Source organism: Aliikangiella maris (assembly GCF_040719265.1).
GTDB classification, from domain to species: domain Bacteria; phylum Pseudomonadota; class Gammaproteobacteria; order Enterobacterales; family Kangiellaceae; genus Aliikangiella; species Aliikangiella maris.
Window position 1 is genome coordinate 57,672 of sequence record NZ_JBFDAH010000016.1, and the last position, 51,229, is coordinate 108,900.

At 38.9% G+C, this 51,229-nt stretch carries 42 protein-coding genes (1 of these 42 running past the window's edge); 23 read left to right on the forward strand and 19 right to left on the reverse strand.

Annotation, left to right across the window (positions count from 1 at the left end; all coding sequences use genetic code 11):
• From hisD to ABVT42_RS14550, 8 genes are all read right to left on the reverse strand, one after another.
• Window positions 1–285: the 5' portion of a histidinol dehydrogenase gene (gene hisD / locus ABVT42_RS14515; protein WP_353896464.1), read on the reverse strand. It extends 918 nt beyond the left edge of the window; the window shows 285 of its 1,203 coding nt (coding positions 1–285); its start codon is at window positions 283–285; its stop codon lies beyond the left edge, outside the window.
• Window positions 275–1,510, reverse strand: coding sequence for a bifunctional phosphoribosyl-AMP cyclohydrolase/phosphoribosyl-ATP diphosphatase HisIE (hisIE, locus tag ABVT42_RS14520; RefSeq protein WP_353896463.1), 1,236 nt, complete (start codon window positions 1,508–1,510; stop codon window positions 275–277). The genes hisD and hisIE overlap by 11 nt, the downstream gene beginning before the upstream one ends.
• A gap of 138 nt (window positions 1,511–1,648) precedes the next feature.
• A complete protein-coding gene (hisF, locus tag ABVT42_RS14525) occupies window positions 1,649–2,431 on the reverse strand; it encodes an imidazole glycerol phosphate synthase subunit HisF (protein WP_353896462.1) in 783 nt (260 codons plus the stop codon).
• 4 nt (window positions 2,432–2,435) lie between these two features.
• Window positions 2,436–3,011: an imidazole glycerol phosphate synthase subunit HisH gene (gene hisH / locus ABVT42_RS14530; protein ID WP_353896461.1), complete on the reverse strand. Its 576-nt coding sequence runs from the start codon at window positions 3,009–3,011 to the stop codon at window positions 2,436–2,438.
• Window positions 3,012–3,100: 89 nt separating this feature from the next.
• Window positions 3,101–3,703 carry an imidazoleglycerol-phosphate dehydratase HisB gene (hisB, locus tag ABVT42_RS14535; protein ID WP_353896460.1) on the reverse strand — a complete coding sequence of 201 codons (603 nt, stop codon included), beginning with the start codon at window positions 3,701–3,703 and terminating at the stop codon, window positions 3,101–3,103.
• The gene (locus ABVT42_RS14540; protein ID WP_353896459.1) at window positions 3,688–5,334 is read right to left on the reverse strand and encodes an aminotransferase class I/II-fold pyridoxal phosphate-dependent enzyme; all 1,647 of its coding nucleotides are present in this window, start codon (window positions 5,332–5,334) and stop codon (window positions 3,688–3,690) included. The genes hisB and ABVT42_RS14540 overlap by 16 nt, the downstream gene beginning before the upstream one ends.
• A gap of 46 nt (window positions 5,335–5,380) precedes the next feature.
• On the reverse strand, window positions 5,381–6,229 hold the full coding sequence (hisG, locus tag ABVT42_RS14545; RefSeq protein WP_353896458.1) for an ATP phosphoribosyltransferase: 849 nt from the start codon (window positions 6,227–6,229) through the stop codon (window positions 5,381–5,383).
• Between the two features lie 523 nt (window positions 6,230–6,752).
• Window positions 6,753–9,392, reverse strand: coding sequence for a DUF748 domain-containing protein (locus ABVT42_RS14550; protein ID WP_353896457.1), 2,640 nt, complete (start codon window positions 9,390–9,392; stop codon window positions 6,753–6,755).
• Between the two features lie 270 nt (window positions 9,393–9,662).
• Here ABVT42_RS14550 and ABVT42_RS14555 point away from each other — a divergent pair, with 270 nt between their 5' ends.
• From ABVT42_RS14555 to ABVT42_RS14570, 4 genes are all read left to right on the forward strand, one after another.
• Window positions 9,663–10,436: a CBS domain-containing protein gene (locus ABVT42_RS14555; RefSeq protein ID WP_353896456.1), complete on the forward strand. Its 774-nt coding sequence runs from the start codon at window positions 9,663–9,665 to the stop codon at window positions 10,434–10,436.
• Window positions 10,437–10,565: 129 nt separating this feature from the next.
• Window positions 10,566–11,993 (forward strand): bifunctional D-glycero-beta-D-manno-heptose-7-phosphate kinase/D-glycero-beta-D-manno-heptose 1-phosphate adenylyltransferase HldE, encoded by a 1,428-nt coding sequence (gene hldE, locus ABVT42_RS14560; protein ID WP_353896455.1) that lies wholly within the window; start codon window positions 10,566–10,568, stop codon window positions 11,991–11,993.
• Between the two features lie 44 nt (window positions 11,994–12,037).
• Window positions 12,038–12,457: a DUF423 domain-containing protein gene (locus ABVT42_RS14565; RefSeq protein WP_353896454.1), complete on the forward strand. Its 420-nt coding sequence runs from the start codon at window positions 12,038–12,040 to the stop codon at window positions 12,455–12,457.
• Window positions 12,458–12,515: 58 nt separating this feature from the next.
• On the forward strand, window positions 12,516–12,716 hold the full coding sequence (locus ABVT42_RS14570) for a hypothetical protein (RefSeq protein WP_353896453.1): 201 nt from the start codon (window positions 12,516–12,518) through the stop codon (window positions 12,714–12,716).
• Window positions 12,717–13,245: 529 nt separating this feature from the next.
• On the opposite strand, the gene ABVT42_RS14575 is transcribed toward ABVT42_RS14570, so the two are convergent.
• Entirely contained in the window at window positions 13,246–14,505 is a 1,260-nt protein-coding gene (locus ABVT42_RS14575) for an HD-GYP domain-containing protein (RefSeq protein ID WP_353896452.1), read from the reverse strand.
• Between the two features lie 279 nt (window positions 14,506–14,784).
• On the opposite strand from ABVT42_RS14575, the gene ABVT42_RS14580 reads away from it, so the two are divergent.
• Window positions 14,785–15,084, forward strand: a complete 300-nt coding sequence (locus ABVT42_RS14580; RefSeq protein ID WP_353896451.1) for a DUF1244 domain-containing protein — start codon at window positions 14,785–14,787, stop codon at window positions 15,082–15,084.
• A gap of 38 nt (window positions 15,085–15,122) precedes the next feature.
• Complete coding sequence (locus ABVT42_RS14585; protein ID WP_353896450.1) at window positions 15,123–15,758, forward strand: 2-hydroxychromene-2-carboxylate isomerase; 636 nt, start codon at window positions 15,123–15,125, stop codon at window positions 15,756–15,758.
• Between the two features lie 27 nt (window positions 15,759–15,785).
• Here ABVT42_RS14585 and ABVT42_RS14590 read toward each other — a convergent pair whose 3' ends face one another.
• From ABVT42_RS14590 to ABVT42_RS14600, 3 genes are read right to left on the reverse strand one after another with little or no spacing between them, the layout of a single operon-like run.
• A complete protein-coding gene (locus ABVT42_RS14590; protein WP_353896449.1) occupies window positions 15,786–16,133 on the reverse strand; it encodes a P-II family nitrogen regulator in 348 nt (115 codons plus the stop codon).
• Between the two features lie 52 nt (window positions 16,134–16,185).
• Entirely contained in the window at window positions 16,186–16,971 is a 786-nt protein-coding gene (locus ABVT42_RS14595; RefSeq protein WP_353896448.1) for a DUF1538 domain-containing protein, read from the reverse strand.
• A gap of 14 nt (window positions 16,972–16,985) precedes the next feature.
• Complete coding sequence (locus ABVT42_RS14600; protein WP_353896447.1) at window positions 16,986–17,708, reverse strand: DUF1538 family protein; 723 nt, start codon at window positions 17,706–17,708, stop codon at window positions 16,986–16,988.
• 179 nt (window positions 17,709–17,887) lie between these two features.
• Here ABVT42_RS14600 and ABVT42_RS14605 point away from each other — a divergent pair, with 179 nt between their 5' ends.
• Complete coding sequence (locus ABVT42_RS14605; protein ID WP_353896446.1) at window positions 17,888–18,292, forward strand: hypothetical protein; 405 nt, start codon at window positions 17,888–17,890, stop codon at window positions 18,290–18,292.
• Window positions 18,293–18,441: 149 nt separating this feature from the next.
• Window positions 18,442–18,717, forward strand: coding sequence for a hypothetical protein (locus ABVT42_RS14610; protein ID WP_353896445.1), 276 nt, complete (start codon window positions 18,442–18,444; stop codon window positions 18,715–18,717).
• Between the two features lie 195 nt (window positions 18,718–18,912).
• Here the strand turns inward: ABVT42_RS14610 and ompR are convergent, their stop codons facing one another.
• Window positions 18,913–19,629 (reverse strand): osmolarity response regulator transcription factor OmpR, encoded by a 717-nt coding sequence (ompR, locus tag ABVT42_RS14615; protein WP_353896444.1) that lies wholly within the window; start codon window positions 19,627–19,629, stop codon window positions 18,913–18,915.
• A 342-nt stretch (window positions 19,630–19,971) separates the two neighbouring features.
• Here ompR and ABVT42_RS14620 point away from each other — a divergent pair, with 342 nt between their 5' ends.
• The gene (locus ABVT42_RS14620) at window positions 19,972–22,293 is read left to right on the forward strand and encodes a Tex family protein (RefSeq protein WP_353896443.1); all 2,322 of its coding nucleotides are present in this window, start codon (window positions 19,972–19,974) and stop codon (window positions 22,291–22,293) included.
• A 294-nt stretch (window positions 22,294–22,587) separates the two neighbouring features.
• Entirely contained in the window at window positions 22,588–23,106 is a 519-nt protein-coding gene (locus tag ABVT42_RS14625; RefSeq protein WP_353896442.1) for a disulfide bond formation protein B, read from the forward strand.
• 288 nt (window positions 23,107–23,394) lie between these two features.
• Here the strand turns inward: ABVT42_RS14625 and ABVT42_RS14630 are convergent, their stop codons facing one another.
• Window positions 23,395–25,356, reverse strand: coding sequence for a PAS domain-containing sensor histidine kinase (locus ABVT42_RS14630; RefSeq protein WP_353896441.1), 1,962 nt, complete (start codon window positions 25,354–25,356; stop codon window positions 23,395–23,397).
• Window positions 25,357–25,553: 197 nt separating this feature from the next.
• Between ABVT42_RS14630 and rsd the strand changes: the two genes are divergently transcribed.
• Both rsd and ABVT42_RS14640 read left to right on the forward strand, forming a co-directional pair.
• Window positions 25,554–26,006 (forward strand): sigma D regulator, encoded by a 453-nt coding sequence (rsd, locus tag ABVT42_RS14635; protein ID WP_353896440.1) that lies wholly within the window; start codon window positions 25,554–25,556, stop codon window positions 26,004–26,006.
• Window positions 26,007–26,135: 129 nt separating this feature from the next.
• Window positions 26,136–26,432, forward strand: coding sequence for an antibiotic biosynthesis monooxygenase family protein (locus ABVT42_RS14640; RefSeq protein WP_353896439.1), 297 nt, complete (start codon window positions 26,136–26,138; stop codon window positions 26,430–26,432).
• Between the two features lie 20 nt (window positions 26,433–26,452).
• Here the strand turns inward: ABVT42_RS14640 and fur are convergent, their stop codons facing one another.
• Complete coding sequence (gene fur / locus ABVT42_RS14645; protein WP_353896438.1) at window positions 26,453–26,854, reverse strand: ferric iron uptake transcriptional regulator; 402 nt, start codon at window positions 26,852–26,854, stop codon at window positions 26,453–26,455.
• A gap of 218 nt (window positions 26,855–27,072) precedes the next feature.
• Here fur and ABVT42_RS14650 point away from each other — a divergent pair, with 218 nt between their 5' ends.
• The gene (locus ABVT42_RS14650; protein ID WP_353896437.1) at window positions 27,073–27,414 is read left to right on the forward strand and encodes an outer membrane protein assembly factor BamE; all 342 of its coding nucleotides are present in this window, start codon (window positions 27,073–27,075) and stop codon (window positions 27,412–27,414) included.
• 58 nt (window positions 27,415–27,472) lie between these two features.
• On the opposite strand, the gene ABVT42_RS14655 is transcribed toward ABVT42_RS14650, so the two are convergent.
• The 3 genes from ABVT42_RS14655 to ABVT42_RS14665 form a co-directional block, all read right to left on the reverse strand.
• Window positions 27,473–27,817, reverse strand: coding sequence for an anti-sigma factor family protein (locus tag ABVT42_RS14655; protein WP_353896436.1), 345 nt, complete (start codon window positions 27,815–27,817; stop codon window positions 27,473–27,475).
• Entirely contained in the window at window positions 27,817–28,434 is a 618-nt protein-coding gene (locus ABVT42_RS14660) for an RNA polymerase sigma factor (RefSeq protein WP_353896435.1), read from the reverse strand. Before ABVT42_RS14660 ends, ABVT42_RS14655 begins: the two co-directional genes overlap by 1 nt.
• Window positions 28,435–28,742: 308 nt before the next feature.
• Window positions 28,743–29,732, reverse strand: a complete 990-nt coding sequence (locus ABVT42_RS14665; RefSeq protein ID WP_353896434.1) for a WD40 repeat domain-containing protein — start codon at window positions 29,730–29,732, stop codon at window positions 28,743–28,745.
• Window positions 29,733–29,859: 127 nt separating this feature from the next.
• Here ABVT42_RS14665 and ABVT42_RS14670 point away from each other — a divergent pair, with 127 nt between their 5' ends.
• Window positions 29,860–30,708: an FKBP-type peptidyl-prolyl cis-trans isomerase gene (locus tag ABVT42_RS14670; RefSeq protein WP_353896433.1), complete on the forward strand. Its 849-nt coding sequence runs from the start codon at window positions 29,860–29,862 to the stop codon at window positions 30,706–30,708.
• 77 nt (window positions 30,709–30,785) lie between these two features.
• Here the strand turns inward: ABVT42_RS14670 and ABVT42_RS14675 are convergent, their stop codons facing one another.
• Window positions 30,786–31,769 (reverse strand): SGNH/GDSL hydrolase family protein, encoded by a 984-nt coding sequence (locus ABVT42_RS14675; protein WP_353896432.1) that lies wholly within the window; start codon window positions 31,767–31,769, stop codon window positions 30,786–30,788.
• A gap of 804 nt (window positions 31,770–32,573) precedes the next feature.
• On the opposite strand from ABVT42_RS14675, the gene ABVT42_RS14680 reads away from it, so the two are divergent.
• From ABVT42_RS14680 to ABVT42_RS14720, 9 genes are all read left to right on the forward strand, one after another.
• The gene (locus ABVT42_RS14680; RefSeq protein ID WP_353896431.1) at window positions 32,574–39,419 is read left to right on the forward strand and encodes an amino acid adenylation domain-containing protein; all 6,846 of its coding nucleotides are present in this window, start codon (window positions 32,574–32,576) and stop codon (window positions 39,417–39,419) included.
• On the forward strand, window positions 39,419–46,090 hold the full coding sequence (locus ABVT42_RS14685) for an amino acid adenylation domain-containing protein (RefSeq protein WP_353896430.1): 6,672 nt from the start codon (window positions 39,419–39,421) through the stop codon (window positions 46,088–46,090). Before ABVT42_RS14680 ends, ABVT42_RS14685 begins: the two co-directional genes overlap by 1 nt.
• Before the next feature lie 110 nt (window positions 46,091–46,200).
• Entirely contained in the window at window positions 46,201–46,986 is a 786-nt protein-coding gene (locus ABVT42_RS14690) for a serine aminopeptidase domain-containing protein (RefSeq protein WP_353896429.1), read from the forward strand.
• Complete coding sequence (locus tag ABVT42_RS14695; protein ID WP_353896428.1) at window positions 46,986–47,867, forward strand: alpha/beta hydrolase family protein; 882 nt, start codon at window positions 46,986–46,988, stop codon at window positions 47,865–47,867. The genes ABVT42_RS14690 and ABVT42_RS14695 overlap by 1 nt, the downstream gene beginning before the upstream one ends.
• A gap of 27 nt (window positions 47,868–47,894) precedes the next feature.
• Complete coding sequence (locus tag ABVT42_RS14700; RefSeq protein ID WP_353896427.1) at window positions 47,895–48,272, forward strand: diacylglycerol kinase family protein; 378 nt, start codon at window positions 47,895–47,897, stop codon at window positions 48,270–48,272.
• A gap of 535 nt (window positions 48,273–48,807) precedes the next feature.
• A complete protein-coding gene (locus ABVT42_RS14705) occupies window positions 48,808–49,266 on the forward strand; it encodes a Tse2 family ADP-ribosyltransferase toxin (RefSeq protein WP_353896426.1) in 459 nt (152 codons plus the stop codon).
• A complete protein-coding gene (locus ABVT42_RS14710; RefSeq protein ID WP_353896425.1) occupies window positions 49,263–49,493 on the forward strand; it encodes a hypothetical protein in 231 nt (76 codons plus the stop codon). Before ABVT42_RS14705 ends, ABVT42_RS14710 begins: the two co-directional genes overlap by 4 nt.
• 133 nt (window positions 49,494–49,626) lie before the next feature.
• Window positions 49,627–50,079 carry a PH domain-containing protein gene (locus ABVT42_RS14715; RefSeq protein ID WP_353896424.1) on the forward strand — a complete coding sequence of 151 codons (453 nt, stop codon included), beginning with the start codon at window positions 49,627–49,629 and terminating at the stop codon, window positions 50,077–50,079.
• A gap of 543 nt (window positions 50,080–50,622) precedes the next feature.
• Window positions 50,623–51,042, forward strand: coding sequence for a hypothetical protein (locus ABVT42_RS14720; RefSeq protein WP_353896423.1), 420 nt, complete (start codon window positions 50,623–50,625; stop codon window positions 51,040–51,042).
• The last annotated feature ends 187 nt before the right edge of the window (window positions 51,043–51,229 follow it).

Below are 51,229 nucleotides of genomic sequence, written 5' to 3' on the forward strand. Positions count from 1 at the left end.
AGTAAAGCTTTGCGTTTTAAGTCCCGCTAATTGGAACTGGGCAAAGGTTTTTACTCGCTTTGCAGCCAGTTGAATAGCACTTCTTAGTTCATCAGTTAAGTCATAATCGGCAAATGGTTTTAACGTGATCATCTGCGGCACTTGTTGATCGAATTTTTCAGCGAGCGTGTCGATGATTCGATCTCCACCATGTTCAATGTCTTGCAACATTTTACTGACTTGTTTGGCAACTTGTGAATCTTGATCGAGTTGGGTACGTTGCCAGTTGGATGCGTTAATTATCATTAAAGCGACTCCTTAACTCATTGGTAATATCATTAATATCAACACCTTTTGCCAGTGCATCTACCAAGGCAAAGAATATTAAGTCGGCTGCTTCCCAGCGTACTTCATCCGTATCCTGTGCTTCGATGAGTTCTTCGGCTTCTTCCCTGATTTTTTCTGCACGGAATTCTGCAGATTGAAATAATTTTGTGGTAAATGATTTTTCTGGTAATTGTTGTTGGCGTCTTGATAACAATTCGGTTAATCGATTGAGATCGAAGGGTTTAACCTGTGATGCAAAACAGCTGTAGCGATCAAAATGACAAGCATCACCTTGCTGTACAACGCTAAATAAAATAGTGTCACCATCACAGTCAACATCGGCACTGATGAGTTGTTGCTGATTACCGCTAGTCAGTCCTTTCTCCCATAATGATTGACGACTGCGGCTCCAGTAAATGCCTTTTCTCTGAGTGAGAGCCTGAGTTAATGACTCTTTATTGGAATAGGCCAACATGAGTACCTTTTTGGTGATAGCATCTTGTACTACTGTTGGAACTAAAGGTGCTTTTTCAAAGTCAACTTGACAAAGAAAGCAATCAACCAGGTTGAGTTTACCGGTATAAATAGACATTCCAATCTGACCATTTGCACCTAAACGTGTATACCATTGAATATCATCTAGTGTTGTAATGCCACCCGCAATAGTGACGGGAACTGGCGAAGTTTTGATGACCTCTTCTATACGAGGCTTATCAATTCCTTGCAGCATTCCCTCTTTTTCTACCTGTGTATATAAAAACTCACTGCAATGGTTTGCCAGTTCGGGAATCAAATCAAGAACTTTTTCTCCCTCAGTATTTTGCCAGCCTTGCGTTGACCAATAATCACCTTTGGCATCAATTGCAAAGATTAAACTTTCTTTAGAGAGCTTTTTTACCCAGTCTTGGCGACAACTGGTACCTATAATTATCTTGCTGGCACCCGCTTTAATATATTCTTGCGCGGTTTGTAAATCACGAATACCACCACCAACTCTACAAGGTCTGACTTTTAATAATTTTTTGATGAGCGCCTTATTGTCTCCTCGACCCAGTGCTGCGTCTAAATCGATGATCGCCACTTCGCCATAAGTTGAGAATTCTTCGAGAATTTCAAAAACATTCTCTCGCTCAAGTACTTTATCTTTTCCTTGCTTTAGTTGGACGGCTTTGCCGTCCATTAAATCAATCGATGGTATTAACATGAGTTTAATCCTGTGCTTGCTGATTTTTCGTCTTATTCTTGAGACGAATCATAAAAATAGTTGATAAATTTATTAAAGACTTAAGTTTGTTTTTAACCACTTAAGTACACGTTAAAACATTAAGTTTTTGTTAAGTATTTATGTTCGCGTATTGATACCATGTGCCATTAAATATTGTTTCACTTGATTGACGCTATACTCGCCACTATGGAACATACCCGCTGCCAGACAAGCGTCTGCGCCTGAAACAAATGCATCGAGAAAATGTTGTTCGTTCTTGGCACCACCTGAGGCGATTACCTGAATTGGAACTTGTTTAGCAACCTGCGCCGTTAGTGCCGTGTCAAAACCGGAGCCTGTTCCATCTTTATGCATAGCCGTGAGTAAAATCTCTCCCGCGCCTCTATCGGCAACTTCTTGCGTCCAATCAAAAAAGTTTCTCTCCGTTAATTTTCGGCCTCCATTAATATATACGCCAAGTTGTTCATCTTGCTGGTTGACATCGATAGCAACAACAACACATTGGCTGCCGTATGCTTTAGCAGTTTGATTAATGATTTCGGGTTGTAGCACGGCAGTGGTATTTAAGGCGACTTTGTCAGCGCCGGCATCTAAAAATGCTTTAACATCGTCAAGTTTTTTTAAACCACCGCCAACGGTAAAAGGAATCGATAGATTTTTTGCAATATCGGTGACCAATTTTAGTGCGGTAGGTCGGTTTTCGTTACTTGCTGAAATATCGAGAAAAACTAATTCGTCGGCACCTTGTTTTTCGTAATTTATAGCCAGTTCAACCGGATCGCCCATATCTCTTAATTGTTTAAAGTTCGTGCCTTTAACAACGCGTCCCTTATCAACATCGAGACAAACGATTATTCGCGGTAATAAACTGTTGTCGGAAAGTTGTGTTGAGTTGTTCATCAGTTCAAATACCTTGAGTTAAAATCTGGTTAATAATTTGACTACCGGCTTCACTGGATTTTTCGGGGTGAAACTGAACACCGATAAAATTATCGAGTTTGACTGCGGCACAAAAGTTTTCACCATAAGTTGTTGTTGCAATACTGTACGGACTGTCTTTAATAGCGTAACTATTAACAAAGTAAACAATAGTGTCATTCCATACATTGTCTTTTAATGTTGACCAACCAACCATAGGTTTCTTAGGGAAATCTAATGCTTGCGCTTTACCGTTAAGCCAACCTAAGCCAACCGCCTCCGGATCTTCTTCACTGGCATTAAAAAAGATTTGCATACCAACACAAATACCAAAAATAGGAGTAGTTGAACCTTTAAATTGATTGAGATATTCAACCCAACCATTCGCCTGAATATTTTCCATTACAGTCCCAAAACGACCTTGTCCAGGAATTACAATAGCATCATAGTTTTCTGTGTTGGGCTGTTGCAAAATAGTTACATTAAAACCCAAGCGCTCAATTGCCGCTTTTAAACTAAAAAGATTACCCGCCTTGGTATCGATAATAAGAATTTTTTTCATAAGTTTAACCTGAAAAAAGCAGGCCAATTGATACAACTTAAAGAGATTGCAAATTGGCTGAAAAAATTATTAAAAAATAGACCGTTTAATTACAACATGCCTTTCGTTGTGTTAATACCATCGGTTGGTGTTAAAGCTTCTTTCAGTGCATAAGCTAATGCTTTAAAGCAGCCTTCTGCTAAATGGTGATTGTTACGAAAGTACATAGGTTTTATATGTAATGTTATTGCTGCACTAGTTGCCAGGGTATAGAAAAAGTGCTCAAACATTTCTGTACTAACTTGTCCAATATTTTCACGAGTAAATGCCAGTTCGCCAACATAAAGCCCACGCCCTGATAAATCAACTGCGCACATAATAAGTGTTTCATCCATTGGCAGTAGTCTTTGGCCATATCGTTGCATGGTTTTGCGTTGTCGCCATGCTTGTTGCAGTGCTTGGCCTAAAACAATGGCAATATCCTCTACAGTATGATGATCATCAATATGCAAGTCGCCAGAAACTTTGAGTGATAAATTCCAGCGTGCGTGTGACGCCAGTTGATGAATCATATGATCAAAAAAACCGATTCCGGTATTAATTTCGATGTTTTGTGCACCATCAATGTCCAGTTCGACCGAAATATCAGTTTCTTTGGTTTGCCTGGATAAACTGATGACAGAAGAAGTCGATGAAATTATTTGCTTGGACATAACCATGCCTCCAGTTCGTTGATGTTATTCAATACGATATCTGCACCTGCCTCATATAAGGTTTCAGCGTTTCTTTCGCCAATGCCAATGGCGAGAGAATTCGAGGCGTTGGCGGCTTGCATGTCGTCTGGGTTGTCGCCGCACATCCAGCTGAAACTTGAGTACTTTTTTTGCAGTTTATTAATACCCTCCGGTGATGGTTTGGGTTCCTTCACATCATCCAGACTAACAACATCAACCGTTTTCAGATTAACTAGCTGTGTTCCTGCTTTTGCTTCAAACGCCGGACGACCGGTGACCACTGCAAATCGGGTTTGCTTTGATTGATTAATGTAATTTACCAATGAAGTATTAATTAGTGGCTTTTCGTTGGCAACAAAACCATCATTATTTTTACCAAGATACAACTGCTGAAAAACTTCGACAACTTTGTCCAGTGACAGCTCAACCTGATATTTTGCTAATAACGCCTGGGTTAAAACCCAATCATTATTATAGCCTCCCGAATCTTTAAACTGATAAATTTCTGCTTGGGAAATATTAACACCAGATAACTCCCGAACCGTTGCTTTGATTGTCGTATCGTAGCTATCGCTGGTATCGATTAGTACGCCATCCATATCGAGACAGACTAGTTCAGGGCGCAGTGCATGTTTGAGCAGCTGCTTGAGTTTTTGCAGATTATATGGAATGGTAATGCGCAAACAATTTTCTAATTCGTTTTCGTTAAAAATACGAATTAGGATCTGATTTTTCTGTAAAAATGATTTTATTGCTGTTGCTTGTTTGTTGGGTAAGCGAATCATTACAAAGTTAGCTTCACTAGATAGAACACAAATTTGCATTGACTGTAAATATTCGATCAAGGCTAATCGATTATTTGCAATAGCCTGACAATACTCACGCATTTCTTCACGATTATCTGGTTCGAGAGCTTGATTAGCAATTTGCAGACTGGGCTGGGGAATGTTGAATGGCATACAGCGTAAGGTAAATTCATTAATTAATTCGCTTGCGCCAATAATGTAACCCAAACGAATACCGGCCAGTCCATAAGCTTTTGAAAGTGTTCTTAAAATAACAAGGTTGTCAAATTGTGCAAGCAGTGTATTTACTGCGCTTTCTACTTGACTGAATTCGATATAAGCTTCATCTAAAAATACCCAGCTGCTATTGGCTTTAGCAGTTTTAATTATTTCAATTAAGTCAGTCTCGGCAATCAGCTCTCCGGTGGGATTATTAGGGCGAGTGATAACGGTAACTGAGTTTTTTGTTTGCTCAATAGATTGTTTTATTGCTTCGATATTAATGGATAAATCTTTGTTTGCCGGAATTAACTTTGCGTTGAGTTGCCAGCTTTTTACTCCCCAGGTATATTGCGAAAATGCAGGCAAAGGAAGAATCAGTTGATAACTTTCTTTTAGCAGACGCATTAAAATCATAATCGCTTCATCGCCACCATTGGTGCATAATACCTGTGATGGGTGAACTTGATTTAGCTCAGCAATACGTTGCTCTAGTGATTGTCTTTCTGGATAACGCCAATAATTTTCACCATTAGGTAAGCTGGCAACCAATGGGCTGGTGTTATCGCTGCGTTCGTTAAAATCGAGTTTTAGAAAATTTTGCATTTGCCTGTTCTCACTTTTGCCTGTTCATTGTATTACTTTGGGCGGATTAAAGTGCCTTGCGAATTGGTGTTTCTAAAATATCGGTGGCGCCAGCTTCCAGTAATCGGGGAATCAAGTCGCGAATTTCACTCTTCTTGACGGCGGCTTTAACGGCAAAACCTTTGTCTTGGTAGAGGCGTGAAACTGTTGGGTAGCGCATTGAAGGAAGAAGTTCAACGATGGCATTAATTTGGTCATTGGTGCAATTCATTTCCAGTAATACCCGTTCACGTCCATTAATTACGGCTTGCATTAAGGTTAATAAATCTTCTACCAATTGTCTTTTTCCGGGATCTTTTAAAACCTGAGAGTTGGCAATAAATTGGGTTGAACTTTCCATCACGGTATCTACAATTTTTAGGCGATTGGCGCGAATTGTTGTACCAGTAGAAGTATTATCAATGATCATGTCTGCATCTTCTGGTGGAAAAACTTCGGTAGCGCCATATGAACGCAACAGTTGATATTCAACCCCTAGATTATTTAAGTAGTCAGTGCTGACATTTTTATATTCTGAAGCAACAATGAGTTTGCGCTTTTTCATTTCTTCCCAATCCCAGTCTTCAGGAATACAAGTCACTATTTTTACCGGGTCATAACCAAGATTTTTAAGGACTTCTACATTGCAGCGTCTTTCTTTAATCCAGTCCAGTCCCGCAAAACCAATATCGTGTTGTCCCATTTCAACGAGTGATGGAATATTTTGACTTTTTAGCAGCTTGACTTCCAAGTCAAATCCATAAACTTTTGGGCGATAATTTCTTTCGTCTCCAATTAGCTCAATGCCGCAATCGGATAAAAGTTTAAGTACTTTGGTATTAATTCGCCCTTTTGGCAATACTAGTTTTAGTGTCATTTTTTTGGTCTCTAAAGTGGTCGCTAAGTTATCAGTCGTAGTAAATTTAAAACAATAAAAAAGCCCCGGTTACTTGGAGTAAACGGGGCTTGAGAATTCGTGTAATTTAAACTATTCAACACATAGGCAAAAGCACCGTCATCAATTATGATGATGGTGATGATGCAAAGCAATCAGCGCATAACCTGATAGGTTGGCTAATTCTTCAATAAATTTATTAATGCTTACAGTTTTCATGCGTGAAATTGTTTCAGATCGGTAGTGCGATCTCAAATAACCATGGGTTATAAGCTGTTAATTGCTTCAATTTTTTAGAAAAAAAATTTCTCAAATTAAAATTATTATTATTGTATATACAAATTGAAAATTTTTAAGATAGTTTTTTAATCGATTTTTATAAGTTGGTTGTACAAGCTAAAGCGATAATTTGATCTACAAAAGTTGAATATACAAGTTAAGTTTTTTTATAGATTCTTAACTTGTATGCACAACTTTATTTTTGTGGTTTTATTTAAATCTCTTGTTATACCTCAAATTCAATTCTAGGCTGGGCGTCTTTGCGTGTATCGATGCGGGGTTGGCAAAGTAATAGTCGAGATGATTTGATTGTGCCTTTTTCAACGACCCAGGCTTTAAATTGTTGGCCTCTCAACAAACTGATATTTTTTAATTGCTCTTGATATTCAGCATCGTTTTTATCACCGGTATATTCGGGTAAATCTTTTGGTGTCGCAATTGCACAAACTTTTACTTGTGTATCGGGTTTGTCTTTGAGTAAGGCGACAAACTGGGTAATAAATTCTTCCTGTTCAGGCTGAACTTCAATTGCTGCTGGGGTATAGTTTAAATTTTCAAATCGAATTTTTAGCATGTATTCACCAGCAATTCTGACTACCGATAAAACATTGGCATAAGGGACAAAGGTATCTATTAAATACGACTCTGCTGCGGCCATTACCGCTTTTTTAGTGATTAATGAAATAAAGCTGGAGATACCAAAATCGGGTGAACTGACATCACCTTTCAAAGGGATATCTAACTCAAGATTACCTGCGCTATCTTTTAGCATATTTATCGCGGAGTTCAAGGGGATTGCGGTATGCTCCTTGAGCAAATTATTATTGGTTTGTGAGGAAGAGGAAATCTTCAGGCCACGCATATTAATTTTGCTATTACCTTTAATTTTGTTATTGACAATTTCAAGTACTGTTTGATTGTCTAATTGACCGCTTAATATTTCAAAACCAAGATTGTCTTTTAAATAAGGTGAAACAGGTGGAATCGAAAACTCGCTCAATTGCGATGTGAATTGCAAGTTAAGCTTAGGTGTAAAAGGGGTTACTTTGCCTTTGAGCAGGATACCTGCATAAGCATCAGTTTTTAGTGCCAAGTCAATTTCGGTTGGTGTATTAATGTCTTGATTAGTTATAGGACCAACTGTCAATTTAGGAATGGTCAGGTGCTGAATAAATGCAGGTTGAATACTTTGGTCTTGAAAATACAGTTCATTGTTACCAGAAACGGTAAATTGATTCACGTTAAAAGTAAAGGTGTCGGCTGTTGCAGATTGAGTTAAGGTTTTTGTTTGTAATGATTCGCCATTTGGTCGCTTTTGTGAATTGTCGACAGAATTATTCGTTGCTGTTTGAGATGCTGGCGAAGATTGTTTAGCATCTGTTGATGCTTTTGAGGTATTTATTGGAACCAGATTCGCAATTAGTTTTTGTTTGTTTAATATCAGATGACTGATAAATGAATTAAAATCTATGTTATCAATCATTAATTGTTGGTTTGATAAATCAATATTCCTGATAGCAATTTGCTTAACCAATGCGAGGGCTGGCTGACTATTCGGTACGCTATCTTTGTTTGAAGTGTTTTTTGTGACACCTTCTTTTGATGATGTATTGCTCGCTTTATCATTCAGTTTTGAAACCAGTAAATCATAGAGGTTGATCGTATCTAAATGTAATTCAAACTGTTCGGCAGGCGTCAATTTGACATGTCCTTTTAGCATTTCTAACTGACCTAACTGTAGTAACTGATTACTAGTGGCTTGTTGCCTCACTGACAGGTGCTGATTATTTAGTTGCCAGTCAGTTTGAAAACTCAGTTGTTTTTTATTTAGAACGGCTTGGCTATTATTTAAATTAATATTGAGTTGTTGATTTTGAATTAATGTGTTAAATCCAATCATATCAAGCTCATCAATATTTAATGCCAGTTTGCTTTGATTTAAGGTAATGTTATCAGGCTTTAGTGTTACTTGATGAGCCAGACTTAGCGAGAGTTTGCCGCCAAGCTTATTGAGTAAAGTTGGCGGTAACAAATAATAGATACTGGCGAGATCAAAAGTCTTGAGATTCAGTTGATAGTCAGACTTTATTTCCTCTCCTTTGGCGTCAACATGTAAATTTAAATCAAGTGGGGCACCATTGATTATTGCACTGAGCTGCATCGTTGCTTGCTGCTCAGAAGATGTCGCTTGTAACTGATTGATATCTAATTGCTTTACCGTAATTTTGTGTGGCTGATCGAAATGTTCAAATACCAGATCAAGCTCGGCTATAGTGATATTGTCTGTCTTAATTAACCAGTCTTTTACGGGCTTTTGGGATGAACCATCATTTGGGGATGAATTGTTTGGGGTGGGTGGTGTGGTAGATTGAAAGTGATTTAAATCGACACCGGCTACTTTCAGCGATGACTCATTTTGGTCTGCAACAAACATAACCTTATGTAAAGCCAGCTTTTCAATTTCAATTTCTTTATCCAACAATCCCCATAAGCCAATATCTATTTCAGCAAAATCAATTTTAGCGGTTGCTTGCTGTGACAGGTTAATGGTTTGTAAATCACTTAAAGAGAGTTTTAATAAAAATGGATTCAGACGTATGTGTGAACTCTCGGAGAGTTGCAACGAAAGTGGTTTGAGTTGGTCGTTTAATGACCAGTTGATAAGTGTCGGACTCAGTGCCCAGATCAACAGTAAAATGAGTAAAATTGGCAGTATCAACCAACGAACAATAAAACCTAATAGTTGATAGCTGATTGACCCAAAGGTATGTTTAGTGTTTTGCGGTGAAGCCTGGACCGAAGCGGTATTCATGAAAATGACAAACTGATTGATTGTGCCGAATATTCTACCCAAACCAATCTGCATATTCCAATCTGGATACTCAAAGGATCGAATAAATCCTGCTTTACCAAACTTAAACGAAATAATTGGCTGGGATTTTTGCTAAATTTTCTTGAGCGAAGCTCGATAATTCATCTTGAGTATTTCTATTATTATGATTAATGAAACTCGGACTTGTTGAATTATCAATAAGTGATAATCTGTTGATTTAATTACCATTTAATCTATTGCGGGGGCTATGTTTTAATTTTAAACCTCTGTATCTCATAATTAATATAAAAAAGGATTCTCTCCGTGGAACAACTAATCTCTACCGCCAGCTTTGTTGTCATTTTATTTGGATTGGTCTATTTGCGTTCGCGTAATGCCAATATTGAAATTAAAGTGCCAGACATTATTGTGGCGGTTATGCCGGCGATGCTCTTTTTAATTGCAACAGGGAAGTTATCAAAATTTGAATTAAGTGAAAGTGGATTAAAGATAGAAACGGCAATATCAGAAGCAGCCAAAAGCAAGATTTCTGGGCTTGAAAAAAATGTGCATCTGGAAAAGTTACCTGCTCAATCGCTCGCTTCTGATGATAAAGCCAGTCTGGCAGAAATTCCCCGACTGATTGACCAAAAGACTGAAGCTTTATCTTTTAGAATGGGGGTGAGTGATTATAAAGAAGACATTATTTATCATTATATGCAAGAGCTTACTGCTAAGCCTTACTTGAAGCATTTGATCTTTCTCGACAAAGAGGGACAGTTTTTAGGCATTTCCCCAGTTAAACCATTTGTCAATGCCAATCCAAATAAAGGAAGTACTTATCGGCAATTGGCTAACAGTCTGGCAAAAGGTGACCGGAGTTGGATTGAAGCTAATATTCCTGAGATTGTCATGCGTGAAAATGCACTGAATACGAGCACTTCACGCAGCGAAGCACTGTCGAAAATGATCGAATTGCATGTAGATGAACTTCCCGTGATTGATCAGCAGGGAGATTTGGTTGGTATGGTTGAGCGAAACTTTATTTCGAGTACTCTGTTGCTTGAAATTGCATCGAAAGTCAAAGTGAAAGAATAAAATTTGTTGCCGGCCTTGCTTGTAATTGTCATGGGGGTTACAAAGGTGTTGGGCCTTGTGAAGCGATGCCATAAAAATATGCTATGATCGGCAAAGATGTTATCCATATTTAATAAATAGTCAGACTCAATGAATATATCTTTGCCCGATTTTAATCGCGCCAAACTGCTGGTGATTGGTGATTTAATGCTAGATCGTTACTGGTATGGTGGCAGTTCTCGAATTTCGCCCGAAGCGCCAGTCCAAGTAGTGAATGTGGGCCAGGTTGAAGAACGACCTGGCGGAGCAGGAAATGTTGCATTAAATATCGCCAGTTTAGGCTGTGACGTTAATTTAATTGGGATTACTGGTGATGATGAAGCCGCCGACAGTTTATTAACCCGGTTAACCGCAGCCCAGGTTAACTGTGATTTTGAGCGAGTCAAAGGGATCCCTACCATTACCAAATTACGGATTATCAGTCGTCAACAACAGCTGATTCGGCTGGATTTTGAAGAGCATTTCCAAGGGCGCGGCACTGCTGGATTAGTGGCTCGAATGCGTCGTCATATACAAGATTGTGGCGCTGTGATTTTATCGGATTATGCCAAAGGAACTCTGGATGATGTCCAGTCACTGATTGTTGAGGCTAACCTGCATAACATCCCTGTGCTGGTCGACCCCAAAGGGACCGATTTTGCGCGATATCGGGGAGCGACCCTGGTTACCCCGAATTTACATGAGTTTGAAGCCGTTGTCGGGTATTGTAAAGATGAGCAAACGCTGGTTGCCAAAGGGCAGGCATTGTTGAATGAAAACCAGTGGCAGGCGTTGCTGATAACTCGTGGTGAACACGGCATGACACTCTTGCGCCATAATCAACCTGAAAAACATTTGCCGGCTTTAGCGCGTGAAGTCTTTGATGTGACCGGTGCTGGAGATACTGTGATTGGTACATTAGCCAGTGCGCTGGCCGCAGGAAGTTCATTGGAAGATGCGGTTGCCTTGTCAAATATTGCAGCAGGAATCGTGGTTGTTAAGCTTGGCACTGCGACCGTAAGTGCTTATGAAATCAGGCGCCAATTGCGTCAGTCGGGAGAATCTGGCAGAGGCGTTCTAAGCCGCCAGCAGTTAAAAATGGTTGTTGAAGAAGCAAAAGCCCATCATGAAACAATTGTCATGACAAACGGTTGCTTTGATATTTTACACGCCGGTCATGTTGCTTATTTACAAAGCGCCAAGGCGCTTGGTGCTCGATTAATTGTTGCGGTTAATGATGATGACTCGGTACAGCGTTTAAAGGGCGAAGGGCGTCCAATTAACCCAGTCGAACGAAGAATGTCAGTATTGGCTGCATTGGGGTGTGTTGATTGGGTTGTGCCGTTTGCTGAAGATACACCAAGAGATTTGATTGTAGATATTATGCCTGATGTTTTAGTAAAAGGTGGTGATTATCAGGTTGAGCAAATTGCAGGGGCGAAAGAAGTCATAGCTAACGGCGGTGAAGTAAAAATACTGGGGTTTGTTGATGGCGTATCGACAACCAAGATCATCGAAACGATTCACCAGAAAACGTAATGATTGACTGTTTTACAGGATTGTTGAGTCACTGAGAGATAATCATGTCATTAACAAAGCATAAACCTTGGATTTTAATTGTCGGAAGTGGCTTTGCCTTATTCGCGGTGTTACTGGGGGCGTTTGCCGCTCATGCACTCAAAACACAAGTTGACGCTTATTCGCTAGGAATTTTTAAAACGGCGGTGAACTATCAAATGAACCATGCATTGGGTTTATTGGTGATCGGTGTACTTAAATCGATCAATCGATTTTCTACACACTATTTAAATTATGCGGCCATGGCGATGATTGCCGGTATCTTGTTGTTTAGCGGTTCGCTGTATTTACTTGCGTTGCTTAATATTAAATGGTTCGGGGCTATTACTCCGTTAGGGGGATTGTTGTTTTTGATTGGCTGGGGGTTGCTGATTTATGCGCTGCTTACTGATGGAAGGGCAAACCAAGCTAAAACCAGTGATTAGTTTTATCTGAATGCATTTTAATCATCCACTTGGTGCCATCGATAAATAGAAAATATTCATGACTGAAAATCCTCAATTAAAACATAAAGCACAAATAATGAATATTATTGGCTGGGTACTACTGCTTATTGGCATTATTTTATATATTTTGCCTGTTGCCTTTGAATGGTTAGGGCATTATTCCGGTTTATTGGCTTTTGTATTTATTTTTTGTGGGATTACGCTTCTTAAATTAAGGAAAGATCAGCTTAACCGCTAATTCTCCCGTAATTATTTCAATTATTCTTATAAAACAAAATAAAAACATGTAAGACATTGGCCATACCAGTTGTCAGATGATGCCTTTATTTGAGCGAGTGTTTGTCTGTTTTTTTACTAGGAAAAGTACGTAAGTTTATTAATCATTATTCTTATCTATTTGATTTCAATGAATTAAAAGGTAAAAGCTTATAAACACCAGTATCAGGTTTCTATGCAAGTCAAGCAAATCCGCTCTTGTTTAGTTTGGAGAAAAAAGTAATCTAGATAACAAGTGTTAAGGACAATACTGGACGCAAGGGAAACATGGAGAGGGACGAACTATTCATGGACATGATACTTAGGGAGATTGCAAGGAGCAAAGTTTTCACGGAAGAGAACCAGAGGAATGTAAGAGGGTAGCCAATGTGCTGCCCTTTTTACTTTTTACATTGCCTGATTACAGAGTTTGCAGAACTATAAAGCCAATCGAGCGTAGTGATTCAATTTCAATAGCTAGAAAATATTGTATATTTCCTCATGCGTTTAAATTATTTTTGACTGGTCATAAACCCAATTCTATCTTCAATGCCCAGATATTCATAAACTCTTTTGGGATATTCGCCTGGCTTAAGGACATTCTCAATTTTTAAATCCTGATGCTCCTGCAAGTTGATGATAAGCGCCTGAAGCGGGGGTATGTCGGGGTTATAGACTAAAATTTCGGGGCGTAACATATCTTGTGGATCAACACTGACCACCAGACCGATACTACCATCATTTAAGCTGACTACACTGCCTGGTGGAAATATGCCCAATGTGGAAATAAAGGTCTGTACCAACTCATTGTCGAGTTTGTCTTTAAATTTAGAATACATGGTTGCCAAGGCAATTTTGGGGGTTAACGCATATTCTGGGTTTGATGGATTACACAAGTTATCATAAGTGTTGGCAATACTGACAATTTTCACCAAGTCGGGAATTTCATCACCTTTGAGTTGGTTTGGAAAACCCGTACCGTCAACAAACTCGTGATGCAATTCGATAATTTTCAAAACATTTTGTGGCATGCCTTCTACTAATTCGCACAACTTACGACCAACTGGCGCGTGTTGTCGATAAACGCCCATTTCTGCTTTATTCAATTTAGACTTTTTGTTAACAATTGGACCTGGTAATTCAACTTTGCCCACGTCATGCAATAATGCCCCCCGCGCTAAATGACGTAGTTCATCGCCTTGGATGCCGCGAGCGGCAGCCAGACTTAAACTTAAAATTGTTACATTGATTGAGTGGTTGTACATGGTATGTGAGCCGGTGCCTAAATTCACCAGATTGGTGAGGATTTCTCCTTGGGATTCAAACTCTCCGGCCAGTCCATCAACCAGACCAGCTGCATCACGAATCGCATTAGCAGGTTCAGTCTTCAATTCGTGTGTTAATTTGCGGACTTTGGCCGCCTGTTCCTTATATTTTTTGGCAACGCTGCTGCGCCGTTTGCGGTACTTGTCAGCATTTTCCAGTTTGGTCTTTTTCTCTCGCCATCGGTCTTGCGTGACAGACTCCGAATCACTTGTCGATTGTTCATTGCTGGCACTTTGGCTTTCATGTGCCACTTTGATATCGCTTTGCTCGGGAAATACTGTGACTTCACGTAATCCCAATTGTTTAATCACCTGAATATCTGTTTTTGACGTAATTTTGAACTTGGAGAACAAGAAAGGGTGCTTGGTCCAAGGTAATTCAATATCTACAACAAAGCCAACAAGTAATTTTTCAACTGGTATTTTAATTTTTTTCGATTTTGCCATTGATGCCCAAACATTTGCTGCCTATATAATAAGTTTAGAATGTCTATCGCAATTTTTCATTTTGAAATTGATGTTTGCGGCTTTGACTTTGGAGGGAGATAGATATTTTTATTTCAAAAAAATAATTTTACTAGATATATCAATCAACTATATCATCTTTAGTACAATATCCGGGTTTGTTGACTGAGTCATAGAAACAACCACAGAATTACCGTTAATATCATCGTATAATAACCACTCGCTTTAAGTTAACAAAATTATATTGGCTGGATAATAGTGATGGAAAAACAACAAATTATAGAAGCAGCGGTATTTCGTCGCTTGTTGACACATTTGGATAATCATAAAGAAGTTCAAAATATTGACTTAATGATATTGGCAGACTTTTGTCGTAATTGCCTAGCGAAATGGATGGTTGCTGAAGCACAGGCTAACGGGGTCGAATTAGATTATGAGCAAGCCCGTGAGCATGTTTATGGCATGCCTTATGAAGAATGGAAAGCGCAATATCAACAAAGAGCTACGCCTGAACAAATGGCGGCATTTGAAGCAAAACAGGCTGAAAAATCAACTAATTGAAGACTTTTCTAAATGCAAATAAAAATAGGCGTTCTATAATGCAACTGACTTGGTATTTTGACTTTATTTCTCCTTTCGCGTACTTGCAGTTACAGCGTTTTCAAGAGTTACCTGAAAGTGTCAATGTGGTGTATAAACCTATTTTATTTGCTGGTTTGCTTAATCATTGGCAAAATGTTGGTCCTGCTGAAATTGTACCAAAACGTCAGTTCACTTATCAGTTTTGTTATTGGTACGCCCGTAAAAATAATGTGCCATTTAAAATGCCACCCGCCCATCCCTTTAACTCATTATTTGCTTTACGTCTGGCAGTAGCACTGGGTAATCAATTAAGCGTGATTCAAACGATTTTCAACGGAATCTGGCGTTATGGCTATGCTTTGGAATCGATCGAAGCGATGCGTTACTTTGAGGAACAGTTTGCCAGAGATGATTTAGCTGAGTTGGTGTCACAAGCATCGGTTAAAGAACAACTAAAACACAATACACAGCTGGCGGCTGAGCAGCAGGTTTTTGGTGTGCCAACTTTTACAGTTGCTGATGGACAAGAAAATTTTTGGGGACTAGATGCCTTTGATATGCTTGTCGATTTTATCCAATCACCACAATCATTTAATGATGAAGAAATGTTGCGAGTTAAGTCATTACCAGAAGGCATTCAACGAAAGCGCTGAGCTGATTATATGAGTTAACGTTACTCATCAGTTTATTTTATTGGGTGTATCAAAACCAGAAAACTGTTGAGCGACACCGCTGACTTGTTCCAGGTCGAGTTGAAATACAATTCCTGAACCTGACTGACTGACAAATTGTCCTGCCTCTTCAATCGTCTGATAAATTGCCTGGCTTAAAGTGGCTTCAACTATAAATAAAATAACATCTCGCTGGGTTTCTAAAGACAAACCTAAAAAAGTTTTGTGCAAATTAATACCTTCTCCGCGCGCATTATTAATAATCGTAGCGCCTTTTGCGCCTGCTTGTCGTGCCGCTTCAATGATGTTATCAGTTTGGGTGTCGTCAACAACGGCAACAATTAATTTAAATGGCATGGTATCAGTCCTGTCAGTTTGTTAATTCAAAATTTCACCAGGTTTTTAAGTTTCATTTTTTAGGATGAATCAATTTTTTACGTTGTAGTTTGAGTTCTTGGTAATACCGGCTTCTCAATTTTTGTTTGACTTTATATTCCGATATTTGAGCATAAGCCATCACAGAAATTATCGGAAATAAACTGGCAAATGCAATAAGCCCAAACCCATCAATGAGTGGGTTTCTGCCCGGAATCGCATCAGCTAGTCCAAGTCCCAAAGCGGTAATCAGCGGGACGGTGACGGTAGATGTCGTCACGCCGCCTGAGTCAAACGCTAAAGGAATAATCAGTTTAGGCGCACGTAGTGTTTGTACAATTACAATGGCATACCCAATGGTAATAAACCAGTGGATAGGGTAACCGGTTATTATTCGCCATATGCCCAAGGTGATCCCAATCGCAACTCCAATGGCAACAGATACCCTTAATCCCCAAAAGCTGATTGCGCCACCCGATACTCGATTGGCTTTGAGTGCTACCGCTATCAAAGCTGGTTCGGCAATGGTTGTGCTGGCACCAATTAGAAAACCAAATAAGTAAATCCACAGATCACTGCTGGTGTTATTGGATAATTGCGTAGCCATTAATTTACCGATAGGAAATAGTGCTTTTTCTAATCCTAAAATAAATAACACCAATCCAATAATGACCAGTATAAAGCCGTTGATGACCTGCTTTAGATGCTTAATCTTTTTTCGAATGATAAACAGACGAAAACCAAAAATAACCAGAGTGATTGGCAATATATCTCTACAAATATTTAACAATGTTGAGAAAAACTCTGCGCTCCAGTTCATCGCGATGCTTCAGATTAATGAAAGATGCCGAAGAGCATAACGGCAATAATTGGGGTTAATACTGCAAAAGCTATCAACCCAAAACCATCGGTCATGGGGTTTCTGCCTTTAATTGAATTAGCCAGTCCGACACCCAAGGCAGTAACCAGCGGAACAGTAATGGTTGATGTAGTAACGCCACCACTATCATAGGCAATTGCAATGATTTCAAGTGGGGCAAATAAGGTGAGCAAAATTACGAGTAAATAACCGCCAATAATTAACCACTGAATTGACCAGCCTCGCAAAATTTTAACGATGCCAATGATGATGGCAACCCCCACTGAAATCGCTACGGTAATTCGCAGGTTGTTAGCGTAACTTTCTAGTTCGGTTGTGTTGTTTTGAATATGTCCAATGACTGATGCTGCATGAGCGGCTTCTTTAGCGACTGTCATTAAGGCTGGCTCGGCAATTGCTGTTCCAAATCCAAGTGAAAATGCAAAAACTATTAGCCAAAATAAACTGCCTTTTTGGGTGAGATCGTAAGCCATACTTTCGCCAATTGGAAATAATGCCAATTGTAGTCCCTGAATAAAACAGGCAAGTCCCAGTAGGACGCAAATTGATCCAAATAAAATTTCAACAATATTTGGAATGGGTTGCTGCATGACAACCGTCTGGAAAAACAGAATCACCATTACGATAGGCATTAGGTCGCGCAAGCTCTCTTTGAAAGTGGCTATAATTTCTCGCATTCATTCTCCGTTGATTGGGTGCCTTAATTGAGTTTAGTCAATTAACCGTTAAACTACCTAAACTGAGTCTTAGCTATACAGTTAATTGACAAAATCTTTAACAAAATCAGCTATTTTTTTTTACAAGGATATGAGTAAAATAGTGTTAAGTCTGTTTCAAATAACGAAAGAAATCATTTATGAGTAAAGCAATCGAATCTTCTCAAACCCCTTACCAAAACACGCAAGAAATTCTTAAAGAGCAAGTCGTTCCCCAACGACCGTTACCGGCGCTTAACTTACCGCGTCAGGATTGCGAAGTGCGTGAAGCTAATGAATATCAATCTGCCGGTATTTTAATGCGCCGCCTAGCTGACACTATTATGCAGTGGCGTAGTCAATTACCCGAAGACGAAGAGCCTGCGATCTTGGCTATCATGCATGGCGGATTGCAAATTAGTGTTGAGCGCTTGGCACAAGAGAGTTTTCACGGTATTCGCATCGAAGGGAATATGAATGGAAGCCCCTGTATGTTATTGGCACACCAATCAACGGTGCAATTATTATGTTTTGTGAAAAAGGTAGAAAAGCAGGAAAAGCGATGACGTATTGGATTTATTATTGACGGGGAAGAAGAAGAGGTTTAAAAAAACCTCTTAAAATAAGTGGTTATATGACCAAAATTTAAAAAAAGCGATGGTTTTTTCTAGCGATTGCAAATGCTTCTTCTATACTTAAATTAGCAGGATGCGATGTGAGGTTAAGGATAAATAGTGGCAATAATGGAAATGATGAAGTAAAGGGTGTCAATTTGGACGGTCAATTTCGAAGAGCAAAATATAATTATCTGTTAAAAGATTATCACTATCTGGAAAACAGTTATGTTAGCAAGCCGATGCAAAATCCACTTATTTCACAGCGTGATCGAAAAATAAAGCGGAGTCGGCAGTTTGAATCGGCGTTGGGAATCAGTCGTTTAGTTGTTTCTATTTGTTTTATTTTTGGTTTTTTATTGTTGTGGGTGGCTTAGCGCTTAAAATCCATCTGCATTCAATTCAAAGGCATGAATATTTACTTTTGTTTTACTCAATTCACCTTTGCTAAGATGTGGCACCCTTAAGTTAATTAAGGGTGATGTTCAGCTAGGATTTATCGATATGTTTTAGTGTGTGGTCCGAGTTTAAGATCATCTGACCTAAAACAAACGCCAATATAAACTGTGATTTTATTCGCTATCAGGCACAAAAACATAACCGATTCCCCAGACCGTTTGTAAATATCTGGGTTTAGCTGGATCTTCTTCAATCATGCGGCGCAGACGTGATACCTGGACATCGATACTTCGCTCTAACGCACTATAATCGCGGCCTCTTGCCAGGTTCATCAGTTTGTCGCGAGACAATGGTTGGCGAGGATTGGTAACCAGCGATTTAAGGACCGCAAATTCGCCACTGGTCAAGGTTAATGGTTCGCCCTCTCTGGTCATTTCTCGTGTTGCCAGATTGAGCTTAAACTGACCAAACTCAATTATTTTTTCTTCACCGCTGGGGGCGCCAGGCAATTCTGTGGTTTTTCGGCGTAATACCGCCTTAACTCGAGCAAGCAGTTCTCTGGGGTTAAAGGGTTTAGCTAAATAATCATCAGCGCCCAGTTCCAAGCCGATGATGCGGTCAACATCATCTCCTTTAGCTGTTAACATAATGATTGGAATATTATTATCTTCGGCTCTCAGGCGTCGGCAAATTGATAAACCATCTTCTCCTGGCAACATCAGGTCTAATACCATTAAGTGATAATTCTCTCTTTCTAAAAAACGATCCATTTGTTCCGAATCTGCCGCTGCTTTTACGATGAATCCCTGCTCTTTAAAATATCGTTCCAATAAACTTCGTAAACGCAAGTCGTCATCAACAACCAGGATTTTCTGCGTTTCTTCACTCATTGCTAGCCCCTTTTTAACCTGTCTTCTGTCTTACCTGTGAGGATGTCTGTCGGTAATTGCCTGAACTGGTCAGCCAATTCATTATATCTAAGGAATAACCATTTGATAGACAAAGATTTTTTTAATATTCCCAGTTACAGAGTATAACCCAATTTTTGAGTAATAAGAAAAATGTATATTGTATCAATTGTGAAATAAGTTTAATCGCAGACTTTTCTTGAGAATTTCTGCTGAAAATACTGGTGAAATGTATATAATCGCCAATCCAATTATCAACGATGTTCTGTTAATCCCATTATTATTAGTTTGGTTAGTTCATCAGATTGTTTATCAGGAAGTTTTATGTTCAATATTGCTGAAAAAATAGCCCGCGAATTGTCTGTTGATACTGCTCAGGTTGTTGCCACTATCAACCTGCTTGATGAAGGTGCCAGTGTTCCTTTCGTTGCTCGTTATCGAAAAGAAGTAACTGGTGGACTTGATGATAGTCAGTTACGCGATCTCGAAGAACGACTTGGTTACTTGCGAGAGCTTGAAGACCGGCGCCAAGTGATTTTAAAAAGTGTCGAAGAGCAAGAAAAGTTATCTCCCGAACTTAAGCTCAGCATCGAAAATGCTGAAACCAAGAGCGAACTTGAAGATCTTTACTTGCCTTATAAGCCAAAACGTCGCACCAAAGCACAAATTGCACGCGAAGCTGGCCTTGAACCTCTGGCACAGCAATTACTCGACAATCCACAGCTTAATCCCGAGGAAACTGCACAGGCCTATATTGATGCTGATAAAGGGGTGCCTGATGAAAAGGCCGCATTAGATGGCGCAAAACAGATTCTTATGGAAAACTTTGCGGAAAATGCCACATTGTTGGCTGCTATCCGTCAATATTTGCAAGAACATGCATTAGTCAGGTCAACCGTAATCAGTGGTAAAGAAGAAGAAGGGCATAAATTCAGCGATTATTTTGAATATTCCGAAAAGCTCGACAAAATCCCATCGCATCGAGCTTTGGCATTATTTCGTGGTCGCAATGAAGGAATCATTTCATTAGAGCTGATTGTTGACGAAGCGATGTTAAAAGATGAAAAAGCCAGAAATTACGCACAGCACCTGATTTTCAAACATGCCGGCATTGAGCTTCAAGGCAGACCTGCTGATGACTGGTTGCAAACAGTGGTATTGTGGACTTGGCGGGTAAAATTGCATAACTTTTTTGAAACTGAACTTTTGGGTAAATTACGCGAAGAAGCTGAAACTCAGGCCATTGGTGTATTTGCCAATAATTTGCGAGACTTGCTAATGGCCGCACCAGCTGGAAAGTTTGCGACCATGGGAATGGATCCAGGATTGCGCACTGGCGTTAAAGTGGTCGTGGTTGACGACACCGGAAAATTACTCACGCAATCAACTATTTTTCCTCATGCACCGCAAAATCAATGGGATGCTTCGTTAGCCAAACTGGCGACTATTTGTCAGTTAAATAAGGTTAAGCTGGTCAGTATTGGAAATGGTACTGCTTCCAGAGAAACTGATCGTCTGGTGGCGGAATTGATGAAGAAACATCCTGAACTGGGTTTGCAAAAGATTGTTGTCAGTGAAGCCGGGGCTTCGGTTTATTCTGCATCAAAGCTGGCTTCTGAAGAATTTCCTGATTTAGATGTCACATATCGCGGGGCAGTTTCAATTGCCAGACGCTTGCAAGATCCGCTGGCTGAGCTGGTTAAAATTGAACCTAAAGCTATTGGTGTTGGACAATATCAGCACGATGTCAGTCAAAGTCAGCTGAGCAAAATGTTAGCTAGCGTTGTTGAGGATTGTGTAAATGCTGTAGGCGTTGATCTCAACACCGCTTCTGCTCCCTTGCTAACTTACGTGTCGGGATTAAATAAAACTCTCGCGCAAAATATTATTCGCTTTCGAGAACAAAATGGTCGATTTGCGAATCGCCAACAATTAACTGAAGTTGAGCGACTTGGACCAAAAGCTTTTGAACAGGCAGCTGGTTTTCTTAGAATTACCGATGGTGATAATGCCCTCGATAAATCAGGCGTTCACCCAGAAACCTACCCTATTGTTGAAAAAATGTTGGCCAAAATTCAAAGCAATATCGATGCTGTTATGGGGAATAAAACCGTGCTTAATCAACTTAATGCTGCAGATTATGTTGAAGAGAAATTTGGCTTACCAACAATTACCGATATTTTATCCGAACTAGAAAAGCCTGGCCGAGATCCTCGTGGTGATTTTAAAGCCGCCAAATTTAAAGAAGGTGTTGAAAAAATTGCTGATTTGAGTAATGGCATGGCACTTGAGGGTACGGTAACAAATGTGACCGACTTTGGTGCATTTGTGGATATAGGTGTACACCAGGACGGATTAGTTCATATTTCGGTTATGAGTGATAAGTTTATTGCTAATCCGCGCGATGTGGTTAAAACCGGTGATATTGTTAAAGTCCACGTAATCGATGTTGATGCTAAACGCAAGCGAATTAGTTTGTCAATGGTTGGACCAAACCCCGAAGTTGCCCCCAGAGCTGGTGGTAAAAATCAGGGAAATGACAAGGATAAACGCTCATTTAAGCCAAAAAATACGGCTAAAAAGCCGAAACCAGTAAATTCGGCATTTGGTATGGCACTAGCTGATGCACTCAAAGGAAAAAAGTAGTCATTAAACCTCCGAGCAGATAGAAATATGACACAATTCGCAAATTTCTGTTGCAAGGCCTATATCAGTTTGTTATAAATAGCCAACGCTAGCGAATAATACGAAGCCCAGATAAATGGGACCTGCAGACTGGAAACTTTTATAAGCCTCTAATTGAGGCTTTTTTATTGTCCGATTATCTGATGTAAGAAACATTTAATTTGTGTTAAGCGAGAATTTATACGCTTTTTTGCAACTTTAATTTCTGGTAGGCTGTCAAAAAAACAACCCCGCCTATTTTAATGGATACTTTACATGCTTGATTCTCGCGGCTTTAACCTTTTTATGGCCTTTGTCTGTTATCAGTTATTAGTTACGGCCTATTATTTTCAATTTGTTGAAAATATGGAGCCTTGTCCGTTATGTATTTTTCAGCGAATCGGTGTTTTGGCGGTTGGTATCTGGTTTTTGGTCCGCGGCATTCATAACCCCCGTTTGGGTAGCCGTTGGATTATCGTTTATTCTGTTTTGGGACTCATCAGCGCTATATTGGGAGGAGCCGTTTCAGCCAGACATGTTTATTTGCAAAATCTGCCTGAAAGCGAAGTCCCTGCCTGTGGCCCGGCACTTGATTATTTGATGGAAGTCTTGCCTGTCAATGAAGTTATCTCAACGGTATTGGCAGGAGATGGTGAATGTGCCAAAGTCAGTTGGTCATTTCTTGGTATCTCAATGCCTGCTTGGGTACTGATATTTTTTGTTTTTGTTGCTGTTTTAATGATTCGAAATATTTATCGCCACTTAAAGCCTAATAAGCACATCTTTAGTCGATAATCTCGATTTATTACTGAGTCATTTCTGCAAACATCATTGATTTAAATATTGATATTAAGGCAGCCTAGATAAAAGCTGCCTAGTTTGAGATTTTTACTGGTGAGTTATTAAGTTTTACTTTCTTCAGTTTTTAAATGATTCGGTTTTTAAATCTTTCACTTGAAGCAATTCCATTTAAATCAATCAGTTTAAATCAGTCGGTCTAAATTACACTATTTGAGATGAATGGTTATCAATGAAATTCAAGACAGTACTCTTTTGAGTTAAGTTGATATTATCAAACATGGTCTAAAGGGGGAGCTCAACTGATTGGTGCGGGTTGTTGTCAGGTTCTTGGATTTGTGTTGTCATGATGGGCAATCGAAGCGCAAAACGACAGCCTTTTCCTGGCTGTGATTCGACACTGAGCTGGCCACCTAATTGCTCAGAAATAATAAAGTAAGAGACCGATAACCCTAAACCTGTACCCACATTTTCATCTTTAGTCGTAAAAAATGGTTCAAAAACCCTTTTGCGGGTTTTTTCATCCATGCCCGGACCGTTGTCAATAATTTCAACACAGACCATTGCGCCTTCGCGGCGAATAATTAATTCAATGATTGGCTTGAATTCTTTCTCGTCTTTAAGGGCTAATGCTTGCGCGGCATTAATCAGTAAGTTTAAAAATACTTGTTCTAACTGGTTTTTTTGCGCCATCACATAGCCAACATCTGGCGAGTAAGTTTTCTTAATTTCTATTTGTCGAAAATCAAATTTTTTGCGTTGATTATAGTTCTTTGCTGAAAGTCTTACTGCTGCATCCAATGTTTCCTGAACGCTAATTAAGGTTGACTCCTGATTGGCTGGACGAGAAAAACTTAGCATGTCTCCAACAATGCGTGCTGCGCGTTCTCCAGAGTGTAAAATTCCATCGAGAAACTCTAAAATGCGCTGTTTAACCAAATAATCATTGAGCGCTTTTAAATCAATTTCGGCTTCTTTAGCGACGACTTGGTTTCTGGCTAAATCAAGAGATAAGCGCCGCTTGATATTTTGTGTGCTTTGCATGATTGCGCCCAGCGGATTATTAATCTCATGTGCCATACCGGCGGCCAAACCACCTAGTGATAACATTTTTTCGGTTTGTACTAAGGTTTCGTCAATTTTTAATTTTTCAGTGATATCGTCAATACGAATAACTTCACCTTGTTCTTCTTCACGTAATGAAAAAATCGGATAGATCATCACTTCAAGGGTTTTAGGTTCATGATTAATTTTTATTTTAAATTGAAAACACAAATTTTGATTTTGGTTTTCCTTATTTTCTGACGCTTTCTTTATTTGGATATAAAGTGCAGGAAATAAGTTAGAGAGCTTTTCTCCAATAGCCATTTTGGCGGGTACATTTGTCATTTTTTCTGCTTCGATATTCCATTGCATAACTCGATACTGTTCGTCAACGGCAATAATTCCTGATGGCATTGAGTCTATCAGCTTTTCTAAATAATTTTGAATTGAGTTGGCATATCGTTCAGCCATTTCTCGACTTTGTTTTTGCTTTTTAATTTCAGTTGAGTGCTCTGCAATTCTCAGTTCGAGAAGATTTCTGGTTTTTTCCAGTGCCTCTTTTGATTCATCAATTTCTTTTTCAACTTCTAACCGATGAGAAATATCAGTGACAAATTCGATATAGTGAGGTTTTTCTAGCCAGCTTGCCATGCGGGCTCGACACTCCACCGGAATTCGTTGTCCCGATTGAGTGCGATAGCGAGTTTCGTAACTAACTGTTCCGCCGCTACGCATAATATTGACCAGTTTGGGATGGCGATGTAAATAGCAATCAATATCAAGATCTAGTGCTGAGAGTTTTTTTAACTCATCTTTTGAATAACCTAGTGACTCGCAGGCTTTTTGATTGACTTCAACAATTCGGCCTTCAATTGAAATTAAAAATACCATGTCAACGGCTTGATCAATCAACAGCCTGAAGTCTTGCCGAGTTTCATCCCAACGCTGTGCCTGATCGGATTCCCAGTTTAATAAATAAAATGCTGGGTAAGCAATAATCGCGAGCGTAATACAGGCAACACCAAGCTCTAGTGCTGCTTCGCGCCAGTTGTAATCGCCATCTAACCAAAAGTTGATGCTCAATGCACTAATCGCAGGTAAAAGTGCAGCAATCACGATTAACGTTGCGGTTAAACTGCGTATTGTCCAATAGCGAGCAAACTCAAACGGTTTACTTGATTGAGAATTATTCGTTTTATTCATGAAATTAGTTTAGCGTATTTTGCGATAGTTCGCAGCGATTGCTGTGTAAATGCTTGGTTTTTCTGGATGAATATTAAACAACTTTCGTTCAAGAATGAATAGTAAAAAATATTTCCGGGAAAAAAATTTTGCAGCCAGCGGTTATTGTGGTAAAAACTTAAGAGTAGGTATTGAATAAATTGAGGAGCCTGGCAAGCATGTCAGATAAAAATCTAGATGGTGAGAAATCCGTTCAATGCATTAACAGTGCGGTTGACAATTGGTTAGCAGAAAGAAATCAATTACTCGTTCAATATTTTCGGTTATCGGGTAATCGCAATAGTCCTTCACTACCCGATGGAGAGCAGATCAATCAGTTTTGTGGTTTACTTATTGATTATGTATCTGCTGGTCACTTTGAAGTGTATGAACAAATTGTTGGTGCATGTGAAATCAATGGGGCTGAAAGTATTCAATTATTAGAAAAACTTTACCCTGAGATATCTGAAACAACAGATATTGTTGTTAATTTTAATGATAAGTATTCGCAATTTGTAGAAGATGCGGCTTTCGATCATCTCGATAAAGATTTATCTGTGCTTGGCGAAGCCATTGCAAAGCGAGTGGAGCTGGAAGATAATTTAATTGATACCTTGCGCACTAAACATTAAAAAAATAACTAAAAATTGTTTGGTGAACTTTTTCATTTAACATTTCATATCAATAATCGTATTGCAGAATAATAGTAACCGAACGTTTGTAGTTACTCAGGTTTTGATTTTGTATTGGGGATTTCAAATATGATTAGAGTCATCATAGAAAGACATATCAAAGATGGGTGTTTAACTGACTATCTAGATATGATTCGCAGAGCACGTAAACAGGCAACTGCGATTGACGGTTTTATTGCGGGCGAATTACTTCAGGTAAAAGACTTACCAACTTGTGCATTTATTATTTCAAGTTGGGAAAATTATGAAGCTTGGCAAGTGTGGTGTGATTCTGCTGATCGTAAAGCGGTATTGCAAGATATGCGGCCTTTACTAACTCAAGATGAAAAAGTGACTGTGTTGGAAAGTAGTCAGTTAATGAGTTAATAAAAACCGCAAAAAATTTATTACTGTTTCTTTTTAACGTAGAGCACCAGGTTGTGATCTATTAATTTATAGCCAAGCTCTTCGGCAATTTGAGTCTGAAGTTTTTCAATATCTTTATTATAAAACTCAATAACTTTTCCGGTATCAACACAAACCATATGGTCGTGATGTTCATCACCACTGAGTTCAAAAACAGCATGACCATCTTCAAAATTATGTCTAGAGACTAATCCCGCAGACTCAAACTGAGTTAATACTCGATAAACGGTTGCCAAGCCAACATCCTCATCGGCTTCTAATAGTAATTTGTAGACATCTTCTGCACTGAGGTGTTTCTGTTCAGAATTTTCGAGAATATTCAGTATCTTCAGGCGAGGCAATGTGACTTTCAGGCCCGCATCTTTCAATTGTTGATTATTCAAAGTACTCTCCCATAATGATGAAAATTCCAATTATTTTACCTGCACAATGGAATTTTTTAGCTTTTAAATGGACTATAAATCCGGATTATATTCTTTTTTTAAGGCATTTTGCACAAATTCATATAGAATACGAAACCTGAGATTGTAATTCATTGTTCAAACTCTGGGTATATACCTTAGCATACAATCAGTTAATAGTGATTATTGTAGGAAATTTCATGCTTAAAAAGTTATTTTTATTGTTATTTATTGTTAGTCTAAGTGGTTGTGTTTACCGTTTGGACATACAACAAGGGAATATTCTGGCGCAACGCGATATTGATAAGCTGCGTCCTGAGCTAACTAAGAATCAGGTGGTTTTTGTATTGGGATCGCCAGTTGTTGATGATGGTTTTGCAGATGATAAATGGGTTTATCTTTACAGTTATGAAAATGCCAATTTAGGTAAAACAACCGTAAAAAAATTAGAGTTATACTTTAATGGTGACAAACTGGTTTCAGCCGCAGGTGATTATGAAATTCCTGAAGCACTTAAAATGTCTCATAATATCGAACAATAAATTGATGAATTGGTATTGTAAACCACTTGCTTATAACTAAATGAGCGCATAATCAGGTTTATTGGCTATTATTTTCAACACGACTGGTGTCTTGATTGTCGCTCTTATTATAATGCGTTTCTTTTTGTTGGATGCTTTGCTCGGGAATGTCGCCACAACCAGTGTGGTTTCTTTGTACTTGTCGGTAATGCTCAAGTAATTTTTCTTTTAGTTTTTCATTTAGCGCGACTTTAGGCTCCAATAAATTGATTGTATGAGCCGCTGTTTTAATTTGTTTTCCATATTGACGGCAATAATGACAAATTAGCAGATGTAATTTGAGTTTAATCCACCTTAAGCCTGTGACTGGCTGGTCCAAATTTTCAGAAAGTTGCTCTGCTACCTGTTTACATGAGGGTAACATTAACATTCTCCTGTTTTTTGAAAATGGTCAATAACCTGCAAAATTTTGTCTCTTCCTCTATGGAGTAATACCCTCAGGTTAGACGGGCTGACGTCAAGAATGTTACAAATTTCATCCATTGAAAGCCCGTTTGCGTCTTTCAGCTTAATAGCGACCCTTTGATTTTCGGGAATATTACCCAGATTCTTTTTAATACATTCTTGTAACTCTGTCGCAAGTAATAATTCTTCTGGCGTATTGGTTTCCCATTGTGATGAGGGAGAAACCCAGTGAGCATTTTGATCAAATCGGGGATCATTACGCCAATTATCCTGCATAGATTCCAGGGAGACAGAGCGAGACTCTTTGCGTTGTCTTGTTTTTGCCTCATTTGCAACAATACGCATTATCCAATTTTTTAAAGAGCTGCGACCTTCAAATTTAGGTAATGCTTTGAGCGCCGAAATCCATGCTTCCTGAATAATTTCATCGGCAATCGCCGCGCCTGCAATTGATTGTGCAATTGAGTACATCAGTGAATAATATTGGGTAAATAGTTTTTCGAATGTGGGCTCGTCGCCTGCAATTAAGCGCTTAATCAATTCTTGTTCTTGATAGGGCAAAGCTTTAACCTCCACAAACCTCACCAAATCTGGTGAATTTGGCAATAAGCGATCAGAGGGTCGCTTGTAGAATCGATTGGAATGAAACCTGTAATGTCATGATAAAAGTATCATTATTAAAAACATTCATTATGCAGGAAATATCAATACGAACGTCACTCATTTAGTGTCATTAATTATAAAGTGCGGCGAACCGCACTTTGATACAAAACAGCGATTACATAAACAAACTGAGTTGTAAGGCAGATCAGGTCAAAAAGACCTTCGACGCTAGAATACCAGATTGAGTTATACATTCAAGTAGATGATTAACAGGGGTCTAATTAGTTAACCGACCATTTTTCGGCAAATCCGGCCGAACTTTCACTATAAACAAACTGATCATCGACCGAAAAACTCACCGCATAAACGATTGCTCCTAGCGGTTTGCCGGCATCTCTGGTGCGTACTCGCCATTGTTTGATTCGGTCTCCAGTTTGTGAGTTCCATAAGCTGATGTCTCTACCCGGTGCGCCCGTGACCAGCTGTTGACCACTGTGAGAAAAGGCTGCAGCACTAATGACATATTCACGTTTTTCGAGTTTTAATTGGCTGATTGGTGCCCCGGTTTGCAGGTTCCAGATTGTCGCATTGCCCAGGGTGCCTGAGGTAAATCCTTGCTTACCGCTGGGATCCAGCTTCAATTTTGTTACTCGAGTGGTATGCTCAAAAAGCTGTTGAGGTTTGCCGGTGCGAGTGTTCCATAGAACAGCGCGATAATCATTACCACCAGTAAATGCCCAAAGCCCATTGGCTGACAAATCAACACTGGCAACTTTCTCGTTTCGATGGCCGGTAAATTCAATTCGACGGCCCGTGTTCATATCGATAAAAATAGCCAGTCCGGTTGTTAATCCAATTAATACGTAGCGGCCCTTATCTGATAGCGCGATTGCGGTGATGTCGGCAGGAGTTTTCCAATAGCCATAAGCAAATCCGGTTTGGGTATTCCAAATCACATAGGTGTCCTGCTGTGCGGTGACAGCCCTTGTGCCGTCAGGTGAAATATTGACGGCCGTAATGCCAGCTCCAGCGTCATCTTCACCGTGCGTCCACTGGAACAGGCGCTCGTTATTTTCGATATTCCACAAGCTTGCGCCAAAGTTAACTGAAGAGACTAAGGCCAAGCGTCCATCGGGAGAAATTGCAGCATCTAAACTGCCAATTGCGCTATGTGGCCACTCTGCCACAGATTGTGGTTTTTTTTCACAGCTTGAAATAATTAAAATGCTAACTGATACCAGAACACAACGCTTTAAAATTTGTAATATCATCCACTTTCCTATAGTTGAATACCGAGAGCTGGCACTTCTTTTTTGTTCAGATACAGTATAGACTGCCATTCTATTTAGGGAAAAGTTCCTGGAATTCATAGAAAATTTAAATAAAAGAGGGTTAATCGTGAAAAATTATATCGCATTATTTGCGCTTGGTGTTCTGCTTGCGGGGTGTCAGGACGCCACAGACAAAGCGGCAGACAGCAAAGCAACAACTGATAAAGCTGCGGCCACTCAGGCTGATACTTCAAAAAATGACGCCACCAAAAGTGATGGCCCTAAAAGCGCCAATCAACAAGCATTAGATAAAATGTCAGATGCTGACAAAATGGCCTATGCCATCGGTGCTAACATGGCTGATGGAATTGCGTCTATCAACCGTGACTTCAATTCAATGGGCATTGATATCAATGTTGTGAAAAAGGGATTTGAAGGTGAAATGAGCAAAACTTCTATCATGACGGATGAGCAAGTTAGAGAGCAACTGCAATCATTCCAGCAAAAAATGCGTACTGCTCAGCAAGAAAAGATGCATGCTGAGATCGAAGCGAAAAAAACGGAAAATGAAGCCTACTTTGCAAAGCTGGAAGAAAAAGGTGGCTACACTAAAACCGAATCTGGCTTATATTATAAAGTCATTACGCCTGCTAAAGAAGGGGCGGCCAAACCATCTGCAACCGACACTGTAAAAGTTCATTACACGGGGACGTTTACCGATGGTGAACAATTTGACAGTTCGGTTGGTAAAGAGCCATTCAAGTTTTCTTTACGCGGCGGTGTTATTCAAGGTTGGATAGAAGGTGTTAAATATATGGATGTTGGTAGTAAGTATCAGTTCGTTATTCCGCCAGAATTAGGCTATGGTGAAAGAGATCGCGGTCCAATCCCTGGTGGTTCAATTCTGGTATTTGATGTTGAATTATTAGAAATTGTACAACCTGAAAAAGCAGATACCACTGCCAAAGGCAAGTAAGTTTGTTGGTTGGTTGAATAGAAAGCCGATATTTAATACCGGCTTTTTTTATGCCTTAAATTTAAAACATTGCATCACTATGGGGTTGTATTTTGCACAATAGGCTTTAATAACTCCATTATTTCCTGATCGGTGACGGGCGGTATGTTCAGAGAAAAAGCCTGGTTTAAACTTAAAATAATGGCCTTGGCCCATAAAATATTCCAAGCGGTTCCCGCGTGACCATCACCTAAAATTGAGTGGCTAGGATGATTCCCAACTGAGTTGGAAACGGTCAAAATATTACCGAATCTTTGCTCATGATAAGCAGGTTTTCCGTATTGATCGCGACTTCCCCAATAATTTTTAAACCACTGCCGCTCATTAAAAAATGCAATATTTTTATGATTATTGGCTATTTCAATCAAGTGATTATCAAACTGGTCATATACTCGATCAATCTTTGCAAGCTCAGTAGCTGATTGAAAAAGATCAAAATTTGGTACCCAATGGGCATTATTAAAAATGCCGACCAATAAAATTTTCACCTGTGGATGGTGCTGGTGAATGGATGCTACAGACTGTTGAATAACATCGATACATTGTTTAATGTCTTGTTTGGTTTGCTTGGTAAGACCTTGAGCAGCATAACGTGTCAGCGCAGACTTTTTGCCAAAAGTATTGATGCCAATTCGAATAATAACCACACCCTTTTGCCAAATCTGAGGTGTTTGGTCCATTAGCGAAATTAATTGCGGAGTCTGCGGAAACCTGCCAGTTAACAGATCCGCACATTCTGCTCCCGAAATTGCAAAATTAAATTTAAAATCCTGTTTGCGAGGTGCACGTAGTTCAGTTTGAAACCATTGAGCTATTCGTGCAATTTTTGAGTTAACGCCCCAACTTCCTGGTTCTCCCAGATCAATAATCGGGTTGCGTAATCGATATAAAATTTCTGTCCATTGCCAGGTAAAAGGGCGATACCTGCCTCCACGAGTGTGTTCATCAAGTGGGAGCAAAATATAATCATGATAGGCATGACTATCTGAGTCTCCCATCACTGCTAAAGGTATTTTTTGCACGTTGCTATCACTCATTGTGTGTAGATTTTTAGGGTTGTTTAACAAATCAAGATCAGTGAGAAATCTATTTTCCTCCGGCCATAAAAAAGTGAACAGAGCACATAAAATAATAATGCTCAATAAAGTTATTGCGGTTTTTAGTCGGGGATAAATCATAAAAGTTAAGTGTCTAAAGTAAGTCGATAGGGTTTTAAATAGTGCAAAGGTAGTTTTAATGAGTTTATTTAAATGATCACGTTATTATATATTAAAAAAGTAAACTTTATTCAATCTTAATCACTTCTCATTAAACCAATTAAATCAATCATTCTAAGCGTAAATTTACAATATTAGTCAAGTGACAAGACTATTTAAGAAAAAATGGTTGTACCTGTTAATAAGTCATATTATTGCGAACCGTTTCACGTTATTCTAATCCAAAGACAAAAAGTGATAAAGAAGCGAACAAGCAATAAACTAAAAGTCATAAAGCAAATAAAAATTGAAAATAAATGGAAGCATTTTGGATGATAAATTAGGTAGTAACAACTGATAATCAAAAAAGATAATCAAAAAAGATAATCAAAAAAGTAGTGCTGGATTATTTCTGCGTAAATAGCGATAACAACTTCCAACTTTATTAAAGTTAGTTATCGACATATTTCTACCCCAGTTTCCTCATCATCATAATCAATTTGAGTTCAATTATTCTCTTGCCCAATTGATAAAAATTACTCGTTGTTTATTGATATCGAATTGCCCAGTTTGAACAATTGTCCCGTTAAATAAAAATTTAGATTAATATTGATGATGGAATCTTGAATTATGCCTTTACTTTCGTCGCTTTTTGCTTCATTTCAATCTAATTCACAAAAGGTTGCCATTGAAGATGAAAAGGGAAGTTATTCGTATGAATACCTAAATCATCTTTCTCAATCAATTGCCATTTATCTCGCTGAGCAAGGTATTTCGCAAGGGCAAATCGTCGGTATTCAAATGCAAAACCGAAAACTGGCTATTGCCAGCATTATTGCATTGTTAAAATCAGGCTGTACTTATTTACCTCTTGATCCGGTTTACCCCGAAAAACGCTTGCAGTACATGGTAAAAAATGCCGATTGTCAGTTTATTCTGAGTGATATTCAAGGTTTAAATTATTCGTCGCAAACCATCGTTTTAATTAATGAACTCGACTTTTCTCAAAGGACAAAGTCGCCGGAAAAGCACGAACAATCAACAACAATTGATGTTGAAGCAAACGCACCAACACTGGCTTATATTATTTACACCTCAGGATCGACTGGTGACCCCAAAGGCGTGATGATGAAATATGAAGTGGTCGATAATTTAATTCAATGGCAGAACAATCAATATCCTGCTAATGCAACATTTCGTACTGCGCAGTTTTCTCAATTAAGCTTTGATGTATCTTTTCAAGAAATTTTTGCAACGCTTTGTTCGGGTAGTACTTTGATTTTATTACCGGAACAGACCAGGCGAGATTTTAAATCACTACTGGAATACCTGATTGACCACAACGTTGAGCGAATCTTTATGCCCTATATTGCGCTACTGCACTTATCACAGTGGGCTGTTCGACTACAAGTTTTTCCTCAGCAATTACTACACGTTATTACCGCCGGTGAACAACTAATTATTAATGAAGAAATTAAACAGTTTTTTCAGCAATGCAACCAAGCAAAACTTTATAACCAATACGGTCCATCCGAAACGCATGTGGTTACACAATATGAAATGCCACAGCAAGTGAACCGCTGGCCAGAAATTCCACCTATTGGTAAGCCTATTGATGGCGCAAAAATTATTTTAGTTGCCGATGCAAAGTTGCAAACATCAAACAGTAAGCAGACTAACCCAACGGGTGAAATATATATTGCTGGTGAAGTTTTAGCTGAAGGTTATATTAATAATCAAACCGAAACTGAAAAGCGCTTTACCCCGATTACTTATCAAGGACAAAAAGTTCTGGCTTATAAAACGGGCGACATTGCTGAAGAACTGCATGATGGAAACTTTGTTTATAAAGATCGTATTGATAACCAAGTAAAGATTAATGGCTATCGTGTTGAAACCAGTGAAGTTGAGGCGGCTTTATTGAGTTGTGCTGATATTACCCAGGTAGCCGTTGCTGTTGCGGGTGAGCAATCAGGTAAACAAACTTTGGTGGGCTTTTTAGTACTTAATGATTCAAATTATGATTTGAGTTACGTTAAAAATGCGCAAAAGGGATCTCAAAGTAAAATTCAAAAAGTAAGAGCAGAAATTGCCAAATCATTACCGGAATATATGATTCCTGAGAAATTGGTTGCAGTAGCTGAGCTACTCAAAACACCAAGTGGCAAAATTGATAGACGTAGTATGCTGGCGAATTTCTCCAATACGCAATCGACGACGCCCAATCAATCCGTACAACTAGATCGACAGGTCACTCAAATTATTTGTGAAGCGCTTAATTTAACGGTTATAAACCCGAATATTAGTTTGGTCGATGCTGGTATGAGTTCGCTTAAAGCTAACACCATCGCTGCTCGATTTTATGATGAACTTGCGCTCGATATTCCCGCTTATAGATTATTTCAATATGCTTCAATTCAAATCTTTTTAAATAGCCTTAGCCAGACAACATCAAAAACTCCGCGTCCTCAAAATGAAACTCATGCTGAGCGTCACTCTCGACAAAAAAGTTCACGAGATATTGCAATCATTGGAATGTCAGTCGCTGTACCAGGCGCAAATACTTTAGCTGAGTTTTGGCATAACTTAATTGAAGGAAAAGAAAGTATTACTTTTTCCTCAGCAGCCAAAGATCTGCAAAACCAATCCAGTGATGAAATCTATGCACGAGGTTTAATTCAAAACCCCACCGAATTTGATGCCGCTTTTTTTGCAATCACACCAGTGGAAGCAGAGTTTATTGACCCACAGCAAAGGCTATTACTCGAACAGTCTTGGTTAGCGTTAGAAGATGCCGGTATTGTTGTGCAAAATTTTGCTGGCCAAATTGGTGTTTTTTGTGGTGTTGGCAATAACAGTTACTATTTAAATAACATCCTGCAAAATACATCGAAACTTGATGCTTATGGTAAGTTTCAGGCAATGATTGCAAACGAAAAGGATTACACCGCGACTAGAATTTCTCACAAGCTGAATCTGACCGGCCCCAGTTTGAGTATTGTGACTGCTTGTTCAACGTCTTTGGTTGCTGTAGTAACTGCGGTTCAGTCCTTACGTGAAGGGACCTGTGATATGGCAATTGCCGGTGCCGCTTCTTTAACATTTCCACAACAGCAAGGCTATCAATATCAGGAAGGTGGCATCTTTTCTAAAGATGGACACACGCGAACATTTGATGCCAATGCCAGTGGCACTGTTTTTAGTGATGGTTGTGCTGTGGTTGTATTAAAACGACTTGATTATGCTATCGCTGATAACGACCAAATTTATGCAGTGATCAAAGGTGCTGCAATAAATAATGATGGCGCGGCAAAAGGCAGTTTTTCGGCACCTAGTATTGATGGACAAAAGAATGTCATTTTGAGTGCGATGATTGATGCGGATGTCGATGCTAAAAATATGGACTATATTGAAGCGCATGGCACCGCGACACCACTTGGTGACCCGATTGAAATTGCGGCGCTACAAGAAGCCTTTGAAAATTATACCGAGAATAAAAATTTTTGCGGTATTGGTTCGCTGAAAAGTAATCTCGGGCATTTAACCGCAGCCGCTGGTGCTGCTGGATTAATCAAAACGGCGTTGATGTTAAAAAATAAGCGTATTGTGCCAAGTCTTCATTTTACACAAATTAATCCAGCGATTGATATTCAAAACTCACCATTTTATATCACGAATCAAATGACAAATTGGCCAAAACATAAAAACGAATTCTTGGCTGGGGTGAGTTCTTTTGGTGTTGGTGGAACAAATGCGCATGTGATTTTAGCTAATTATGCAACAGCGGATAAAAATACGAATCATCCATTAGATTTCAAGTTACCGGTTTGTATCAGTGCTAAAAGTTGTGAAGCGTTACAAGCGTATATTAAACAGTATCAAGACTATTTTAATCAGCTATCACTCAGTTTAACCCAAACATCATCATCTTTTGTTGATCCTAATGATATTGCTGTGAGTATTCTTCAGCATCGTACAGCGTTTGATTATCGTGCCAGTGTTGTAATTGATGATTTACAGCAAGCTTCTTTCAATATGGAAAAATTGCAGCGTCGTATAGATTCTTTTGGACAATCCGTTAGCCAAAAAACGGCAAGTAAGAAAGCATTTAACGCAAAACCATTTACCGCACAAAATATTGTCTATCTATTTCCAGGGCAAGGCACTCAGACATTTAAAATGGGGTGTGCCTTGTATGAAAATATCGAAATATTCAGAGTATATTTTGATCAATGCAATGAGATTTTACAAAATGAACATGGCATCGATATTTTTAATATTATTCATCATCAACCATCAGCATTAAATCAGACCGCATTAGCTCAGCCTGCACTGTTTGTTATTGGGTATTCACTGGCACAAACACTTAATCAACTAGACATTAATCCGACACACTGTTTTGGACATAGTATTGGTGAATTGGTGGCGGCAACTATCGCAGAGGTTTTCGATTTAGCAACAGCCATTAAAGTGATTGTCACACGAGGCAAAGTGATGCAGGCACAACCTGCAGGTGATATGTTAGCGGTACATGCAACACTTGATGATATACAGCCCTATTTAACACAGAGCGTAGTCATTGCAGCTTATAATACTGAAGAGTCCAATGTTTTATCCGGACCGTCGGAAGAGATAGAAAACATTGCTCGCCAACTGAATGCAAAGCAAATTGAAACACGCCAATTAGTAACTTCTCACGCTTTTCATTCGCCATTGATGGTTCAGGCCGAAATTGAATTTATCGAAGCGTTGCAGGGAATTACATTAGCAAAACCAATCATTCCTTTTATTTCTTGTGTTAGTGGAACATGGATTAAGGACAGTGAAGCGCAAGATATTGGCTATTGGGCACGCCAAATTGTCAGTCCGGTTAAATATTATCAAGGTTCATTAACACTGAATGAACTGTCAGATACAGTTTATCTTGAACTTGGTCCAAGACAAGTCCTATCAGGATTTTTGATGCAAAACCTAAGTGATTTAACTCAAGTTCGCTTTAGTCCTGCGATGATAAATCCAGGAAAAAAACGTGAAGAACTGAATAATTTTGCTACTTTGTTAGGTCAACTTTGGGAGTTTGGCCTATCGCCAAATTGGTCATTACTAATCGAACAATATTCAAATAAAAGGGTAAAAATTCCTACTTACCCATTTCAACGGAAAACTTTTAAAATTCAACCTTTAATTTCATCGGTCCACCAGCAGCCCGCTGAATTAAATCATCATGACAATATTTTAGATAGTTTCAATTTTGCGACTATCAATTTGGAGCAAGCAACTGTGAATAATACATTAATTGATCAATTAAAAAGCCTGTTTTCGGATGCTTCTGGCCTTGATTTAACTCAAGCAGGCAATGACGAAGGCTTTTTCGAACTAGGATTGGATTCGCTTTTCTTAACACAAGCAGCATTACAAGTTAAAAAAGTATTTAAAGTTAAGGTCACTTTTCGGCAGTTATTGAATGAGTGTGGTACTTTTTCCGATTTGGCAAATTATTTAGCTGAGCAAGGTGTCAACTTGGCCCCACCTGCTCAGCCTCCTATAGCCAATAATCGACATTCTCCTGATCATCAGGCTGCATCGATGCAAGCCAAAGCTGTAACGCAAAATACGCAAGCGATTCTGCCGCAACAAACCGGCATACAGCAACAAGCCTCTATACCACAACTAACAACAGTTACCGCATCACTTAATGCTGGAGCCCATGTTGATATTAACGGCCTGACTCAATTACTAAGTCAACATGCACAGCTATTAAATAGTCAAACTCAGTTATTGACCCAAGCGCTAGGGCAGCAAAATATACCTTTATCCGCGATAACTGCCGCGCAGGCTGCTCCTCATTCAGTCGATACTGCGCAACAGGCAAGTGCAAGCACCGTTTTACCATCAAACGAAACAACGGCTAAAACCGGTGTAACTGGTGAAAGTAAGGCAAAACCATTTGGCGCTTCGGTGAGAATTAATGTTAAACGAAGTAATGAGCTGACAAGTAAACAACAATCTGATCTGCAAGCACTGTCAGACCGTTATAATGAAAAATTTAAAAGTTCTAAAAGCTTTGCTCAAGAAAACCGTAAGCAGTTGGCTGATCCTCGCGTTGTTTCGGGATTTCGAAATACACTCAAAGAAATTATTTATCCCATTGTTGTTGAAAAATCTGCTGGCGCATATTTATGGGATATTGATGGTAATCAGTTTATCGATATTACTTGTGGATTTGGTTCAAACTTTTTTGGTAATGGTGCCGATTTTATTCGTGAATCTGTTGCGGCACAATTGCAACAAGGTTACGAAATTGGCCCACAAAATCCTTTAGTTGCAGAAGTGTCAAAAGGGTTTTGTGAAATGACAGGTCTTGATCGAGTCGCTTTTTGTAATACCGGATCCGAAGCTGTTCTTGGTGCTATTCGATTAGCACGAACAGTGACGGCTAAAGATAAAATTGTTATGTTTGATGAGGACTATCATGGCATTAATGATGAGGTGATTGTAAACCGAAATAATCAAGGTACCTCAATAGCTGCTGCAGCGGGAATTCCTCAAGCTGCTGTGAGTGAAACGGTTATTTTAGATTATGGACAAGACAGCGCACTGGATTACATTCGCGAACATGCTGATGAAATTGCTGCTGTATTAGTTGAGCCTGTTCAAAGTCGAAATCCCAGTTTACAACCGAAAGCTTTCCTCGAAAAGTTACGCGCTATTTGTACCGAAAATGAAATGGCATTAATTTTTGATGAAGTTATCACTGGGTTTAGAATTCATCCTAAAGGTGCTCAAGGTTACTTTGGTATTCAAGCCGACTTGGCCACCTATGGTAAAGTTATTGGTGGGGGTATGCCTATTGGCGTAATAGCCGGGGCGAGCGAATACATGGATGCACTTGATGGCGGTTATTGGCAATATGGGGACGACTCGGCACCCGAAGTTGGTGTGACTTATTTTGCAGGTACCTTTGTGCGTCATCCTTTGGCATTAGCGGCAGCAAAAGCGGTATTAAAAAAACTAAAAGCAGAACCGGAAATTCAAAAGAATCTTAACCAAAAAACAACACAAATGGTTAAAACACTAAATGATTATTGTCAATCTGTTGGTGTGCCAATAAAAATTGCCAGTTGTGGTTCATTATTTAAAATAAAAATTCCACAAGAAATACCTTATGAAGAGTTGCTTTATGTATTGTTGAGAGAAAAAGGAATACATATTTGGGATGCCAGACCATGCTTTTTAACGACTGCGCACAGTGACAAGGATATCGCACAGTTTATCAATCAATTTAAAGCTGCAATCGATGAAATGTTAGATATGGATTTTTTACCGTCTGAAAAACCAAAAGCGGCTAAAACATTTAATGCTGAAGAACCGCCGGTAGCGGGTGCACGATTAGGCAAGGATCGTAAAGGAAATCCTGCCTGGTTTATTGAAGACCCGGAACGTCCTGGTAAATACTTACAAATGGAAACTGTATAATGTCACAAATTAATACCCATGCGGTCGATTTTGACCCATTTGCTGAGGGGGCGTTAGCCTTAACTTGTGCAACCACTGAAGCACAAAAGGAAATCTGGTCGTCGATTCAAATTCATGAAAAGGCAACCTGTGCATTTAATGAGTCGATTACCTTGCACTTGCTGGGACAGTTAAATATTGATGAGTTAAAAAGTGCTATTAACTTTTTAGTCAATCGACATGAGGCATTAAAAACAACATTTAGTGAAGATGGTGAAAGCTTATGTATTGCCGAATCATTAAATGTTGACTTAACAATTGTTGAGACTGCTCAGCAAAGTTTACAAGAAAAACTCGAACAGTTACTGGATGATGAAGCGGAGTTAGGGTTTGATTTACAACATGGGCCGCTTATTCGATTTACCTTACTCAAAACAGCTACTGATGCGCAAACTACACTAACAAATGAAACTGACCAACATTACTACTTAATTTTAACGGCGCACCATATTATTTGTGATGGTTGGTCTCTTGGTATTTTATTGTTCGATCTGGCTAAAGTTTACAGTGCATTTGTTAATTCGAAAATGCCTGAGATAGAAGCCGCTTTCCCTTTTAGTGAGTATGCTCAAGAAAGTGAAACTGAAATTAATCAACAAAATGATGAGGCCTATTGGACGCAACTTTTTTCTCAATTTACCCCCGCGTTTGAATTACCGACAGACCTGCCAAGGCCTGGCTTTCGAACCTTTAATGCCAAACGAATTGACTTTTCAGTTGATATTAGTGTAATCGAGCAAAGCAAACAACTGGCATCATCGTTAAAGTCAAGTTTAACATCGCTGATGATGGCTGCGTTCGCTGTGTGCCTGAATCGCTGGAGTGGTGAAGAAACTTTAGTGATTGGTATTCCGTCAGCGGCTCAGCCTGCTTATTCACCTGAGGGATTAGTGGGGCATTGTGTTAACTTATTACCTATTCCGGTACAGGTTAATCCACAACAGACATTCGATAAATTGGTTACCCAACTTAGTGATAGTGTCATTAGCGCTTATGAACACCAAAATTACACTTTTGGTAGTTTATTGAAAAAATTGCAAATTAAACCCGATCCTTCTCGTATACCATTGGTACCGGTGTTATTTAATATTGATCGTGGCATTCAAGATGGTGAGCTGCCATTTGCTGGTTTACATACGGCGTTTTTATCAAATCCAAGGCATTACGAAAACTTTGAAATGTTCATTAATGCTGCTGATTATGGTAATCGCTTTATCATTGAGTGCCAATATAATACGGATTTATTTTCGGCAGAAAATATTCAAGCCAGACTTAAAGAATTTGTTACCGTTCTTGGTGAAATTAATCAACAATATTTGTCACCGTCTTTAGAACACACTGTAAATCAATCAGCAAGAGCAATTTCTCAAATTAAATTATTGTCGAGAGATGATGAAAATTTAGTGATAGCACAGGATAATCAAACGGATATCGAATTACCTAATACGCTATTAATTCACGACAACATTAATCTCACTGCACAAAAATATGCTGATAAAATTGCGGCTGTTGCTGGTGAACAACACTTGAGTTATGTGCAGCTCAATAATCAAAGTTATCAATTTGCGCGCTATCTAATTGATTGCGGTGTAACTAAAGGGACATTGGTGGGGGTCTCGCTCGAACGAAATGAGAAAATGCTGGTTGTATTGCTTGGCATATTGAAAGCCGGAGCAACTTACGTGCCTCTCGATCCACAGTTTCCTGCAGATCGAATTGCTTACATGATTGACGATGCGCAATTAAGCTTTGTAGTTACGCAATCAGACTTTGGTGGGATTTTTTCGAGGGTAGAGCACATACTGCTAATTGATGAACTGGCGGAAAAAATTGTTACGCTAAGCGATACGCCATTTGATGCTCAGGTAAATAGTGACGACCTTGCTTATATTATTTATACCTCGGGCTCTACAGGAAAACCTAAAGGAGTAATGGTTCATCATGGTGCGATGATGAATTTTCTGTTCAGCATGGCACAGCAACCTGGTATAACGCCGCAAGATGTTTTGTTAGCAGTAACCACGCTTTCATTTGATATTTCTATTCTTGAAATATTTTTACCATTGCTTGCCGGCGCGTGTGTTGTTATTGCAAATAAAAATGAATCTACTGATGGACGACAGTTAATCGAATTAATTCACAAACATGCAGTGACAATGATGCAGGCAACGCCTGCCACTTGGCAAATGTTGTTGTTAACCCAGTGGCAAGGTAAAGCCGACTTAACTGCGTTATGCGGCGGTGAAGCTTTGGCAAAAGACTTGGCAGAAAAATTACTTAATAAAGTGAAATGTTTGTGGAATATGTACGGGCCAACCGAAACGGCTGTTTGGTCTTCTTGCACCCAAATTATCGATAGCCAGCACTTTGGTATCGGTAAACCTATTGCGAATACTCGGTTTTATATTTTAGATGAGGCGCTAAACCCAGTGCCCAATGGGTTAGCGGGAGAATTGTTTATTGCTGGTAAAGGTGTCAGTCAAGGATATTTAAATCGTACAGATTTAACTGCGGAAAAGTTTATTGCAGATCCTTACTGTCAAAATGAAATGATGTATCGCACCGGTGATTTGGTTAAACGGCAATTTAATGGCGAATTAGAATATATTGGTCGCTTGGATAATCAGGTGAAAATCCGAGGTTATCGCATTGAATTAGATGAAGTCGAAGCGGTCGTTAGAAAATATCCCGAAGTGATCGATTGTGCGTTAGCGGCAAAAACTCATCAGGCTGGCGATAAAAGACTGGTGTGCTATGTTGTCTGGAAAAATATTGAGTCAGCAAAAAGCGAAACGAATGAATCTGCACAAGCCAATACGCTAGCACAACTAACAAGGTTTATGCGAGACTGGCTGCCTGATTATATGATACCGCAACACCTGGTCAGTCTGGAAAGTCTGCCAAGAATGCCAAATGGTAAACTAAACCGCAAAGCTTTACCTGATGTTAAGTTAGAGAAGAATCATTCAAGTGAATTTTCTGCGCCACAGACAGACACTGAAAAATGGTTGGCCGAGCAATGGAGTAATATTTTATCCGTTCGTAAAATTGGTCGAGACAGTGACTTTTTTGCGCTTGGTGGACACTCGCTGTTAATCGCACACTTAATTCAACAAATTGCCAGTGACAAGTCGATTCATTTGCAATATCGCGATTTATTTGATTATCCGCAATTATATCAACTGGCAGAAAGAATAGATAACTTTAATCAACCACTTGTCGCAAACACCCACAACATTCCTAAAAAAGATGACGATACCGCAAATATCCTTTCTCTTGCACAGCAACGGTTGTGGTATCTGGATAAATTAGAAACGGGAACGGTGCTATATAATTTACCATCGGCTTTTCGATTCATTGGTTCATTGAATATCGCGGCATTAGAAACAAGTTTTCAGGATATGCTGACACGTCATGCCAGTTTGCGAACCAGTTTTTCAGAAGATGCGGCAAGTCCCGTTCAAATTATTCATGAACAGCTAAATTTTAAGCTAGAGCTGACAGACTTATCTGAATTTGCTGAACACAAAGAAAGTGAACTTCATCGACAACTTAATCTACTGCAATCACATGTCTTTAAACTGACAGATGCGCCTTTATTTTTAGCAAAGTTGTTTTGCTTGTCAGAGACCGAGCATGTTCTCTTTTTTATGCCTCATCATGCAATTTTTGATGGTTGGTCATTTGATATTTTTCTACACGAATTGACAACCGGATATTGCCAGCATATTGGGCAGCCTACCAATTCGCTCCCTGAACTACCGATTCAATATACCGATTATGCTCATTGGTTACGTGAATATTTAAGTGGTGATGAGTTGAATCAACAGCTGCAATACTGGACTGAAAATTTAGCTGGCAATTTGCCTGTGCTGGAAATGCCACTAGATAAACCCAGACCTGAAGTTGCCAGTCATTTGGGGGAAGAAATATTTTTTGATATTCCTGAGCAAGCATTTGAAAAAATAATTGCCTTGGCTAATCAGCAAGGGGTATCGGTCTTTATGGTGATGCTCAGTATTTATAGTGTATTACTTTATCGATATACCGGACAAAAAGATCTGATTATTGGTGCCCCGATGGCTGATAGAACCCGCGCTGGCACAGAAAACCTGATCGGCTTTTTTGTCAATGCCTTAGTGCTGCGTATTCCTATTTTACCGGATAATTCATTTTCGCAGCTTTTACAAAACGTTAAAGAAATCTGTCTCTCTGGTTTTGCCAATCAAGATACGCCTTTTGAAAAAATTGTTGAAGTTTTGCAACCAGAAAGAGACTTTAGTCGGGCGCCACTTTTTCAAACATCATTAACTTATCAGGATGTTTCTGCACGCGAAAATCATATGGGTGATATTGATATTCAGCAGATTGAAATTCCCAACCATTGTGCACCATTAGATATTAATATTTGGTTAAAACGACGTGGAAATAAAATTTCGGGTGCGTTTGTTTATAACTGTGCACTATTTGAACGCGAGAGCATTGAACAGTTCAGCCGCCACTTCATTTCACTAGTTAGTCGAATTAACGATTTGACTGAGCAGTCATTATGGCAGATACCTTTGTTAACAAAGGCCGAGTACGAACAAGAAATTTCACGTAATCATCCGCCAATTAAACAATGGCAAACACCTTCTTTATTACACGAATTATTCGATGGTGCGGCTGAATTACATGCTGAAAAAATAGCGGCGAGTTGCTCGGGCACTACTCTCCAATATGCAGAGTTACAACAAAAAAGTAATCAGTTTGCCAATTATTTAAATGCTCAAGGGATTGAACGAGGCGTGATGGTTGGCTTGTGTGTTGACCGTTCGGTCAATATGCTTATTGCCATGCTGGGCATTTTAAAAGCGGGTGCTGCTTATATTCCGCTGGATCCAGAATTTCCGACGGAACGGCTTGATTATATGATACAAGATGCGTCGCTTGATTTTGTTGTTACCGAGTCTGCCCATTTAAATAAACTGAGTGCTGTCGATAAGCACATTGTTATTGATGACATCAGCCAATTAATTAACAACCTACCGAATGGCTTAAGTTTTCAAGCAGAAACAACACCTGATGACATTGCTTATGTGATTTATACATCGGGTTCGACGGGAAACCCAAAAGGTGTATTAGTTCAGCATTCTGCCGTGGTTAATTTTATTAATAGCATGTCAATTAAACCTGGTATTACCGCTGATGATAAACTTTTAGCCGTAACAACTTTATCTTTTGATATTGCGGTGCTTGAACTGTATTTACCTATTACCAACGGCGCACAAGTTGTTATTGCCACTCGACAAGAAGCAAACGATAGTCGATTGTTATTAAAAATATTCAAGCAGCACTCAATTAGCATCATGCAAGTAACGCCGGCAACCTGGCGACTGCTAATTTCTTCCGGTTGGTCGGGCAAATCTACAGATGGCGATAGTCAACAAGCTAAATTAAAAGCGCTGTGTGGTGGTGAAGCCTTACCCGCAGACTTGGCTGCGACATTAACCCAGCGATGCGATCAACTTTGGAACATGTATGGCCCAACAGAAACGACTGTATGGTCGAGTTGCGGAATGATCAGTGAATTGGCGAGTGCATCTTCACATGGTACGAGTGAAAATTCTGTATTAAATGCGGTCACTAATTTTAGTCCCGATATTGGCCAGGCTATCGACAATACACAACTTTATGTGCTGGATGAAAACCTTAATCCTGTACCTACCGGTGTTTCTGGCGAATTATATATTGGTGGTGCAGGTGTAACTAAGGGCTACCTGAATCAGCCTGAATTAACTGAACAACGCTTTATCGACAACCCTATCAGTGGCTCAGGAAAAATTTATCGTACGGGTGATAAAGCGCGTTATTTATCTGATGGCCGACTACTATGCCTGGGGCGATTAGATAATCAGGTAAAGGTAAGAGGATATCGAATTGAATTGGGTGAAATTGAATCTGCGGTTCGCCATCATCAGTCAGTTCAAGATTGTGCGGTGACGGTAATTGGATCGGATTCTGGCGATGTCAGATTGGTTTGTTTTGTGGTTTGGCAATCTGGGCATTCCCATACAGTTACCGAAATGAGAAATTTTCTACGAGAGAGACTGCCGCAATATATGATTCCACAGCATCTCGTTGAACTATCAAGTTTGCCGCAAACGCCCAACCTAAAATTAGATAGAAAAGCATTACCTTCATTGTTTAAGGCACAAAATACACAGCAACGCTATGTGCCACCCAAAACAGAGATGGAGAAATGGCTGGCTGCGCTATGGTGTAAGATTATCGGCATCGATCAGGTTAGTCGGCATGATAACTTTTTTGATCTGGGAGGGCATTCATTGCTCTCTATGCAAGTCATTAATCAGATTAGTCAAGAAAAAAATATCGATATTCATCCTCGGGAATTATTACTCGAGAATTTAAGTACTATCGCCAGTAAAATATCTGAAAGTCTATTGATAACGACGAGCAATTCTCAACTTGAGAATTCAAAACAGAAAGTATCAGAGACTTCGGTTGCTGAAAGACACCATCTAGATGATAAAAATGCAAAAAATAGTGTGTTAGACAAAAATAGCATTAAAGAAAATCAATCTGGAAAAAATGGTATAAAGCGTATCTTTAAAAAAATATTTAAATCCTGAATACCGAAAATTTACCGATGAGGTGTTCAGTTAATTTAACAATTAATCAATGATGAATATTTGAAAAAGTATTTAAAAAACTTATTTGGGAAGAAGAGTAGAAAATTAGCATGCATAGCTTTCATTTTGGAAATAGCCAAGAGCCTCTTTATGGTGTTCACCATGAACCTGTTGGAACCGCCTTTAGGCAGTCGGCGGTTATAATCTGCAATCCGATTGGCCATGAATATTATCGTGCTCATACCGCACTTTGTACCTTAGCCGATCGCTTGGCCAATAATGGCTATCATGTACTTAGATTTGATTATCGCGGTACTGGCGATTCATTTGGTGAGTTGGCCGATTACAGTGTAGCAGACTGGTGTGATGATATTATGCTGGCGGCGGATGAGTTAAAAGCAATGAGTGGTGTTAATAATATTGTCGCCATCGGATTACGTGCTGGCGCGCTATTAACATTGCTGACCGCTAAAAATTATTCATTTGACCAGTTGATTTTATGGGATTGTATTACTCAGCAGTCATCAGTTGGGCAAAACCTGCAAGCGATGCATCGTCAATTTTTACAAAGTCAATATTGGTTCAAGTATCCGCAAGATAGTCAGGTAAGTGAAGTAAATGAATATTTAGGATTTCATTACTCAGCCGATTATTTAAAATTTTTAAATGGTGCTGATGAGCAATTGGTTGAACTACCTGACTATTTGCCAGTTACGTCTATCTATTCGACAAAAACACCAGAAAATATTGATAGCGAAAATATGTTTAATAAAATGTTTAACGAATATCAATGTCACTATATTGATGAGGCGATTCATTGGAATGATGTGATGAAACATGATATTAAATTAACAACAGCCGATACCTTAACCTTTATTGAGGAGGCGCTATCTTGATGCGAGAAATAGTTTCAATTTTTGGACGAAATAATAACCTGCAAGGCATATTGAGCTTGAATGATCAAAGCGGTAAGCCGCCAATTGAAAACGATACTATGTTAGTTGTCTTAAATGCAGGTACTGCTCATAAAGCCGGACCTTTTCGCTTGAATGTTGATATTGCACGATATGCTGCTAAAAACAATATCAATGCATTTCGATTTGATCTGGGTGGATTAGGCGATAGTATTAAAGTCCCCAGTGCTTTAACCCATGAAGAAAGCGTCCTGAATGATATTGAAGATGCATTGGATTTTCTTGAATACAAATATCAAGCTAAAAATTTTATTGTCATAGGCTTATGTACGGGAGCCGTTCACTCACACAAAATGGCATTAAAAGATGAAAGAGTCATCGGTTGTATCTGGTTAGACGGTTATGGATACCCAACCAATAAATTTCATTTTTTACGTTATGCACAAGTTGCAGTTGACCCGGTTCGTCTGGCTTCTTCTGTTTCAAAAAGAACCATTGGAAAATTATTTGGCAGCAAAGACAAGGCCAAAATGTTAAATGGTGAAAGTGTTGATGAGTATATTTGGAAACTGCCACCAATAGAGCAGTACATTGACGAAATGAATTTTCTCAAACAACGTGATGTTAAGTGCTTATATATTTTTACCGGTGGTATTAACGAGTATTATAATTACGAAGCTCAATTTACCGATGTATTTGGTGATTATGACTTTATGAAAAATGTTGACATCAAGTACATTGAATCAGCCAATCATACTTTTGTTGTGCGTCGAGATAAACAAGTGATGTTAAATGTGATTGGCGATTGGCTCAAAAAAATACTGAAGGTTGAATCAAACACAGGCACTGCGAATACTGATTAATGCTTAAAGGATGATGGGTTAAAACTAATGAGCCATGCGTTTTCATTAATAGCGAGACTGAAAAGTTTTCGCTATGCCCTTGCTGGTATTGGAGAGTTGCTTAAAAGCCAGCACAATGCCTGGGTTCATTTAGGCGTAACTGTTGGTGTCGTTGTCGCTGCATTTTATTTTCGTATTAATCAAATAGAATGGTGTATTGTTATTTTTGCTATCGTCATTGTCTGGGTGGCAGAAGCATTGAATACTGCGCTTGAATTTTTATGTGATCACGTTTCATCTGAATTTCATCCATTGATTAAAAAATCAAAAGATGTTGCGGCTGGTGCAGTGCTTTTGAGCGCAATCGGTGCAGTGGTGATTGGTGTGATTATTTTCGGACCGTATATTAAATCATTAACTGGTTAGTAAGCCGGGCGTTTTAAAAAGACATCTTTAAAATACTTATGAATACTCCAATCATTAATTGGAACCCTTGCCTATTGTTTGACTAAATTTGCTACCAGCAAAATTGAAAATCGTACTTTTAAGGTTTTACCTTTTTGTCTGATAGGCGGCGCAAATAGCAAGTTGCGATTAGATTGAAAGGGGATTTATTTTTTCGTGCAAATTGAATTATTAGTCTAGAATTTTATAGCCTTTCACGATATTTTTTCCTCAAATTGTTTTAAATATACATCACTTATAGCAGTTGTCTTTTATCAAGCATTTGTAATTACTACGCTTCGTAATTGTTAAGTTGCTGATTTAATTAATAAACACAAATGACGCTTATATTTATATTCAGTAAAGCGGAGTAATTACCTCTTGAAAATTACTTTCTTCTTTGTAAAATGCCGATATTAAAAGTAATTTGGAATCAGTAAAAAACTCGCTTGAAGATTAATGGGATTTACTGCGTTTAATCAGCTGTTATATTTAAACAAACTATGGAGATAGAAAAATGATAGAGGTACTAAAGGATGTATTAATTTCTTCGGATGATATTGATCAATACTATGAAGAGGCTCCCGTTAACCTTTGGAGAGCAAGAAAAATTAGGCAGGTGGGATCTCTTTTTGGTTTAGTTGAAGAAGATAAAGTATTATCCAATGGTCAAATTCGTCCAGCGGATATAACCGTTTTTACTAAAAATGGCACTAAATGGGTTACATGCAAGCCTTCTCCAAGAGGGATCAGCACGTTCGATAGACCGAATACATTTAAAGGAAATTCATGGGAATATTATAAAATCCCATGTGGTACGCTACTTCCTGTTGGTCTTGCTATAGTCAAAGACAAATTTAATAGGCGAATGGGAGCAACACATTATACTATTGCTCCCGCTTATGATATGCCATTATCCCAATTTAAGTCGTTATTAGACCGTCTCGCAACGCTAGTAATAAGGGAAGCAATATGAACTTGGATATATCAAAACAGCATTTGATTCTACTAGTTTCAGCTTTAAATGATGCCATTAAATATAATGAAGGTTTTTTGCGAAGCGAAACCATCAAAGATATATCCGATTATGAAGATCATTTACTCTGTTTAGAAAATTGCCAGGGTTGGCTAGAAGATGAATATAAGCGTCTAAGAGAGACTAATTCAGATTTAATGGAGTATGAAAAAATAATCGGAATATAACAAACGGCTGCAGCGGACAAATTTTCGCTGTCTCCTTTTTTGCAAAAATACGCAAAAAAGCGGCCATCAAAAACTTGCTCGGTGAGCCGAGCGCTAGTGCTCAATCAGAATCAACAACAACGGAGAAAACCAAATGGGATCATATATTGAATCGAACCTTATTAAGGATGAGAAAGTGCAATATGAAGGGAAGACCAGCATCTGGTCATTGCTACCAAAAATTTTATTGGGGTTAATATTACTTCCATTCTATGGCATTGGCCTTATATTATGGGGGGCGGCAGCTATCACGTACTACACCACAGAACTTGCTATTACTAATAAGCGAGTAATCGCCAAATTCGGTCTTATCCGAAGAAACACGGTCGAAATGAATATCTCAAAAGTTGAGAGTATTCAGGTAGATCAAAGCATTCTCGGACGTATCTTTAACTTCGGTAGTGTACTGGTTTCTGGGGCAGGCGACCCAAAAGCTCCAATCCCTGGAATCTCACATCCGCTCAAGTTTCGAAAAATGTTCTTTGAAGTTCAGGAAGGCAGCAGTACGGCTATTCCTCAAACTAGTCCAGCGGCAGAAGTAGCATAAGCACTAACACAAATGAGCCGTTTCTAAGTCAATAAACAAAACAATTCTTTTCGGTCATGTTAGTGGCCGATTTCTTTTCAAAAAGTATTATCATTTTCTTCGTCTGTCGGACCATGAAACAGGACAGCCTCAACCACTGTTTTTTGAGGGATTGAGGTTAAATTGAATTGTGAGATATTTTATTCATATTTATAATTTTTTGTATTTCATAATTTCAAACGTTAAGTTTTAAAGTCGATGTTTTAAGTGAGCATTTGTATTGACTACGCTTTGTAATTGGTAAGTTGCTGATTTAATAAATAAACACAAATTATGCTTGTTTTTACATTCAGTAAAGCGGAGTAATTACCTCTTGAAAATTACTTTCTTCTTTGTAAAATGCTGATATTAAAAGTAATTTGGAATCAGTAAAAACTCGCTTGAAGATTAATGGGATTTACTGCATAGAATATGCTGTTAAGAGTCCCAATGAACAATATTATCAAATCAATTTTACTATCTTTTATATTATGTTGCGGTAACGTAATTGCAGAGGAGCCAAGGATGTCTGAAGAACAAGCGCAGAAAACATGGGATGAGTATCACGATAGAATAAAGAATCGAAGATTAGCTCAAGTTAAAATAATTAACGAGCAACTAAAAGATGCTGGCGTGACAAGCGATTCAGATCTTGTCCTCGACTTCAAATTTTTTACTCCAAAGCAAAGTGGTGCTGAAGGAATAAAAGAGCAACTAAGTGAAAATTATGAAATGACCATCAGCCAAGAAGGTGATTATTGGAACATTAACGGAACAACTAGGCCGTATTCCATCAACCTAGATCCAGAGCAGCATGTTGGCTGGGTAGAATTTATGCATGATGTAGCGCTTTCGTATGGTTGCATATTTAGTGTATGGACTGTCACAGACGTTAAGACCAACAAAACATGGTCCAATGAAAAAATCGAAACAGAGTTTGACTAAATCGACTCTTAACAAGAGCAGGCAGCGCGACATTTTACTCGCGACTTCGCTGCTTCTAAAATGCCGCTGCTGCGGTCGTTAAATGGAAAAATGATAGAAATTAAGATAACACCCTCAAACTTGGTGCCCAAAAAATTATTATTAGAGGCAGATCCATCTATTGATCATATTAATCAATATTTAGCAG

Excerpts from the sequence above, each read along its gene's own strand:
- hisIE (WP_353896463.1), bottom strand. The coding sequence starts at position 1,510 with ATGTTAATACCATCGATTGATTTAATGGACGGCAAAGCCGTCCAACTA.
- hisF (WP_353896462.1), bottom strand. The coding sequence starts at position 2,431 with ATGAACAACTCAACACAACTTTCCGACAACAGTTTATTACCGCGAATA.
- hisH (WP_353896461.1), bottom strand. The coding sequence starts at position 3,011 with ATGAAAAAAATTCTTATTATCGATACCAAGGCGGGTAATCTTTTTAGT.
- hisB (WP_353896460.1), bottom strand. The coding sequence starts at position 3,703 with ATGTCCAAGCAAATAATTTCATCGACTTCTTCTGTCATCAGTTTATCC.
- ABVT42_RS14540 (WP_353896459.1), bottom strand. The coding sequence starts at position 5,334 with ATGCAAAATTTTCTAAAACTCGATTTTAACGAACGCAGCGATAACACC.
- hisG (WP_353896458.1), bottom strand. The coding sequence starts at position 6,229 with ATGACACTAAAACTAGTATTGCCAAAAGGGCGAATTAATACCAAAGTA.
- ABVT42_RS14550 (WP_353896457.1), bottom strand. The coding sequence starts at position 9,392 with ATGCAGATTGGTTTGGGTAGAATATTCGGCACAATCAATCAGTTTGTC.
- hldE (WP_353896455.1), top strand. The coding sequence starts at position 10,566 with ATGAATATATCTTTGCCCGATTTTAATCGCGCCAAACTGCTGGTGATT.
- ABVT42_RS14565 (WP_353896454.1), top strand. The coding sequence starts at position 12,038 with ATGTCATTAACAAAGCATAAACCTTGGATTTTAATTGTCGGAAGTGGC.
- ABVT42_RS14570 (WP_353896453.1), top strand. The coding sequence starts at position 12,516 with ATGACTGAAAATCCTCAATTAAAACATAAAGCACAAATAATGAATATT.
- ABVT42_RS14575 (WP_353896452.1), bottom strand. The coding sequence starts at position 14,505 with ATGGCAAAATCGAAAAAAATTAAAATACCAGTTGAAAAATTACTTGTT.
- ABVT42_RS14580 (WP_353896451.1), top strand. The coding sequence starts at position 14,785 with ATGGAAAAACAACAAATTATAGAAGCAGCGGTATTTCGTCGCTTGTTG.
- ABVT42_RS14585 (WP_353896450.1), top strand. The coding sequence starts at position 15,123 with ATGCAACTGACTTGGTATTTTGACTTTATTTCTCCTTTCGCGTACTTG.
- ABVT42_RS14590 (WP_353896449.1), bottom strand. The coding sequence starts at position 16,133 with ATGCCATTTAAATTAATTGTTGCCGTTGTTGACGACACCCAAACTGAT.
- ABVT42_RS14595 (WP_353896448.1), bottom strand. The coding sequence starts at position 16,971 with ATGAACTGGAGCGCAGAGTTTTTCTCAACATTGTTAAATATTTGTAGA.
- ABVT42_RS14600 (WP_353896447.1), bottom strand. The coding sequence starts at position 17,708 with ATGCGAGAAATTATAGCCACTTTCAAAGAGAGCTTGCGCGACCTAATG.
- ABVT42_RS14605 (WP_353896446.1), top strand. The coding sequence starts at position 17,888 with ATGAGTAAAGCAATCGAATCTTCTCAAACCCCTTACCAAAACACGCAA.
- ompR (WP_353896444.1), bottom strand. The coding sequence starts at position 19,629 with ATGAGTGAAGAAACGCAGAAAATCCTGGTTGTTGATGACGACTTGCGT.
- ABVT42_RS14620 (WP_353896443.1), top strand. The coding sequence starts at position 19,972 with ATGTTCAATATTGCTGAAAAAATAGCCCGCGAATTGTCTGTTGATACT.
- ABVT42_RS14625 (WP_353896442.1), top strand. The coding sequence starts at position 22,588 with ATGCTTGATTCTCGCGGCTTTAACCTTTTTATGGCCTTTGTCTGTTAT.
- ABVT42_RS14630 (WP_353896441.1), bottom strand. The coding sequence starts at position 25,356 with ATGAATAAAACGAATAATTCTCAATCAAGTAAACCGTTTGAGTTTGCT.
- rsd (WP_353896440.1), top strand. The coding sequence starts at position 25,554 with ATGTCAGATAAAAATCTAGATGGTGAGAAATCCGTTCAATGCATTAAC.
- ABVT42_RS14640 (WP_353896439.1), top strand. The coding sequence starts at position 26,136 with ATGATTAGAGTCATCATAGAAAGACATATCAAAGATGGGTGTTTAACT.
- ABVT42_RS14650 (WP_353896437.1), top strand. The coding sequence starts at position 27,073 with ATGCTTAAAAAGTTATTTTTATTGTTATTTATTGTTAGTCTAAGTGGT.
- ABVT42_RS14655 (WP_353896436.1), bottom strand. The coding sequence starts at position 27,817 with ATGTTACCCTCATGTAAACAGGTAGCAGAGCAACTTTCTGAAAATTTG.
- ABVT42_RS14665 (WP_353896434.1), bottom strand. The coding sequence starts at position 29,732 with ATGATATTACAAATTTTAAAGCGTTGTGTTCTGGTATCAGTTAGCATT.
- ABVT42_RS14680 (WP_353896431.1), top strand. The coding sequence starts at position 32,574 with ATGCCTTTACTTTCGTCGCTTTTTGCTTCATTTCAATCTAATTCACAA.
- ABVT42_RS14685 (WP_353896430.1), top strand. The coding sequence starts at position 39,419 with ATGTCACAAATTAATACCCATGCGGTCGATTTTGACCCATTTGCTGAG.
- ABVT42_RS14690 (WP_353896429.1), top strand. The coding sequence starts at position 46,201 with ATGCATAGCTTTCATTTTGGAAATAGCCAAGAGCCTCTTTATGGTGTT.
- ABVT42_RS14695 (WP_353896428.1), top strand. The coding sequence starts at position 46,986 with ATGCGAGAAATAGTTTCAATTTTTGGACGAAATAATAACCTGCAAGGC.
- ABVT42_RS14700 (WP_353896427.1), top strand. The coding sequence starts at position 47,895 with ATGAGCCATGCGTTTTCATTAATAGCGAGACTGAAAAGTTTTCGCTAT.
- ABVT42_RS14705 (WP_353896426.1), top strand. The coding sequence starts at position 48,808 with ATGATAGAGGTACTAAAGGATGTATTAATTTCTTCGGATGATATTGAT.
- ABVT42_RS14710 (WP_353896425.1), top strand. The coding sequence starts at position 49,263 with ATGAACTTGGATATATCAAAACAGCATTTGATTCTACTAGTTTCAGCT.
- ABVT42_RS14715 (WP_353896424.1), top strand. The coding sequence starts at position 49,627 with ATGGGATCATATATTGAATCGAACCTTATTAAGGATGAGAAAGTGCAA.
- ABVT42_RS14720 (WP_353896423.1), top strand. The coding sequence starts at position 50,623 with ATGTCTGAAGAACAAGCGCAGAAAACATGGGATGAGTATCACGATAGA.